Annotated in this window: 46 protein-coding genes and 1 pseudogene (1 of these 47 only partly in view); 23 read left to right on the plus strand and 24 right to left on the minus strand. The window is 60.5% G+C overall.

Annotated features, from left to right (window positions below):
• Nucleotides 1-590, plus strand: partial view of a LysR substrate-binding domain-containing protein gene (locus tag AGR13A_RS16745; protein ID WP_080837740.1) — the 3' portion only. Its footprint begins 382 nt before the window's first position; the window shows 590 of its 972 coding nt (coding positions 383-972); its start codon lies beyond the left edge, outside the window; its stop codon occupies nt 588-590.
• A 16-nt stretch (nt 591-606) separates the two neighbouring features.
• Here the strand turns inward: AGR13A_RS16745 and AGR13A_RS16750 are convergent, their stop codons facing one another.
• From AGR13A_RS16750 to AGR13A_RS16785, 9 genes are all read right to left on the minus strand, one after another.
• A complete protein-coding gene (locus tag AGR13A_RS16750; RefSeq protein WP_035221203.1) occupies nt 607-1,959 on the minus strand; it encodes an LLM class flavin-dependent oxidoreductase in 1,353 nt (450 codons plus the stop codon).
• Nucleotides 1,960-2,004: 45 nt separating this feature from the next.
• Nucleotides 2,005-3,600, minus strand: coding sequence for an ABC transporter substrate-binding protein (locus AGR13A_RS16755; protein ID WP_035221204.1), 1,596 nt, complete (start codon nt 3,598-3,600; stop codon nt 2,005-2,007).
• 39 nt (nt 3,601-3,639) lie between these two features.
• Nucleotides 3,640-3,990 carry a DUF3088 domain-containing protein gene (locus AGR13A_RS16760; RefSeq protein WP_035221205.1) on the minus strand — a complete coding sequence of 117 codons (351 nt, stop codon included), beginning with the start codon at nt 3,988-3,990 and terminating at the stop codon, nt 3,640-3,642.
• Nucleotides 3,938-4,285 carry a hypothetical protein gene (locus AGR13A_RS24985; RefSeq protein ID WP_162180493.1) on the minus strand — a complete coding sequence of 116 codons (348 nt, stop codon included), beginning with the start codon at nt 4,283-4,285 and terminating at the stop codon, nt 3,938-3,940. The genes AGR13A_RS16760 and AGR13A_RS24985 overlap by 53 nt, the downstream gene beginning before the upstream one ends.
• A 135-nt stretch (nt 4,286-4,420) precedes the next feature.
• Nucleotides 4,421-6,010 (minus strand): ABC transporter substrate-binding protein, encoded by a 1,590-nt coding sequence (locus AGR13A_RS16765; protein WP_035221207.1) that lies wholly within the window; start codon nt 6,008-6,010, stop codon nt 4,421-4,423.
• Nucleotides 6,011-6,044: 34 nt separating this feature from the next.
• Nucleotides 6,045-7,244: a M20 aminoacylase family protein gene (locus AGR13A_RS16770; RefSeq protein WP_051796070.1), complete on the minus strand. Its 1,200-nt coding sequence runs from the start codon at nt 7,242-7,244 to the stop codon at nt 6,045-6,047.
• Nucleotides 7,245-7,333: 89 nt separating this feature from the next.
• A complete protein-coding gene (locus AGR13A_RS16775; protein WP_080837744.1) occupies nt 7,334-8,518 on the minus strand; it encodes an LLM class flavin-dependent oxidoreductase in 1,185 nt (394 codons plus the stop codon).
• A complete protein-coding gene (locus AGR13A_RS16780) occupies nt 8,509-9,399 on the minus strand; it encodes an NmrA family NAD(P)-binding protein (protein ID WP_080837746.1) in 891 nt (296 codons plus the stop codon). Before AGR13A_RS16780 ends, AGR13A_RS16775 begins: the two co-directional genes overlap by 10 nt.
• Nucleotides 9,400-9,406: 7 nt before the next feature.
• Nucleotides 9,407-10,474, minus strand: a complete 1,068-nt coding sequence (locus AGR13A_RS16785) for an ABC transporter substrate-binding protein (protein ID WP_080837749.1) — start codon at nt 10,472-10,474, stop codon at nt 9,407-9,409.
• A 358-nt stretch (nt 10,475-10,832) separates the two neighbouring features.
• Here AGR13A_RS16785 and AGR13A_RS16790 point away from each other — a divergent pair, with 358 nt between their 5' ends.
• Nucleotides 10,833-12,140 carry an NtaA/DmoA family FMN-dependent monooxygenase gene (locus tag AGR13A_RS16790; protein WP_080837751.1) on the plus strand — a complete coding sequence of 436 codons (1,308 nt, stop codon included), beginning with the start codon at nt 10,833-10,835 and terminating at the stop codon, nt 12,138-12,140.
• A gap of 74 nt (nt 12,141-12,214) precedes the next feature.
• Here the strand turns inward: AGR13A_RS16790 and AGR13A_RS16795 are convergent, their stop codons facing one another.
• On the minus strand, nt 12,215-13,243 hold the full coding sequence (locus AGR13A_RS16795; RefSeq protein ID WP_080837753.1) for an LLM class flavin-dependent oxidoreductase: 1,029 nt from the start codon (nt 13,241-13,243) through the stop codon (nt 12,215-12,217).
• Between the two features lie 438 nt (nt 13,244-13,681).
• Between AGR13A_RS16795 and AGR13A_RS16800 the strand changes: the two genes are divergently transcribed.
• The 3 genes from AGR13A_RS16800 to AGR13A_RS16810 all read left to right on the plus strand — a co-directional run bounded on the left by AGR13A_RS16800 (nt 13,682) and on the right by AGR13A_RS16810 (nt 17,146).
• Nucleotides 13,682-14,830, plus strand: a complete 1,149-nt coding sequence (locus tag AGR13A_RS16800) for a mandelate racemase family protein (RefSeq protein ID WP_080837756.1) — start codon at nt 13,682-13,684, stop codon at nt 14,828-14,830.
• A gap of 6 nt (nt 14,831-14,836) precedes the next feature.
• Nucleotides 14,837-15,466 carry an SGNH/GDSL hydrolase family protein gene (locus AGR13A_RS16805; RefSeq protein WP_080837760.1) on the plus strand — a complete coding sequence of 210 codons (630 nt, stop codon included), beginning with the start codon at nt 14,837-14,839 and terminating at the stop codon, nt 15,464-15,466.
• A gap of 81 nt (nt 15,467-15,547) precedes the next feature.
• Nucleotides 15,548-17,146, plus strand: a complete 1,599-nt coding sequence (locus AGR13A_RS16810; protein WP_080837765.1) for an ABC transporter substrate-binding protein — start codon at nt 15,548-15,550, stop codon at nt 17,144-17,146.
• A gap of 380 nt (nt 17,147-17,526) precedes the next feature.
• Here the strand turns inward: AGR13A_RS16810 and AGR13A_RS16815 are convergent, their stop codons facing one another.
• Genes AGR13A_RS16815 through AGR13A_RS16830 form a run of 4 tightly spaced genes read right to left on the minus strand, consistent with a single transcriptional unit; the run spans nt 17,527 to nt 21,035 of the window.
• Nucleotides 17,527-18,285 carry an ABC transporter ATP-binding protein gene (locus AGR13A_RS16815; RefSeq protein WP_080837769.1) on the minus strand — a complete coding sequence of 253 codons (759 nt, stop codon included), beginning with the start codon at nt 18,283-18,285 and terminating at the stop codon, nt 17,527-17,529.
• Entirely contained in the window at nt 18,285-19,121 is an 837-nt protein-coding gene (locus tag AGR13A_RS16820; protein WP_080837771.1) for an ABC transporter ATP-binding protein, read from the minus strand. Before AGR13A_RS16820 ends, AGR13A_RS16815 begins: the two co-directional genes overlap by 1 nt.
• Nucleotides 19,122-19,125: 4 nt before the next feature.
• Nucleotides 19,126-20,013: an ABC transporter permease gene (locus tag AGR13A_RS16825; RefSeq protein WP_080837775.1), complete on the minus strand. Its 888-nt coding sequence runs from the start codon at nt 20,011-20,013 to the stop codon at nt 19,126-19,128.
• Nucleotides 20,013-21,035 carry an ABC transporter permease gene (locus AGR13A_RS16830; protein ID WP_080837778.1) on the minus strand — a complete coding sequence of 341 codons (1,023 nt, stop codon included), beginning with the start codon at nt 21,033-21,035 and terminating at the stop codon, nt 20,013-20,015. Before AGR13A_RS16830 ends, AGR13A_RS16825 begins: the two co-directional genes overlap by 1 nt.
• 312 nt (nt 21,036-21,347) lie before the next feature.
• Between AGR13A_RS16830 and AGR13A_RS16835 the strand changes: the two genes are divergently transcribed.
• Nucleotides 21,348-21,980 carry a LysE family translocator gene (locus tag AGR13A_RS16835; protein WP_080837781.1) on the plus strand — a complete coding sequence of 211 codons (633 nt, stop codon included), beginning with the start codon at nt 21,348-21,350 and terminating at the stop codon, nt 21,978-21,980.
• A gap of 25 nt (nt 21,981-22,005) precedes the next feature.
• On the opposite strand, the gene AGR13A_RS16840 is transcribed toward AGR13A_RS16835, so the two are convergent.
• Together AGR13A_RS16840 and AGR13A_RS16845 are read right to left on the minus strand one after the other, a co-directional pair.
• Nucleotides 22,006-22,737 (minus strand): FadR/GntR family transcriptional regulator, encoded by a 732-nt coding sequence (locus AGR13A_RS16840; protein WP_080837783.1) that lies wholly within the window; start codon nt 22,735-22,737, stop codon nt 22,006-22,008.
• A 117-nt stretch (nt 22,738-22,854) separates the two neighbouring features.
• Nucleotides 22,855-23,841, minus strand: coding sequence for a GlxA family transcriptional regulator (locus tag AGR13A_RS16845; RefSeq protein WP_080837786.1), 987 nt, complete (start codon nt 23,839-23,841; stop codon nt 22,855-22,857).
• Nucleotides 23,842-23,970: 129 nt separating this feature from the next.
• Here AGR13A_RS16845 and AGR13A_RS16850 point away from each other — a divergent pair, with 129 nt between their 5' ends.
• The 7 genes from AGR13A_RS16850 to AGR13A_RS16880 all read left to right on the plus strand — a co-directional run bounded on the left by AGR13A_RS16850 (nt 23,971) and on the right by AGR13A_RS16880 (nt 28,764).
• Nucleotides 23,971-24,798, plus strand: coding sequence for an alpha/beta fold hydrolase (locus AGR13A_RS16850; RefSeq protein WP_080837789.1), 828 nt, complete (start codon nt 23,971-23,973; stop codon nt 24,796-24,798).
• Between the two features lie 26 nt (nt 24,799-24,824).
• Nucleotides 24,825-25,616, plus strand: coding sequence for an SDR family NAD(P)-dependent oxidoreductase (locus AGR13A_RS16855; RefSeq protein ID WP_080837791.1), 792 nt, complete (start codon nt 24,825-24,827; stop codon nt 25,614-25,616).
• A gap of 13 nt (nt 25,617-25,629) precedes the next feature.
• Nucleotides 25,630-26,115, plus strand: a complete 486-nt coding sequence (locus AGR13A_RS16860) for a hypothetical protein (RefSeq protein ID WP_080837795.1) — start codon at nt 25,630-25,632, stop codon at nt 26,113-26,115.
• Nucleotides 26,116-26,283: 168 nt separating this feature from the next.
• Entirely contained in the window at nt 26,284-27,579 is a 1,296-nt protein-coding gene (blh, locus tag AGR13A_RS16865) for a bifunctional sulfur transferase/dioxygenase Blh (protein WP_080837799.1), read from the plus strand.
• A complete protein-coding gene (gene bigR / locus AGR13A_RS16870; RefSeq protein WP_080837802.1) occupies nt 27,573-27,926 on the plus strand; it encodes a sulfite-sensing transcriptional repressor BigR in 354 nt (117 codons plus the stop codon). Before blh ends, bigR begins: the two co-directional genes overlap by 7 nt.
• A 29-nt stretch (nt 27,927-27,955) precedes the next feature.
• Nucleotides 27,956-28,330, plus strand: a complete 375-nt coding sequence (locus AGR13A_RS16875; protein WP_080840258.1) for a YeeE/YedE family protein — start codon at nt 27,956-27,958, stop codon at nt 28,328-28,330.
• Complete coding sequence (locus AGR13A_RS16880; RefSeq protein ID WP_080837806.1) at nt 28,327-28,764, plus strand: YeeE/YedE family protein; 438 nt, start codon at nt 28,327-28,329, stop codon at nt 28,762-28,764. The genes AGR13A_RS16875 and AGR13A_RS16880 overlap by 4 nt, the downstream gene beginning before the upstream one ends.
• Before the next feature lie 72 nt (nt 28,765-28,836).
• Here the strand turns inward: AGR13A_RS16880 and gpmI are convergent.
• The 6 genes and pseudogenes from gpmI to AGR13A_RS16910 all read right to left on the minus strand — a co-directional run bounded on the left by gpmI (nt 28,837) and on the right by AGR13A_RS16910 (nt 36,455).
• A pseudogene (gene gpmI, locus AGR13A_RS16885) lies at nt 28,837-30,353 on the minus strand (2,3-bisphosphoglycerate-independent phosphoglycerate mutase).
• A gap of 251 nt (nt 30,354-30,604) precedes the next feature.
• Nucleotides 30,605-31,852 carry a dihydrolipoamide acetyltransferase family protein gene (locus AGR13A_RS16890; RefSeq protein ID WP_080837808.1) on the minus strand — a complete coding sequence of 416 codons (1,248 nt, stop codon included), beginning with the start codon at nt 31,850-31,852 and terminating at the stop codon, nt 30,605-30,607.
• A 2-nt stretch (nt 31,853-31,854) separates the two neighbouring features.
• Complete coding sequence (locus AGR13A_RS16895; protein ID WP_035221255.1) at nt 31,855-32,868, minus strand: alpha-ketoacid dehydrogenase subunit beta; 1,014 nt, start codon at nt 32,866-32,868, stop codon at nt 31,855-31,857.
• Nucleotide 32,869: 1 nt separating this feature from the next.
• Complete coding sequence (locus AGR13A_RS16900; RefSeq protein ID WP_035221257.1) at nt 32,870-34,108, minus strand: 3-methyl-2-oxobutanoate dehydrogenase (2-methylpropanoyl-transferring) subunit alpha; 1,239 nt, start codon at nt 34,106-34,108, stop codon at nt 32,870-32,872.
• A gap of 44 nt (nt 34,109-34,152) precedes the next feature.
• Nucleotides 34,153-35,280 (minus strand): acyl-CoA dehydrogenase family protein, encoded by a 1,128-nt coding sequence (locus AGR13A_RS16905; protein WP_080837811.1) that lies wholly within the window; start codon nt 35,278-35,280, stop codon nt 34,153-34,155.
• A gap of 11 nt (nt 35,281-35,291) precedes the next feature.
• Nucleotides 35,292-36,455 (minus strand): acetyl-CoA C-acyltransferase, encoded by a 1,164-nt coding sequence (locus AGR13A_RS16910; RefSeq protein WP_167377576.1) that lies wholly within the window; start codon nt 36,453-36,455, stop codon nt 35,292-35,294.
• A gap of 183 nt (nt 36,456-36,638) precedes the next feature.
• Here AGR13A_RS16910 and AGR13A_RS16915 point away from each other — a divergent pair, with 183 nt between their 5' ends.
• From AGR13A_RS16915 to panB, 8 genes are all read left to right on the plus strand, one after another.
• Nucleotides 36,639-37,112, plus strand: a complete 474-nt coding sequence (locus tag AGR13A_RS16915; RefSeq protein ID WP_035221263.1) for an Lrp/AsnC family transcriptional regulator — start codon at nt 36,639-36,641, stop codon at nt 37,110-37,112.
• Nucleotides 37,113-37,187: 75 nt separating this feature from the next.
• Nucleotides 37,188-38,360: an isovaleryl-CoA dehydrogenase gene (locus AGR13A_RS16920; RefSeq protein WP_080837817.1), complete on the plus strand. Its 1,173-nt coding sequence runs from the start codon at nt 37,188-37,190 to the stop codon at nt 38,358-38,360.
• 9 nt (nt 38,361-38,369) lie between these two features.
• Nucleotides 38,370-39,971 (plus strand): carboxyl transferase domain-containing protein, encoded by a 1,602-nt coding sequence (locus AGR13A_RS16925; protein WP_080837821.1) that lies wholly within the window; start codon nt 38,370-38,372, stop codon nt 39,969-39,971.
• A gap of 7 nt (nt 39,972-39,978) precedes the next feature.
• A complete protein-coding gene (locus AGR13A_RS16930) occupies nt 39,979-41,970 on the plus strand; it encodes an acetyl/propionyl/methylcrotonyl-CoA carboxylase subunit alpha (protein WP_080837823.1) in 1,992 nt (663 codons plus the stop codon).
• 1 nt (nt 41,971) lies between these two features.
• Nucleotides 41,972-42,898 carry a hydroxymethylglutaryl-CoA lyase gene (locus AGR13A_RS16935; RefSeq protein ID WP_080837826.1) on the plus strand — a complete coding sequence of 309 codons (927 nt, stop codon included), beginning with the start codon at nt 41,972-41,974 and terminating at the stop codon, nt 42,896-42,898.
• A complete protein-coding gene (locus AGR13A_RS16940; RefSeq protein WP_080840260.1) occupies nt 42,888-43,664 on the plus strand; it encodes an enoyl-CoA hydratase-related protein in 777 nt (258 codons plus the stop codon). The genes AGR13A_RS16935 and AGR13A_RS16940 overlap by 11 nt, the downstream gene beginning before the upstream one ends.
• 118 nt (nt 43,665-43,782) lie before the next feature.
• Complete coding sequence (gene panC, locus AGR13A_RS16945) at nt 43,783-44,661, plus strand: pantoate--beta-alanine ligase (protein WP_080837829.1); 879 nt, start codon at nt 43,783-43,785, stop codon at nt 44,659-44,661.
• Nucleotides 44,658-45,497 (plus strand): 3-methyl-2-oxobutanoate hydroxymethyltransferase, encoded by an 840-nt coding sequence (gene panB / locus AGR13A_RS16950; protein WP_065657128.1) that lies wholly within the window; start codon nt 44,658-44,660, stop codon nt 45,495-45,497. The genes panC and panB overlap by 4 nt, the downstream gene beginning before the upstream one ends.
• 153 nt (nt 45,498-45,650) lie before the next feature.
• Here the strand turns inward: panB and rhaI are convergent, their stop codons facing one another.
• Together rhaI and AGR13A_RS16960 are read right to left on the minus strand one after the other, a co-directional pair.
• The gene (gene rhaI / locus AGR13A_RS16955; protein ID WP_080840262.1) at nt 45,651-46,943 is read right to left on the minus strand and encodes an L-rhamnose catabolism isomerase; all 1,293 of its coding nucleotides are present in this window, start codon (nt 46,941-46,943) and stop codon (nt 45,651-45,653) included.
• 151 nt (nt 46,944-47,094) lie between these two features.
• On the minus strand, nt 47,095-49,191 hold the full coding sequence (locus tag AGR13A_RS16960; protein ID WP_080837832.1) for a bifunctional rhamnulose-1-phosphate aldolase/short-chain dehydrogenase: 2,097 nt from the start codon (nt 49,189-49,191) through the stop codon (nt 47,095-47,097).
• A 200-nt stretch (nt 49,192-49,391) separates the two neighbouring features.
• On the opposite strand from AGR13A_RS16960, the gene AGR13A_RS16965 reads away from it, so the two are divergent.
• Nucleotides 49,392-50,222: a DeoR/GlpR family DNA-binding transcription regulator gene (locus AGR13A_RS16965; protein WP_003522575.1), complete on the plus strand. Its 831-nt coding sequence runs from the start codon at nt 49,392-49,394 to the stop codon at nt 50,220-50,222.
• A gap of 46 nt (nt 50,223-50,268) precedes the next feature.
• Complete coding sequence (gene rhaS / locus AGR13A_RS16970) at nt 50,269-51,279, plus strand: rhamnose ABC transporter substrate-binding protein (protein WP_059753546.1); 1,011 nt, start codon at nt 50,269-50,271, stop codon at nt 51,277-51,279.
• Nucleotides 51,280-51,362: the final 83 nt, after the last annotated feature.

Genomic DNA, 51,362 nt, shown 5'->3' on the forward strand with positions numbered 1-51,362 from the left:
CGCCGCGGGTGGGCAGTATCGTTCCGGCGCTCGGAGACGTGGAGCTTTCCATCGAATCCCTTGAGAGCGAAACCATCGACCTCACCCATTTCGATGCCGATTGCGCCATCGTCGCCACCCATGCGCAGATTCCGGGCTTCATTCATGAGCCACTTTTCGCCGACACCGTCAGCGCCGTCTGCACCCCGGAATTCGCGGCCCGCCATGGGCTTGCAGAAGAACCGGAGCGCTTGCGGGATCTCGGTTTTGCGATGTTGCGTGGCAATGGCCTGGACCCGGCCTTCGAATGGGCGAACTGGCTTCGCGCCTGCCGCATTCCGCTCAGGCTTTCAGCGACCGGCCCGCGTTTTTCACGCCAGACGGCGCTGATAGAGGCAATCTCATCCGGCCACGGCATCGGCCTCGTGCGCCATTCCCTGATTTCGGAAGAGCTGAAAAACGGCCGGCTGATCGCTCCTTTTGGCGCACCGCAGCCGACCGCCAGCCGTTATCACCTGCTGACCAGTCCTGACAGGCGGCGGCTGCCGGAGGTCGCATCTCTACTCGCCCTGTTGCGCGAGGATATGCGCTCTCTCGAGGCCGCCGCCTGAACACGCCCGTCCCACCTCAGGCGCGTTCCCTTTGCAACTCTCTGGCCGCATAGATATTTTCCGGCCGAGGCAGGCCATAATGGTCACGCAGCGTGTCGCCCTCATAATCTTCGCGGAACAGACCTCGCTGTTTGAGGATCGGCACGACCCCGTCGACGAAGTTGTCGAACCCGCCATTCAGCCATGGCGGCATGATGTTGAAGCCGTCGGCCGCGCCCTCGCGGAACCAGGTCTCTATCCAGTCCGCCACCTGCTCCGACGTTCCGGAAATCACCTTGTGGCCGCGCCCGCCGGCAAGCCGGTGCAGCAATTGCCGGATCGTCGGATTTTCCCGGTCTATGACATCGAGAACCAGCTGATGGCGGCTGCTATCCGCCTGCGCGCGTGTCGCTTCCACGGCTTCCTTCGGCAAGGGTTGGTCGAGATCGGCCGATGAGAGATCGATGCCGGTGATGCGCTGCAATTGCCCGAGCGAAAAGGCCGGCTGGATGAGATCGTTGAAAGAGGCCTCGAGCCTGCGCGCCTCCTCTTCGGTTGACGCGATGAAGGGGCTGATGCCCGGCAGGATTTTCACATGGGCGGGATTGCGCCCCGTGGCCGCGACACGTCTCTTGATGTCGGAATAAAAAGACCGCGCACTCTCCAGAGTCTGATGCGCGGTAAAGATTGCCTCGGCATAATGGGCGGCGAAACCACGCCCTTCCTCCGAGGAGCCTGCCTGCACATAGACCGGCCGGCCCTGCGGTGAACGCGGCACGTTCAGCGCGCCCCGCACCCGATAAAATTCGCCGTCGTGATTGGCAGGATGGATGCGGTCGGTATCGGCGAAAAGGCCGCTTTCCTTATCCGCAACAATGGCGTCATCTTCCCAGCTGTCCCAGAGCTTCGTCACCACATCCACGAACTCGATCGCCTGACGGTAACGATCCGCATGCGGCGGATGCTTCTGGAGATTGAAGTTGCCGGCGGCCGCATCCGCCGAAGTCGTCACGATGTTCCAGCCCACCCGGCCGCCGCTGATATGATCGACGGACGCGAACAGCCGCGCAAGATTATACGGCTCGTAATAGGTGGTGGAGGCCGTGGCGATGAAGCCGATCTTTTCGGTGACGGCGGCAAGGGCCGCCAGCATGGTGATCGGCTCCAGCCGGTGGCGGGCGGCATAGCGGATATTGGCGTCCAGCACCGGCGCATCGGCGAAGAAGATGGCATCCAGCTTCGCCGCCTCGGCCTTGCGGGCGATATCCTGATAGAGCCTTATATCGGTGACGCGATGCGGCTCGGAGTCCGGATGCCGCCAGGCCGCCTCGTGATGTCCGCCCGGATAGATGAAGGCATTGAGAACCAGCTTGTCGGATTTTCTGCTCATGGAAATGACCTCTTATTCGCTCTGAACCGAAGGGTTGGGAGGCTCTCACGCCTCCTTCGTCACCCAGGCCTTGGCGAGATTGCCGCTCAGCCCCTCTGCGCCTGTCGCATAGTCCTTGATGCGCACGCTGCCGACGACCGGCTGGATGGGAGAGACGAGATTGATGACGGGAAGATCCCTGGCAACGACGGCCTGAAACTCCTTAAAGAAGGCGGCGCGTTTTTCGATATCCGGCTCCACCGCCGCCGCTTCCAGCAGCCGGTCCACTTCGGGATTGGCGTAGTGGCTGGCATTGGAGAATGGCAGGCCGATCTTGAAGTTCTTGCTCCAATAGACGCGCTGCACGCCCGCTGTCGGATCGAAGGTGTTGGAGAGGGATTCCACCGAAAGGTCCCAGGCACGGTCGGTATAGACAACCTTCACATAGGTGCCGAAATCGAATTTCTGGATATCCGCCTCGATGCCAATCTTTGACAGCGCCTGCGCAATGAAATCCGAATAGGTCTGCGGGTTGAAGGGATTGGTGGTAACCCGAAGCTTGAAGCGCTTGCCGCCATCCTTGCGCGGGAAACCGGCCTCATCCAGCAGCTTTTCAGCCTGTGCGACATCGAACTTGGCAAACCCGATATCGGGATTGTGGAACTTCGCAAGGCCGGGGCTGATCGGCGTCGGCGATGGCACGGCGTAACCATAAAGCACGGTATCGATGAGCGCCGGAACATCGATGGCATGGGCAATGGCCTGCCTGACCTTCAATTCCTTGAGATATTCATTCTCAAGGTTGATCACCAGCTGGTTCTGCTGGCCGGCATAGGCATAGATGCGGTCATCCACCTTCAGTGTCGGAATGGATTTCAACCGCTCCAGATCGGCAAGCGCCACCGGGTTGGGGCCGATATCGCCTTCCCCGGTTTCCAGCGCCGCAGCGCGGGCGCCCGCATCGTTGATGAGGCGGATGATGACGCGATCGAGATAAGGGCGCGGCGCATCCCAGTAATCGGCATTCTTCTCCAGAAGAATATGGCTGCCCGGCACCCATTCCTTGAGCACGAAGGGGCCGCTGCCGATGATCTGGGCGGGTTTCGGATTATCGGTCGGCTTGAAGGTCTCGAAGATGTGCTTCGGTACGATTGGCGATTCCGACGAGGCGAGCGCGGTGATCAGGCCCGGCGCCGGCTTGGAAAGCTTCACTTTCGCGACCAGCGGATCGGAGGTATCGACACTTTCAACATGCGAGAAAGTAGCGCGACCGCGCGGATGGGCCTCCTTCAGCCGCAGAATGGAAAATTCCACATCCGCCGATGTCACCGGTTTGCCATCGTGAAACTTCGCCTTCGGCTGCAGATGGAAGACATATTCCAGCCCATCGGCCGAAACGCTCCATTCCCTGGCGAGGCTCGGCTTGGGCAAAAGCTCGTAATCATAGGTCAAAAGCCCATCGTAAATCTTCGAGCCGATAAACTGCGGACCGCCCGCACTGGTATTGATCGCCACGAGCTGGGTCGGCTCGGGAAAATAAACAATCTTGAGCGTGCCGCCCGAAACCGGCTCTTCGGCAGCGGCAAAGGAACCGCCCGGAAGCGCGACGAAAGCGCCGGCGGCAAGTGCAATTTTGTGAAACTGGCGTCTGGAAATGGTCATGTCTGTCTCCGAAAAAATCCGATATGCGGGCGCGGCAACTCAGTGCAGCTGCGGGAACCCGTGGCGCTCGGCGAGGATTTGCAAAATGCGTTTGGTGTCCTGAATGAAGTGCGTGTCACCCTTGGCCGTCGCGTCGCTGGGCGCGTCACCGGCAAAGATGAACAGCGGCAGCGACTGGTTTTCCTCACCCACGACGGCGATGACAGCCTCACGCGGGCGCTGGAAACCGACACGGCGGATATCGATCCCGGCGGCAAGGTCAGGAAAGGCGGCAAGCAGGCCTTCGATCTGGTTGCAATGCGGGCAGACGAAGCGGACACCGGGGTGTTTTGGGTCTTCAAAACCGGGGGCGATCAAAAAAAGCGTATCCTTGGCCATGGCATCCATCATGTGAGGGTGAGATTTCCAGCTCACAGTGCAGGTGGCCAGAGTGCGGGTCCAGAAAGCAATTCTTGCTTCGCGGCGAAGAAATGCTTTGCGCTAAATTATTGATGAAACTTATTTTTTCGAAATTTTCACGGATGGCATCGCTGTTTCGCCCGACCTGTTTCATGCGCAAAGTTTTTCCCTGAAACGGGCGTGCCGCGCGAAGGTGCAAAAAAGGATGGAAGGCGGATTTCGGCAATAAAAAACCCGGCAGAATTGCCGGGTTAATGTTGATGATCGCAGACCCCTCCTCCGTCATGCCGGGCTTGACCCGGCATCCAGCCACGGCGCGTCTGCGCCGTGAGAGGGGTCTATCGCGATCAAGGACTTGATCGCGATAGACCCCGAATCCAGTCCGGGGTGACGGAGCTTGGATACCCCTTTTGACAAACGCTTACTCGCCTTTCCAGGCCGTCGCCAGATCGCCATAGGCAATGTCGATGGTCGTCACGAGCGATTTCAGGCTGGTATTGCGCAGAATGACGGTCGGCAAGGCGACGATGGAGAAATTCGGCAGATCGTCGCCGGTGATTTTCTGGATATCGTGGAACTGCTCCGCCCGTTTCGTTTCGTCCACTTCAATCGCGGCGGCACGGAAAAGATCATCCACCTTTGGATTGTTGTAATGGGCCGCGTTGACATAGGGCGCGGGTTTCTTGATGCCGTCGGACCAATAAAGGCGCTGCACGCCCGCCGTCGGATCGAACAGCCGGCTGATGCCGTTCACCGTCAGGTCAAAACCGCGCTCCGTATAGACCCGCTTGATGAAGGTGGCGAGATCGCCCTCGACAATATCCACCTTCACGCCGAGTTTGCCGAAGGATGAGCGGAGATATTCGGAGGTTTTGCGGAAGACGTCGGAAGGCAGGAAGGCCAGCCGCAGCGAAAAACGGGTGCCATCCGCACCCTTCGGGTAGCCGGCCTTGTCCAGCAATTCGTTCGCTTTGGCGAGATCGAAGGGATAGGTGAAAGGCTTCTCGTCATTATAGGCGGTGAAGACGGCCGGGATGTTCGAACCGGCGGGTTTCGCCGTCCCGAAGAAGATGGCGTCGTTGATGAAGTTGCGGTCGATGGCATGCGCCAGCGCGTGCCGGACTTCCTTTTTGGCAAGGATCGGATTTTCGAGATTGAATTCGAAAACGGCGGCATTGTTGAGATAGGAGTCGGTATAGACCTCCACGGCAAGCTTCGGATTTTGCCGCAGACGCTCCAGATCGCTGTAGGACACATCGGCGGTATAATCCGCCTCGCCCGTCTCCACGGAAATGGTGGTGGAAGCCGAATCGGCGACGAAACGGGCCACGAAACCGTCGAGATAGGGAAGATCGGCCTGCCAGTAGTTCGGGTTCTTCTTCAGCTTCACATAGCTGCCGCGTTTCCATTCCTCGAAGACGAAGGGGCCGGTGCCGACTGGCGCGTTACCATTCGGGCTTTCGTTATAATTTTCCGAAGCATAGGCATGGGCCGGCAGAATGGGTGTTTCGCCACCCGTCAGCGCTCGCAGGAGATAGGGCGCGGGCTTGGAAAGCACCACCACGGCCGTCAGCGGATCGGGCGTTTCGATATCGGCAACATTGGCGAAGGTGATGCGTCCGCGTGGACCGACCTTCTTGAAGGCCAGCAGCGAAAATTTGACGTCTTGCGACGTGAAATCCTTGCCGTCATGCCATTTGACGCCCTTGCGTAGCTTGAACGTGTGGCGCAGCCCGTCGGCCGACGTTTCCCAGCTTTCGGCCAGAACCGGGTGCGGTTTGAACTCGCTGTCGAACCGCACCAGCCCTTCGAGGATTTTCGTGGAAATGGCACGGGTGCGCGTATTGGAATCGGAAAGCGGCACCAGCGTCGTCGGCTCGCCGAGACCTGCAAGGGTGACAATCCCGCCCTTTTTCGGCGTTTCGGCCGCCAGAGCCGGCAGGGAGGGCAACAGCATGGCCCCGGTTAGCGCTGCACTCAAAAGCAATGTTTTACGTCTTGTAATATCCATGGATGTTTCCTCTTGCAGGCTTGTTTTTAAATGTTCACGCAGGTTTCAGCCGGGTTTCCACCAGCCGGGCAAACAGAGTGGCGCCGACGGGCAGAATGGCGTCGTCGACGATGAAACCGGGATTATGGGCGGGCACCGTGCCGGAATGGCCGAGGGTGAAAAACGCGCCGGGCGCGTGTTTCAGGAGATCGGCGAAATCCTCACTGCCCATGAAACGGCCGGGCTCGGTGGAAACGCGCTCGTCTCCCAGAACCTCGCGCGCCACGCCGGCGACGATCCCCACCGATGCATCGTCATTGGTAAGAACCGAGAATATGTCGCGAATATCCACCTCGGCGGTGAGGCCGTGCGCTGCGGCAATATGATCGGAAATCGTGCGGATGCGCTCTCTTATGGTTTCGCGCACGCTGTCGGAGAAAGCCCGAACCGTGCCTGCAATCGCTGACGTTTCGGGAATGACGTTATAGGCTGATCCCGCCTCGATGCGGGTGATCGACAGGACAGCGGGATCGGTCGGCGGCACGTTGCGGCTGACGATGGTTTGCAGTGCCTGGATCAGTTCACCCGTCGCCGGCACCGGATCACGCGAAACATCGGGGTGAGCAGCGTGTGCCCCCCTGCCCTTCAGCCGGATATCGAAGAAATCCGCCCCCGCCAGAATGGTGCCGGGCGAAACCTTCAGATGATTGGGCGCAGCATGGGAGGAATTGTGCAGCCCGTAAATCTCGTCAACGGGGAAATCCTTGAACAGCCCGTCAGCGATCATGGCGCGCGCCCCGCCGAGACCTTCCTCGGCCGGCTGGAAAATGAACACCACCGTGCCGGCAAAATCTCGGGTTTCCGCCAGATAGCGGGCGGTGCCGAGCAGGATGGTGGTGTGCACATCATGCCCGCAGCCATGAAACTTGCCGGGATAGACAGACGCATAGGGCAGACCGGTTTCCTCCGGCATCGGCAGGGCATCCATATCCGCCCGCAGCCCGATGGAGCGATTGCCCGCATGGCTACCACGCAGCACGCCGACCACGCCGGTCTTGCCATAATCGCGATGCACCTCGATGCCCCAGGAGGCGAGCTTTTCGGCGACAATGCCGGAGGTGCGGACCTCCTCGAAACCGATTTCCGGATGCTGGTGCAGATCGTGGCGGATGGAGACGAGTTCAGGAACATAGGTCCCGATCCGATCCAGGATTTTAGGTGCAGGCGTTTTGACGGGATCGACGGCGATATTCACGGTATCTCCTCAGGGCAAAAAATATCGTTTTCGCAATCCGGCGATTGCGAAGGCTGGGTTTCGGGGCTGGAAATGCAGCGGGAGAGGCCTCAGAGCCTCAGGCCCGCCTCCTTCATCAGGGGCAGAATGCGTTCGGCGAAATAATCGAGGTCTTCGCGGAAATCGTAAAAATTCAGCTGAACCCCATCGATCCCGGCCTTTTTCAGACCGACAAGCTGCTCGACCACCTGCTCCGGCGAACCGATGATCTCGATATTGCCGCCAAGATTGCGCCCCTGCTTGTGGCGCGCATCGCCGCGACCGCGCCAGGCATGGGCGTCGCTGTCGTAATTATTGGTGGCGAAGGCGCGGGTGCCGGGCTGCGGTTTTCCGGCCTCAATGGCATCCGCATAGGCAATCGCCTCCTTCTCCGTATCGCGGCTAACGATGATCGGATTGATGATCGTCTTTACCTGCCGGCCATAGGCCTTGGCGCGGTTCTTGATGGTCGCGACATGATCGGGAAGCGTTTCCAGCGCGCTGTCTATATGCGCGCCGCCGGGCGAGGTGACGAAAACCAGATCGGAATGACGGGCGGCGAAATCAATGCCTGCGGGCGAACCGGTCGCCGTCACCAGCGGCGGGCGTCCGAAAGCAGGCTTCGGCGTGATCCAGCCATTGTTGATCGCCCAGGGATTGAGCTTGCCTTCATAGGAAAAGTTCTCAGTCTCACCCCACAGGCGGTGCAGCACATCGAACAATTCGCCAGCCATGTCGTAACGCTTGTCGTGGTCGATACGCTGCCAGCCGAACATTTCATGCTCGATGGCGCGGTGGCCGGTGACAATATTGATGCCCCAGCGCCCCTTGGCGATATGATCCAGCGTCGCACCATATTTGGCGAGATGCAGCGGATGCAGCGGCCCATAAAGCACATGGATGGTGGAGATCAGCAGAATGTTCTTCGTGACCGCCGCCATGGCGCCAAGCGCGATGAAACTGTCGAGCGAGGATTCACCATCATAGCCGCCCTTGGGCAGCCATTGTGTGCGACTGAAGGCGATTTCGAAACCAAGCTCTTCCGCGCGCTTCACCAGTTCGACATTATAATCGAAGGTCCAGCTGTTGCTGGTCGGCAGGCTGGAGAAATTGATGTCCTGCAGATTAAGGAACAGGCCCAGCATCAGCGGCTGCTTCACCGCCCGGCTGAGCGGGCTGTCTTCGAAATCAGCCGGGCTTTTCAGGTCGAGACCTTTCAGCTCGGAACCTTCAGGTAGCGGAACAGTCAACGCCATGTCTTTTCTCCCTCGGAATGATCCTGCGGGGTGGTTGCCAGCCGGACACGCAGATAGTCCTCCACGCTGCGGGGCAACCGGCCGGTAATCTGCTGGACGGTATTGTTGACGGAGGCCGCAAGGCCTTTGCGGATGAGTTGGCCGAATTCGCCGATCGCCTTCTGTTCAAACGCGCCTATATGTGGCTGCAAGGCCGGGGCGGCATTGTCCGAAATTCCCACGGGCCGATGCTGGATGCGCGCCGCGATACGGGCGATTTCCAGCGCCGACAGGGCTTCACCACCGGTCAGCACCAGGGTGCCGGAAACAGGTGCGCTTGTGGTGAGCGCATGAACCGCGACATCGGCAATATCGTCCGCATCGATGAAGGAGACCGCCGCATTGCCAAAGCGGGCGGGCACATCCTCTCCCTTGCGCAGCGCGGCGACAACGGGTTCCAGCGCAACCTGCATCCAGGCATTCGGTCGCAGCACCGTATACGCGATACCGCTTCCAGCCAGATGCGCTTCCACCTCGGCATGCGCCGCCCCCGAAATGGAATATCCGGCGTTCTCAATGGTCCAGTCGGAGCCGGATATTTTCACGATCCGCGACGCACCGGCTGAGAGGGCGGCATCGATGACCGCATTCTGGTCCGCCACCAGGGTTTCACCGATGGGGGAAAGCAGAAAGACGGTCTCGATACCGCGCGAGGCCTCCTTCAAGCTGGCCGGGTCGGAGAAATTTCCCTCCGAGATATCGACCCTGTCGCCCCAGAGCTTGAGCGCATCCTCGCGCCTGCGGGTCAGCACCCGAACCTTCGCCTCTTTCTGCAAGAGACGGCTGACGACACGTCTGCCGAGCTTGCCGGTTGCGCCCGTTACAAGAATGGTGGCTGTCATGACACCCTCACTTTCCCACACTGCGTTGCGCAGCATCTTGCTCGAAAGAAAGGGCGCGTGGATCGGCCCAGTCCTGCACATCGAAATCCGCCGGAATGAATTTCCATTCCAGCAGGAAATCCTTGAAATGGCTGAGTGCATCCAGCTCGGCCCGATCGAGATCGAGCCGCAGATTGCGGTGTACATCCGGGCCATTCGCAGCCAGAACCGCCTCCTCGCTGACGCCGATCTCACGAGCAATGAAACGCACGGCTTCCCCCGGATTGTCATTTGCCCATTGGGCAACCCGCTGTACAGTGGCGACGAGTTCCGCCACCAGATCGGGCCGCTCATCGGCAAAGGTGGCGTCCACCGTCAAGGGGCGCGGCGTGCCGTTGTTGATGCGGATTTTCGGATCGGGGTGGAAACCCGTCGACACCACGACCTGCGCACCGATGAGATTGGCGACGGTGACGCCTTCCGCGCCCTTCACGAAAAACGCATCGATCTGGCCCCGATGCAGCGCTGCAATCTCCTCGCCATAAGGAAACCGCCGGCGCAGACCATGGAACCTGTCGTCAGAAGGATCGAGCAACACCGGCTCTTTCGCCGTGAGATCGACAAGCTCAACATCCGCAACGGCGAGGTCCGAAACCGTCAGCGCCGAAACGATGCCCTTCAGGGATGTGGCACGCTGGAAATCGATGGTTTCATTCGGCCGTTTCGGCAGGCCGATGCGCCGTCCCTTCAGATCGCTGCCCTTGCTTATTCCGCTCGCTGGCAAAGCGATGACGGCCTGAAACTCGTCGGTCCTCGTCAGCCCCACCAGCCGTGTTTTCCGGCCACCTGATTTCGCCCAGATCGGCGGAATATTGCCGCCCTGACGGAAGGACCAGTCCAGACGATGATCGAAATGGCTCTGGCGAATGGCCGGATCGGCCGCGTCGCGAATGGAGGAAACAGAGATGCCATGGGTGGCGAAACTGTCCTCGATCCAGCCCAGTTGCGCCGCGATGGAAAGCGGCGTGGGCGCCGGGCAGCGTGTGTACCACACGGTTACGGGTTGGGTTATCTCGCGAAGGGCGGCATCAGCCATGGCGTTCGTCCTCGAAATTGCGATCTGAACGGCACGCTACACGCCATAAGATATTTTCTATAGATAAAGTGTACTATTTCAGGCGCGATTGGGGAAATTCGTTTCCATCTTGTGAGCGCTTCGCCAAGACGACGGAATATCCTTTCGAGAATGGCAAGATTTCGGGTCGGTTTCCCCAGCCTGCCTCATCCATCTCTCTCATTCGACGGCCGCTTGGGTGCTGCCACGGATGAAAGTTTTTCTTCTCCGCGCAGCAAGGATTTTTAACTCGCGACCGGACCCCCGGCTGTTACGCTTCCCGCAATTGCGCCGGTCATACAGGCCGGCAATCCAACAGACCTGAAAGAAACGTGGCAGCATGAGCAAGACCAAACGCCGGCTTAATCTCAATGTCGGCATCAACACCACCGGATACCTCGCTAATGCCTGGAAATACCGGAGCGGAGACCGGCACGACATCAACGACATAGGCTATTATCGCCGGCTGACGGAACTGGCTCACAAAGGACGGTTCGACGCCGTTTTCCTTTCCGACCACCCGGCATTGCTGACCGACCCGGCAAGCCGCCCGTTTCACACCATCGACCCGCTCATTCTCTCGACATCGCTTGCCGCACAGGTGCCGGATATCGGCTTTGTGGCGACGGTGTCCTCCACCTATAATTCGCCCTATAACTTCGCCCGACGGACCCAATCCATCGACCTCGTCACCGGCGGTCGGCTAATCGTCAATATCGTTTCTTCCTTCAATCCCAATGTCGCCGCCAATTTCGGCAACGATCCGCTGCCGCCGCGCAGCGAGAGATATGCCAAGGCCACCGAATTTCTCGACGTGGCGAAAAAACTCTGGTCAAGCTGGGATCTACGCCGCGAAGGCGAGGTGCCGGAAGAGCGTTTCTGGGATGCGGCGACAGCCGAAAGCATCGATCATGAGGGGCAATATTTCCATGTCAAAGGCCCGCTCAACGTTCCGCGCGGGCCGCAGGGACATCCCGTCATCGCGCAGGCCGGCGCCTCCGAAGGCGGCATCGATCTGGCGGCACGCCATGGCGAGATCATCTATTGCAACATCCTGTCCCGCCCGGCGGGCCAGGCCTTCGGCAAGAAGGTTCGTGACCGCGCCATCTCCCTCGGCCGCGATCCCTCCGGCATCCGCATCGTTCCGGGCCTTGTCGTCATTCTTGGCGAGACCCGTGAGGAAGCGCTGCGCAAGCATGAACTCTTCAGCGGGACAGGCTCTGAAGACGGGCTTCTGGTGCGTTTCGCCAAAGAAAACGGCCTTGATCCGCGCGACTTCAACCCGGATATAAAACTCGATGGCGAGCGCTTCATTCCCGACCAAAACCGGCAATGGGCCGTTGGCATGGGGCTTGGCCTTTCCGAACTGCTGACCCACGAAAAACTCACCGCCCGTGAGGCCGTGCGCCGCTCCGAGGGGCACCACCGGCTGCTGCTTGGCACGCCGGAAGAGGTGGCGGATGGCATTATCGATCTCTGGCAGGACGGCACGGTGGATGGTTACACCCTGCAGCCGCCGCGAGCACCCGACGACATTGCTGAATTCGTCGAAAAGGTCGTGCCGGTGCTTCAGGATCGCGGTGTTTACCCGCGCGAATACGAAGGCGCGACAATACGTGACCGCTATGGCCTGCCTTATCCAGATTGATCGGCAGATACGGCACTATTGAAGGTGTCCTCCCGCTACTCCCGCTGGGGCGAGAATAGCGGGAGCGGGACATATTATTGGCCCGTCGCCACTTTCAAAACGGGCCGCCCGCCCGAAAGCTGTGGCAGGGCGGAGGCGAAATCCGTGACGATCTGGCGATAATCTTCCGGCTGGAACTCATAGGGCAGTTCTAGACGGAATTCCGAGACGTGCGGCAGAACGGGATCGCGCGACAGTTTCTCCAGAATCTCGTCCGTCGTTCCAACGATATCAGGCAGGAAAAGCGTGCGGCGCGCGCCATGCGGCGTGGTCGTGCGCCTGTCACGCTCGGCGGCGAATTCCTGATAACGGCGGCGGGTCGCGGGGCTCGCGCTATCGGTCGGCAGGATCACGCGGCCAAGAGCGACACGCGGCTGGCGCTCATGCACCCATTCCTGCCGGAAGCGGCTGACCAATGCCGCCTGCGCGGTCAGAAAATCATCGGTATTTTCGCCGCTGACGATATTCCCCGTCAGAAGATTGAAGCCAGCCTTGCCGGCCCAGCGCGCGGAATTCTGCGATCCGCCGCCGTACCACAGCCGGTCAGTCAAACCCCTGGCGACTGGCCGAAGGCGTGGCACCTGTGCGCCCGCCGCATTGCCCGCTTCCGTCTCGCTGGACAGCGGTTCCGATCTCAAGGCCCTCGCCAGCTTTTCGGCGCGGGCGTGGCTGTAGTCCGCATCGGGAACCGTATCGACATAATCCGAAATGAGATGGGCGAAGGGCGGCGCGCCCACCGAAACCCCGACATTCAATCGCCCACGCGACAGGACATCCACGGTGGCCAGATCTTCCGCCAGCCTGAAGGGATTTTCGTAACCAAGCTGAATGACAGCGGTGCCGAGGCCGATCCGTTTCGTGCGCTGCGATGCCGCCGCGAGGAAAGTTGCCGCCGATGACACGCCCCGTTCCAGATGGCGCTGGCGAACCCAGGCACTGTGATAACCCAGCGCCTCTCCGGCTTCGAAAAGCTGCAGGGTTTCTTCCAGCCCCTCGGCAGGATCATCATCGTGATAATTGCCGGGAACCAGAAAGGCGAAGTGGGAGATATGGGAAAGGGGCATGGCTGTAAGGTCCGGAAATGAGTGTTGAAGCTCAGCAGCGCAGATGCAGCCATCCCCGTTCCGGACAGCCGTTCAATGCGGCGCATACCCATGCAGAATGCATGATGACAGGCACGGCTGGCACGGCATGTTCGTTTATAGTCCCGGCCTTTGTTGAAAGATCATTGCGCGATTCAATAGTCTACTAAAATTATGGATTAATGTACCCCTCCTTTGAATAGGCCGCGCTCACGCCTCCAGTCAGATTTTCTTTTCCGAAGAGGCAAATATCCCCAGTTGCCCTCTCACATTGAAGAGCTGTGCAACACGATGCGCAAATGGCCTTGATTTTTCGCACCAACATGTAATACAGATTATCATACATGTTGACAAATAACGCATACATGTATGACATTGCAGCAATCACAAACGCTGCCATACCTGCATGAGGGAGGAATTATGATCATCACCGACGTCGAGGTCCGTGTTTTCCGCACGACGACCCGTCGGCACTCGGACAGTGCCGGTCACGCGCATCCGGGTCCGGCGCATCAGGTGGAACTGGCCATGCTGACCATCCGCACCGAGGACGGTCAGGAAGGTCACTCCTTCACCGCGCCGGAGATCGTTCGCCCGCATGTCATCGAAAAATTCGTCAAGAAAGTTCTGATCGGTGAGGACCATCGCGACCGCGAACGGCTATGGCAGGACCTTGCTCACTGGCAACGCGGTTCGGCCGCGCAACTGACCGATCGCACATTGGCGGTGGTGGACTGCGCCCTGTGGGACCTTGCCGGCCGCTCGCTCAACCAACCTGTATACAAGTTGATCGGCGGCTATCGCGACAAGGTGCTCGCCTATGGCTCCATCATGTGCGGCGACGAGCTTGAAGGCGGGCTGGCGACACCTGAGGACTACGGCCGCTTTGCAGAAACGCTGGTGAAGCGCGGTTACAAGGGCATCAAGCTGCACACCTGGATGCCGCCCGTCAGCTGGGCGCCGGATGTGAAAATGGACCTCAAGGCCTGCGCGGCCGTTCGCGAGGCGGTTGGCCCCGATATTCGCCTGATGATCGACGCCTTCCACTGGTACTCCCGCACCGATGCGCTGGCGCTTGGGCGTGGCCTCGAAAAACTCGGCTTCGACTGGATCGAGGAGCCGATGGATGAACAGTCGCTGTCTTCCTATAAATGGCTTTCCGACAATCTCGATATTCCGGTCGTCGGCCCCGAAAGTGCGGCCGGCAAGCACTGGCACCGGGCCGAATGGATCAAATCCGGCGCCTGCGATATTCTGCGCACCGGCGTCAATGATGTCGGTGGCATCACCCCGGCGCTAAAGACCATGCATCTGGCCGAAGCCTTCGGCATGGAATGCGAGGTGCATGGCAATACGGCCATGAACCTGCATGTTGTCGCCGCCACCAAGAATTGCCGCTGGTATGAGCGCGGCCTTTTGCACCCCTTTCTCGAATATGATGACGGCCACGATTATCTGAAATCGCTGTCCGACCCGATGGACCGCGACGGCTTCGTGCATGTCCCTGATCGGCCGGGCCTTGGCGAGGACATCGATTTTACCTTCATCGACAACAACCGGGTGAGGTAACGGGCGATGAAAACGGTGCTCGCCTTCGGAGACAGCCTCACCTGGGGTGCTGACCCGGCAACGGGTCTGCGGCACCCCGCCGAACACCGCTGGCCGGAGGTACTGGAGGCCGCGCTTGCCGGGAAGGCTAAGGTTCACCCCGAGGGGCTTGGCGGGCGCACCACCTGTTACGACGACCACGCCGGCCCGGCCTGCCGCAATGGCGCGCGGGCGCTGGAAATCGCGCTGTCCTGCCACATGCCGCTCGATCTCGTCATCATCATGCTCGGCACCAACGACATCAAACCTGTGCATGGCGGTCGGGCGGAAGCCGCCGTTTCCGGCATGCGGCGGCTGGCGCAGATCGTCGAGACCTTTATTTACAAACCGCGCGAGGCCGTGCCGAAACTGCTGATTGTCTCCCCGCCGCCCTGCGTCGCAGGCCCGGGCGGAGAACCGGCAGGCGGGCGGGACATCGGGCAATCGCTGCGGCTTGCGCCGCTTTACCGCAAACTCACCGCCGAACTCGGACATGCCTTCTTCGATGCCGGGTCGGTGGCCAGCGCCTCACCAGTCGATGGCGTGCATCTGGATGCGCCGGCAACGGCGGCAATCGGCCGGGCGCTCGCAGCTCCGGTCAGAGAAATTCTTGGCTGATCCTGCGACGCCCGAGGAGGAACCGGGCGTGTGGATCAAAACGTGGAAAGGCCGTATGAACCGGCCGTATTGGGAGGAAAGATGAAACATTTTCTTGCAACCGCAGCACTTGGCGCCCTGCTGATCGGCGCCATGCCGCTCAGCGCCTTTGCCGAAACGTCGAAGGACCAGCTCATCGTCGCCACGACCATGAGCAATATCCTCACCCTCGATCCCGCCGCCATTACCGGCCGCGAGACCGTGCAGGTTCTGAACAATGTCTATGACACGCTCGTCGTGCTTTCCCCGAAAGACCGCAGCGTTCAGCCACGCCTTGCTGATCGCTGGGAGATTGCCGAAGACCGGAAATCCATCCGTTTCCATCTGCGCGCCGATGCCAAATTCGCCTCCGGCAATGCCGTAACGGCCAAGGACGTGGCGTGGAGCCTGAAGCGGCTGCTCGCCCGTAACCTGGCGCAATCGTCCTTCCTCAAAACCCGCGGCTTCAAGCTCGAGGAAGCCGGCAAGCTCTTCGTCGCCGAAAACGACCAGACCTTCGTGCTGAATATCCCGAAGCCCGACGACCCGAACCTGCTGCTCATGATCCTCGCACAGAACGGCCCCGGCTCGATCATCGACAGCAAGACGGCGCTTGAGAACGAGAAGGACGGCGATCTGGGCGGCGCATGGCTGACGCTGAATTCCGCCGGCTCCGGCCCCTTCAAGCTCACCCAGTGGAAATCCAACGAATATATCATCCTCACCCGCAACGACGATTATTGGGGTGAGAAGGCAAAGATGAAGCGCATCCTGATGCGCCATCTGCCGGAATCGCAATCGCAGCGGCTGATGCTGGAAAAAGGCGATATCGACGTTGCCTATTCCCTGCAGGCCCCGGACCTGAAATCGCTTGAGGCCGACAAGGCCGTGACCATCGAATCCACACCCGGTTCCGGTTTTTATTACCTCAGCGTTTCGATGAAGGATGAGAAATTCGCGAACAAGAAGGTGCGCGAGGCCCTGCGTTACCTGATCGATTACGACGGTCTCGACAAGGCGGTCATGCCCTACTACGGCAAGCTGCATCAGCGCTCGCTCAGCACCGGCGTGATGGGTGCGCTGCCGGACCAGGGCTACAAGCTCGACATCGAAAAAGCCAAGGCGCTTCTGGCAGAAGCCGGTTATCCGAACGGTTTCAAGACGACACTGCGCGTGCTTTCGGAAGACCCCTTCATGAAGGCGGCAACCGCGATCCAGAACACGCTGGCGCAGGCCGGCATTCAGGCCGAACTGATCAGCGGCTCCGGCGACCAGATCTACGGCGCGATGCGCGAGCGGAACTTCGAACTGCTGCTCGGCCGCGGCGGCGGCGGCCAGCAGCCGCATCCGGACAATAACCTGCGCTCCATCGCCTATAATCCCAACAATGCCGATGACGCCAAGCTCACCAATTACCAGAGCTGGCGCACCAGTTTCTTCGATGAGAAGCTGAACAAGATGATCGAGGCAGCGCTGGTCGAGCGCGACGTGGCGAAACAGACGAAGCTTTATGAGGAGCTGCAAGGCTATATGGACGAGATCGTCATGTCCATTCAGCCCTTCTCCGAAGTCATCGACACCGCCGCCTTCCGCAGTGACGTCAAGGGCATGATCGTCAGCCCCTGGCTTTCGCGGTTTGAAGAGGTGAGCAAGGAGCGGTAATTCGCCGACACAGCGGTTACTCAGGAAAAGGCGCGGCTTACCCCCGCGCCTTTTTGTTTGCGGCAAGACCCCGTAGAACTGCTCCGACGGGCAAAACATATCGCTTCCGTCATTCCGGCCTTGAGCCGGAATCCAGCCGCCGTGCGTCTGCACGGCGGAAAGAGTCCTTTCAGCCCAAGGACTTGGGCTGGCTGGATGCCGGATCAAGTCCGGCATGACGGAGGAGAGGCTCTGTTTGTCAGCAGCCCAAGGCCCGATCACCACCGGTCTTTTCTATTTGCGGCCATCCCAAAAAAATACCCGGCAGGGAGGCCGGGCAAGGAAGGAGGATGTTATTATCCGTGACGCCCCGGAGGAGGACGGTCACGTTCTTGGAGCCGTCACGCGCCTTCATATTCCAGCGAGGCGCCGATCAATTCACGCGCATAGGGATGAGTCGCGACATTGCCGGCGATGGCGTCGCGCGGCAGGATTTCGGTGATTTCGCCGCGCAGCATCACCGCGAAACGGTCGCACATGTGATCGACCACGGCGAGATCGTGGGTCACCATGATATAGGTGAAACCGCGCTCTTCACGCAGCCGCTGCAAGAGGTTGAGGATTTCCGCCTGCACCGAGACATCGAGCGCCGAGGTCGGCTCGTCGAGCAAAAGCAGTGACGGTTCGAGGATCAGCGCCCGGGCAATCGCCACGCGCTGCCGCTGGCCGCCGGAAAGCTGGTGCGGGAAACGATCCAGAAAGGCTACGGGCAGTCCGACATCCGTGATGACCTTGCGCATGCGCTCTTCGCGGTCACCGAGCTTGTGGATCGCAAGCGATTCCGAAAGCACGGTGCGCACCGACTGGCGCGGATGCAGCGACCCGTAGGGATCCTGAAACACCATTTGCAGCATGCGGCACCGCTCGATCAGCGGCATATCGCGCACCGACCTGCCATCGATGAGAATATCGCCGGTCCAGAAATCGTTGAGCATGGAGACGCAGCGAAGCACGGTGGATTTGCCCGAGCCGCTTTCGCCGACCAGCCCGAAGCATTCGCCCGGCTCAACGCGGAAGGATACGGAAGGCAGCACTTTCAGCGCTGTATGGCCGCTGCCGAAGGTGATGGAGAGATCGCGGGTTTCAACGGAAACGGCCATTATACGTTCTCCTCCAGCCATTCGGGGCGGCGGTCCAGCACCGCAAGCGGCGCGCGCGTGCCGCCGATGCGCGGCTGTGCAGCCAAAAGGCCGCGCGTATAGGGGTGTTGTGCCTGATCGAGATCGCGTGCGGCAAGCGTTTCCACCACGCGGCCAGCATACATGATGAGCACCCGGTCGCAGAAATTGCGCACGAGATTGAGGTCATGGCTGATCATGATCAGGCCGATACCGCGATCTCGCACCAGACCGTCGAGAATATTCAGCACCTGCAGCCGCACCGTCACATCGAGCGCCGAGGTCGGCTCATCGGCAATGACGAGATCGGGGTCGGCAAGCAGCATCATGGCGATCATGACACGCTGGCCCATGCCGCCGGAAATCTCATGCGGATATTGCTCGTAAACACGGGCGGCATCGCGGATTTTCACCGCATCGAGCATGGCCAGCGCCTTTTCCCGGGCCTCCGATTTCGAGGCCTTGAAATGGCGCAGATAGGTCTCCGTCACCTGATCGCCGACCCGGCGGATGGGATTAAGGGAGAATTTCGGATCCTGAAGGATCATCGACATGCGCCTGCCGCGAACCTTCAGCATCTCCTTCTCATCGAGCTTGAGAAGATCGAGGCCATCGAAATCCAGCCTGTCGGCGGTGATCGTCGCCGATGGCAGAAGGCGCAGCAGGGCGCGGCCAACGGTGGATTTGCCCGAGCCGCTTTCGCCGACGATGCCGAGCCGTTCCCGGCCGAGTGTGAAGGAGATGCCGCGCACCGCCTCGATGGGCGAGCCGCCATAGCGGATGCGGAGATTTTCGACGTCGAGGATTGGTTTTTCCATGGCCCTATCTCCGGTTCATCTGCTTCGGATCGAGCGCATCCCGCAGGCCGTCGCCGAGAAGATTGAAGGCAAGGCTGACGGAGAGGATCGCAATGCCGGGGAAGGTGACGAGCCACCAGCTATCCAGCATGTAACGCCGGCCAGTGGCGATCATTGCCCCCCATTCCGGCAAGGGCGGCTGCGCGCCGAGACCAAGAAAACCGAGGCCGGCGGCGGTGAGAATGACGGTCGCCATGTTCAGCGTCAGGCGGATGAGGACGGAGGGTAGGCACATGGGCATGATCGACTTGACGATGATGCGCAGCGGCGATGCGCCCTGAAGCCGCGCGGCGGCAATGTAATCCGCCTTGCGGAAGGTCATGGCTTCGGCGCGGGCAAGGCGCGCAATCGGCGGCCAGGAGGTGAGTGCAATCGCAATGATCGCATTGTTGAGGCTCGGCCCGAGTGCTGCGACGAAGGCGAGCGACAGGATGAGGCTAGGGAAGGACAGGAAGATATCCGTGATGCGCATCATCACCGTATCGAACTTGCCGCCGAGATAACCGGAAGCCGTGCCGACCAGAAGGCCGACGGGGCCGACGATGATCGACACCAGCGAGATGATGGTGAGTGTGATGCGCGCGCCCCAGAGAAGGCGGCTATAGATATCGCGTCCCAGCTCGTCCGTGCCGAAGACGTGGCCATTACCCGGCGCCTGCAGCGTATTGGCGAGATCCTGCGCGTAGGGGTCATGCGTCGCAAACCAGGGCGCGAAAATCGCGGCGATAACGAGCAACAGCAGGACAGCCAGACCGAAAGCCGATGTCGGGCTTTTCAGGAGGAAAACGACGATGTTCTTCAGCGCGTTCAAGGGCACGGGAAGGCGGAAGGAGGTTTCTGTACGGGCCGTCATCAACGGGTCCTCGGATCGAAAAAGCGGTAGAGAATGTCGGACAGGAGATTGAGCCCGATGAAGATGACGCCGACGATCAAAACGCAGGTCATCACCGCATTCATGTCGCCGATGATAAGATTGCTGGTGAGATATTGCCCGAAACCCGGCCAGGCGAAGACGGTTTCAATGAGAACCGCCCCTTCCAGCAGCGAGCCGTAAGCAAGGGCGATAATGGTGACGAGCTGCACGCGAATATTACCGAAGGCATGCAGCCAAACCGTCTGCCGCTGCGACAGGCCTTTGACGCGCGCGGTCGTCACATATTCCTGGCCCAGCTGGTCCAGCATGAAGCTGCGCGTCATGCGAGTGATATAGGCCGAGGAGGAATAACCGAGCAGAGCGGCGGGAAGGATGAGGTGGTTGATCGCCGACCAGAAGACCTCCATGTCGCCCGCCAGAAGACTGTCGACGAGCAGGAAGCCCGTCCGCTCCTCGACCAGACCGATATAGAACTGGTCCATGCGTCCACCGCCGCCGACAAGGCCGAGATGGGCGTAAAAAACGATCAGCGCGATCATGCCGGTCCAGAAGATCGGCATGGAATGGCCGAACAGGCTGAGCACCCGCACCAGATGATCCTGCCAGCGATCCTTGTTAACGGCGGCATAAACGCCCATGGGAATGCCGAGGCCGGCGCCGATCAGGATCGCGAAGGTCGCCAGCTCCATCGTCGCGGGCATGACCCTTATGATATCCTCGATGACCGGACGCCCGGTGCGGATCGAGGTTCCGAAGTCGCCGGTGAACACGTCTCCCAGATAATAGAAGAACTGTTGCCACAGCGGACGGTCGAAACCAAGCGCGTGATAGACCTGTTCATAGGTTTCGCGGGTCGCATCTTCACCCACGATCGCCCGCACGGGATCGGCGGGCATCAGGCGGCCGATAAAAAAGGTCAGTAACAGCAATCCGAGCAGCGTAACCGCAATACTTCCGATCTGGCCGGACAGACCATACAGCGAAAGGCGTCTTTTTGGCATGATTCCTCCCTTGCCAGAGATCGACTGCGCGAATGACAAAGGCGCAATCATGTCTGACAACTATGCGAAAGTTGTCACAGGTGTTGGGGGCTGTCAAGCGCATCCCGGTCAAATCCGTATTGGCCAAGTTCCGAAACATGTGCACGGGACGGAAATTTCGCACCGGGATCACGATGCTTTCGCTTCTGTCCTAGGGGAAATGACCTGTGTTGCTGCGACCGCAAAAGCCTGTATTCTCCCGTCTTGCGGAATGCGCGGATGCCAACCGCAGCTATGATGCCAATGACATCCGCGTCTTCAGAGGAGGAAAATATGGCTGACATGACGCTTCTGGCATTTGCCCTCGTCGCTTTCATCGGCATCGCGACGCCAGGCCCGACTGTTTTGCTGGCGCTCTCGAATGGCTCGAGATTCGGAATTCGCCGCGCTTTGACCGGTATGGCCGGCGCGGTTCTCTCCGATTTCGTCCTGATCGGCGCGGTTGCGCTGGGATTGGGGGCTTTGCTTGCCGCTTCGGAATTCTGGTTCGGCGTCGTCAAATGGGTCGGTGTCTGTTATCTGGCCTTCCTCGGCATCATGCTTTTGCGCTCAAGAGGCACGCTTGATGGGCTTCAATCGGCAGGAGCAGACGGAGCCGTCTCCACGCGCGCGATTTTCTTCAAAAGCTTCCTCGTGGCGGTGACCAACCCCAAGGGATACCTGTTCTTTTCGGCTTTCCTGCCGCAATTCATCGATCCCGCCGCCCCGCAAATCCAGCAATATGCGGTGCTGGCGCTGATCTTCGCCGGGATCGATTTCATCGTGATGTGCGGATATGCCCTGCTCGGCACGCAGGCCGTCAAGCTATTGCGAAAATCCGGAGCTCTTTGGCTCGACCGGGTTTGCGGCGGGGCGATTTTGACACTTGCCGCCTCCCTGGCTTTCTATCGACGGGCAAGCGCTTAACCCGCGGAGAAAACTTGTCTTTCTGTCAATCAGCGGCAGCGGTGCGGGAGCGCAGAAGCACCTTGTAGCGCTCAAGACTGCCGCGCAGATGCGCCGCCATATATTGGCGCGCGGCATCGGCATCGCCTTCGATGATGGCGTCGACGATCCTCGCATGCTCCTCCTGGAGATGCAGGTTGTAGTCCTTGGGACGCGACCCTGGCGCAGCACCCTGCAACTCACCGCGGGGAATGATGCCGGAGCGAATGAGCTGGAGGAATTCCGGGAAACGCCTGTTCTGCGTCGCCTGTGCAATGGCCAGATGAAACTCGAAATCGGCATCCCGTGTCGGCAATCCGGCCGCGAGACAGTCGCTGACACGCCGATGCGCATCGACAATCGCCTCCACCTGCACCGCGGAACGGCGCGATGCCGCAAGCCCGGCGGATTCAACCTCGAAAACGGTGCGCAATTCCAGCAATTCAATCACGGAGGAGATCCGCCCCACGGCGAGATCATTAAAAGGCACCTCCTTGGCTGGTTTCGCCTCCACGGCAAACACACCTGCCCCCTTACGGGCCTCAACCAGACCATCCGCGCGCAGAATGGCGATGGCCTCCCGCACCACCGTGCGGCTGACCGAATATTCCCGCGTCAGCGCGCTCTCGCTCGGAAGACGATCACCGGGGCGGAACACGCCCTGCGACAAATCCCGCCGCAATGCCGAACTGATCTTCGCCGCAAGCGATATTTGCTTGGTGCTGCTCTCAACGTCCATTTCGGCCCACCTGTTTCAAACTTGTCTGGCATGTTAACAAACACCCGCCACATTGCAAGAGCCGGACGTCTCGACGGTTTCCCCGGCCAACAGGGCTGTCGGATCCACAGGATATCCTCAGGCAGCCGCCATGGCCGAACTGGTGGAGAAGCGGCTTCTATATTCACCCGGTGAGAGGCCGAGAATACGGTGGAAGACCCGGCGAAAGGCGGCTGAATCCTCATAACCCACAGACCAGGCGATCTGATCGACCGAACGGCGGGTGAATTCAAGCAATTCCCGCGCCTTGCCAACGCGCAGGTGCTGAACATATTCGATGGGCTTCATGCCGGTCGCCGCCTTGAAGCGGCGCAGAAAGGTCCGCTCCTCCAGCCCGGCATGGCCGGCCATGTCGGTAACGCTCGTCGCCCGCCCGGCGCGGGCCTGCAGCCAGTGCTGCACCTTCAGGATCGGCTCGTCGCCATGCGTCAGCCTCGGGGCGAAACTGCTATAATGGCGCTGTTCACGCCCCGAAGGATCGATCAGCAAGAATTTGCCAGTCTCGATCATCACCGAAGGCCCGAGCAGCCGATCGACGATGCGCAGGCCAAGATCGGTCCAAGCCATCAGCCCGCCAGCCGTGATGATATCGCCATCCTCGATGACGATCTTGTCTATCTCCAGCCGGATATCGGGAAAACGGTCGCGGAACCGCTCGGCAAACAGCCAATGGGTCGTGGCCGGGCGGCCGGACAGGAGGCCGGTCGCGGCGATAATGAAGGAACCGCCGCAACTGGCGGCCAGCGTCGCGCCCTGCGCGTGCCGGTCCAGCAGCCAGCGGGCATAGGGCTCGGCCTCATCGATTTCGGCAGGCCCGGTCAGTCGGCCGGGCACGACGAAGATATCGGGATGTCCCGGCCTGTCGGGCTCGGTGTCGTGACAGCGGGAAAACTCACCGCCCTCGCCCATGCTCCAGTGGCTAACGCGCAGTTTCGGTCCGCCGCGATCCTGTGAAAACACCGACGCGATGGCGAAAAGATCGGTGATGCCGTGCACCATGGCGATCTGACAGTCCCGGTAGAGAACCAGACCGACTTCAATCGCGCTTCCCGCTACACCCGCCATGCCCGCATCCCCCGTTTTGTCAGTTTCGGCTCGTTTTCTGTCAGAAGCGCCAATCCAGCCCCCGCTGCGTCAAGAGTATCTCTATTCCCACGGGACGCAAGCAAGCTCCCCGCAACAGGAGAGAGAGCCATGACAACGATCACCACCAGAGACGGAACGCATATTTTCTACAAGGACTGGGGTCCGAAAGACGGCCAGCCCATCATCTTCTCCCATGGCTGGCCGCTCAGCGCCGATGCCTGGGATGCGCAGATGGTGTTCTTCGCTAACAACGGTTTCCGCACCATCGCCCATGATCGCCGCAGCCACGGCCGCTCCGATCAGGTCTGGCACAATAATACCATGGATCAATATGCCGATGACCTGGCCGAGCTGATCGAACAGCTCGATCTTCACGACATCATTCTGGTTGGCCACTCCACCGGCGGCGGCGAGGTCACCCGCTATATCGGCCGCCACGGCACGGCCCGCGTCGCGAAAATCGCCCTCATCGGCGCGGTTCCGCCGCTGATGCTGAAGACGGAAAGCAATGCCATCGGCCTGCCGATCGATGTTTTCGACGGCATCCGCAAGGGCACCTATGACAATCGCAGCCAGTTCTTCAAGGACCTGACCATTCCCTTTTACGGCTACAACCGCGAAGGCGCCGTGATATCCGAAGGCATCCGCGAGGAATTCTGGCGGCAGGGCATGATGGGCGGCCTGAAAGGCCAGCTCGACAGTATCCGCGCCTTTTCGGAAAGCGATTTTCATCAGGACCTGAAGGCCTTCGACAAACCGACACTGGTTCTGCACGGCGATGACGACCAGATCGTGCCGGTGGGCGCTTCCGCGCTTTCCACGGTCAGAATCGTCAAACATGCGGTTCTCAAAATCTATGAGGGCGTCGACCATGGCCTGACTCAGACCCATCAGGACCGGTTCAACGCCGACCTTCTCGCCTTCATCAACGCCTGAAACCACCAGATACAGGAGACACGGACATGACAAGGAATACATTTCTCATCACCGGCGCATCCGACGGCATTGGCGCGGTCTATGCCGAACGTCTGGCAAAACGCGGCCGTGATCTCATTCTCGTGGCACGGCGTGCCGAAAAGCTGAAGGCTCTGGCAGCACAGCTGGAAAAGGATCATCACATCGCAGTCGAGGTTCTCTCCGCCGATCTTTCCAGGGCGGAAGACCTCGAAAAGGTAGAGGAACGGCTGCGCGACGACCAGCAGATTACCGGTCTCGTCAACAATGCCGGCATTGCCGGTGAAGGCGCGATAACGACGCTGGACCCGGCCTATGTGACGACGATGATCAACCTCAACATTCTTGCCGTCACCCGGCTTGCGGCAGCCATCGCACCGCGCCTTGCCGCCGATGGCAAGGGCACGATCATCAACATCACCTCGGTCACGGCGCTGATGCCGGCAGCGTTCACCGCCGTCTACCCGGCCACCAAGGCCTTCGTGCTTGCCTTCACCGAGGCGCTGCAGGCGCAGCTTTCGCCCTCCGGTGTAAGGGTTCAGGGCGTCCTACCGGGCATCACCCGCACGGCAATCTGGGAAGAGGAACGGCTCGACGCCATTCCGGCCGCAATGGTCATGGATGTTTACGAGATGGTGGATGCGGCCCTTGCCGGTCTCGATCTCGGCGAGGTTCTGACCATTCCTTCCCTGCCTGATACGGCTGATCTTGAAAATTTCCTTGCCGCCCGCGCGGCATTGAGGCCCAATCTGTCGCATGCACTTGCCGCCAGCCGGTATCGTGCAACTCAAACCGAATAGAGGGAGACGCATCATGATCCTCGGACTGACCATTCCCCAATTCACTGCATTGCACGTTGCCCTGAGTTTCATCGGCATCGCAACCGGACTGATCGCCCTGCCCGCTTATGCGGCAGGGCGGTGGATGCCGCGCATGATGGCGCTTTTTCTCATCACGACGCTCGCCACCACGCTCACCGGCTTTCTGTTTCCGATCGGCAACTTCACGCCTGCACTCGGCGTCGGCATCATTTCGACCGCCATTCTGGCGATCGCGCTGGTGGCGCTCTATGGATACGGTCTCAATGGCAGGGCGCGCATCATTTATACGATCACCGCGACGATGGGCCTCTATCTGAACATGTTCGTGCTGATCGTTCAGGCCTTCCTCAAGGTCGAAGCGCTGAACGCCCTGGCGCCGAACGGCAACGAGCCACCGTTTCTCGTCGCCCAGACGGTTCTACTCATCGCGGCGATCTGTCTCGGCTGGAAGGCGACACGCCGCAGGCTCGTCGCCTGAGACCAGCCGCCACGCAAACCGGCTTCAGGCAAACACACCCCATGCCCGCACAGCGCCAGGCATGGGGTGTGTTTTCCGTTAAGCATTTCCGATGAAATGCGCCTCTTGCGGCCAGTCAATATACATTATACAATAACGTATATTAATTTAGAACAACAGGAGATGCCGATGAACGCCGTAAGGATCAACGAACGTCTGACAGTCGCAGGCCAGCCGGAGATCACCGACTTTCCATCGCTCTCCGCTCAAGGATATAAAACCATCATCAATGCCCGACCGGATGGCGAAGAGCCCGGCCAGCCGGGCAATGCGCATGAACGAAGCGCCGCCGGCGCGGCGGGTCTGGCCTATAGTTTCATTCCGGTCAGCGGCCCGACAATGACAGAGGCCGATATTCGTGCCTTCCAACAGACGATGGCTGAAGCCAAGGGCCCTATATTCGCCCATTGCAAGGGCGGCACCCGTGCTCTCACGCTCTACGTTCTCGGCGAAACGCTGGACGGGCGCATGGAGCCATCCGAGATCGGGGCTTTCGGCAAGGAGCATGGTTTCGACCTTTCCGGCGCCGTTCGCTGGCTGGAGCGGCGGGCTCTGGCAAAGCCGCATGTGAAGGCTTTCTTCGATCCGCGTACATCGAGCGTGCAATATATCGTTTCGGATCCTTCGACCGGGCGCTGCGCCATCATTGATCCCGTCTATGATTTCGACGAGAAATCCGGCGCGACCGGAACGATGAATGCCGACGCCATTCTGGACTATGTGAAAGAACAGAACCTGACGGTGGAGTGGATTCTCGATACACATCCCCATGCCGACCATTTTTCCGCCGCCCACTATCTCAGCCAAAAAACCGGCGCGAAAACGGCGATCGGCGCCAGGATCACCGGCGTACAGAAACTCTGGCAGGAGAAATACAACTGGCCCGTCCTTGAGACCGACGGTTCGCAATGGGACCGGCTGTTTGAAGCGGAAGAGCGTTTCAGCATCGGTTCGCTTGAAGCCCGCGTGCTGTTTTCGCCCGGGCACACGCTGGCCTCCGTGACCTATGTGGTGGGGGACGCCGCCTTCATACACGATACTCTGTTCATGCCCGATTCCGGCACGGCGCGGGCCGATTTTCCGGGTGGCAGCGCAAGAGAACTCTGGACCTCCATCCAGAACATTCTCGCCCTCCCAGACGAAACGCGGCTTTTCACGGGCCATGATTACCAGCCCGGTGGCCGCGCCCCGAAATGGGAAAGCACGGTCGGCGAACAGAAGCGCAGCAATCCGCATCTGGCCGGCATGACGGAAGAAGGCTTCATTCAGCTTCGCGAGGCCCGGGATCGCACCTTGCCGATGCCGAAGCTCATCCTGCACGCCCTGCAGGTCAATATTCGCGGCGGGCGTCTGCCGGAGCCCGAGGCAAACGGCAAACGTTATCTGAAATTCCCTCTCGACGTGCTGGAGGGTAGCGCATGGTGAAGCAAAACACGCTGAAACTGCCCTTGCACATTACTGAAATCCCGCTTCCGGAGATGGAGGAACGCGCCGTCGAGGTTGCGATACTTTTGAAGACACTCGCCCATCCGGCGCGGCTGATGCTCGCCTGCACGCTGGCGCAGGGGGAGTTTTCTGTCGGCGAACTCGAGACCAAGCTGGATATCCGCCAGCCCACGCTCTCCCAGCAGCTCGGGGTGTTGCGGGAGGCCGGCATCGTCGAGACCCGACGTGACGCCAAACAAATCTTCTACCGGCTGACGGAGGAAAAAGCGGCGCAGTTGATCGAGGCCCTTTATTCGATTTTCTGCGCGCCGGAGGAAAACCCGTGACGCCCTATTTGCCCTCGCTTTTCGGCGGCATGCTGCTTGGTCTCGCAAGCATCCTCCTGTTTTTCTTTAACGGCCGCATCGCCGGTATCAGCGGCATCCTGGGCAATGTGCTTGGAAGAGAGCGGCGTTTTACTGATCTGGCATTCGTGGCCGGTCTGTTGGCCGGGCCTTATCTTTATGCCATCACATTCAGCCAGTTTCCTGCCCTCACCATAACAACACCGTGGCCGCTGATCCTCATTGCCGGTCTGCTGGTCGGTTTCGGCACACGCATGGGCTCCGGCTGTACTTCCGGTCACGGCATCATGGGGCTGGCGCGATTTTCCCGGCGCTCCATCGTCGCGACCGTAACGTTCCTGATCACCGGCATGCTCGCCGCGACGATAACGGGAGCCCTCTCATGAAAAATCCGGTCATTGCGCGTGTCGCGCTGGCACTCGCGGCAGGAGCGCTGTTCGGCTTCGGCCTCTCCCTTTCCGGTATGATCGATCCAACCCGCGTTTCAGGTTTTCTCGACGTGGCGAGCGGCCATTGGGATCCGAGCCTGATGTTCGTTCTCGGCGGCGCGCTCCTGGTCGCGGTACCGGGCGTTCAGCTACGCCGTTTCCTTGCCAAACCCGTCTTCGGTGAAGATTTCAGCCTTCCCTCGAAAACGAGCATCGACCGGCCGCTGGTCGTGGGCTCGGCTATTTTTGGCACAGGCTGGGGGCTTGCGGGCTTTTGCCCCGGCCCCGCAATCTCGGCCTTTGCTCTGGGATTACTACCGGTTATGCTCTTCGTGGCGGCGATGATTACCGGCATGCTCATCCACGACCGCATCTACGCCAAACAGCGATAGACCCACCTCATTCGATGCGCATAAAACGGCCGGCGCGGGAGCGAGAAACTCCCGCGCGAGGGCACTCTATTATTATAGGTCGATCAGGCTCTTGCCCGTCATTTCAGCCGGCAGCGGCACGTTCATCAGTTGCAGCAGCGTCGGAGCAACATCGGCGAGAATACCGCTATGCAGCTTTGCACCTTCCGGTCCGCCATACAGGATCACCGGCACCGGATTGGTCGTGTGCGCCGTGTGCGGGCCACCGGTCACCGGATCCACCATGGTTTCGCAATTGCCATGGTCGGCAATCACCAGCATGGCGCCCCCCACCTTGTCCAGTGCCGCAACGACGGCGGCAAGCCCCGGTCCACGGCTTCGCATGCCTTGATCGCGGCCTGCAGGTCGCCGGTATGGCCGACCATGTCCGGATTGGCATAATTGGTGACGATGAGGTCGTAACCTTTGCCGATCGCCTCGACGAATTTCTCCGTCACTTCCGGCGCGCTCATTTCCGGCTGCAGATCATAGGTCGCAACCTTCGGAGACTTGGGCATGAAGCGGTCTTCGCCCACTTCCGGCTCTTCCTTGCCGCCATTGAGGAAGAAGGTGACATGCGGATATTTTTCCGTCTCGGCCAGGCGGAACTGCCGCAGACCCTGCTTGGCCACCCAGGCGCCCAGCGTATTGACGATATCGCGCTTGGGGTAAGCCGTCGTCATGAAGGTGCTGTGGCGGGTGGAATATTCCACCATGCCAAGCAAGGCCGAAAGCACGGGCTTTTCGCGCGCGAACCCGTCGAAATCATCCGCGCCGATGGCGAGCAGGATTTCGCGGGCGCGGTCGGCGCGGAAATTCAGGCAGAAGAGACCGTCACCGGCCTTGAACCCTTGATAGTCGCCGATCACCGTCGGCAGGATGAATTCATCGGTGACGTTGTTTTTGTAGCTTCCGGCCACAGCGCTCACCGCGTCCGGCGCATGCTCACCCTTGCCGAGAACCATGGCGTCATAGGCTTTTTCAACGCGTTCCCAGCGATTGTCGCGATCCATTGCATAATAACGGCCGATCACCGTGCCGATGCTGGCGCCCTCAGGCAGGCTGGCTGCAAAAGCAGTGACGAAACCCTCTGCCGACTGCGGCGCGACATCGCGGCCATCGGTGATGGCGTGCACGACGACCTTCAGCCCCAGATCGGTCATCAGCTTCACCGCCGCCTGACCGTGGACGATGTGGCCGTGAACGCCGCCATCCGAAACAACGCACATCAGATGCGCCACACCGCCAGCCGCCTTTACCTTGGCGGCGAAATCGAGAAGCGCGGCATTCTGGAAAAAGCTGCCATCCTCGATCGCCAGGTCAATCTGGCCGAGGTCCATGGCAACGATGCGGCCTGCGCCGATATTGGTGTGACCGACTTCGGAATTGCCCATCTGCCCGCTGGGCAGGCCGACATTCGGGCCGAAAGTGGTGAGCGTTGCATTCGGGCAGGTGGCAAAAAGCCGGTCCATGGTGGGCGTGTTCGCCAGCACCGGCGCATTGCTGGATTTGTCCTCGCTCAGCCCCCAGCCATCGAGAATAGTCAGGACAACGGGTTTGGGAGTGCTCATGAAAGGACCTTCTTCTTCATTCGGTTGCCGGCGGACAGCGAAGCGCTGGGCACCGGAGCGCCCCCGTCCGCCACTATGATCATGATGAGAAAACACGGCTTCTCGTTCTTTCTCTTCTATACCCGAAGATCGCGAACGCAAGCCTATACTGACACCGAAACAGTTCCGTGAATGTCGAAAACGACCCGTTAAAAAGCTATGCGGGGGCGCCCATTACTGGGCTTGTCACAGGAATGGGCGCGTCGGGTGCTTTACTCTATGAAGATCAGAGCCGGCTTTTCCAGCAGCGCCTTGACGGCCTGGATGAAGACGGCGGCATCCCAGCCGTCGACAAGCCGGTGATCGAAGCTGGAAGAAAGGTTCATCATCTTGCGGGGCACGAAACGGCTGCCATCCCAGACCGGCCGCGTCATGATCTTGTTGACGCCGATGATCGCCACCTCGGGGTAATTGATGATCGGCGTCGAAACCACACCACCCAGGGCGCCGAGCGAGCTGATGGTGATAGTTGAGCCCGTCAGCTCGTCGCGCTGGGCGGTGCCGGTGCGGGCCGCCTCGGCAACGCGCGCAACTTCCTCTGCGCATTGCCAAAGGCCAAGTGTTTCCGTGTGGCGAACCACCGGCACCGTCAATCCCGAAGGCGTCTGCGTGGCGATGCCGATGTGAACCGCTTCGTAATGGCTGACGACCCCTTTCTCGTCATCGAAGGTGGCATTCATGCCGGGATGATCCGCGACCGTTTTGACAAGCGCCCGCATCAGGAACGGCAGGATCGTCAGTTTCGGCTGTCCGGAACGGCGGTTGGCGTTCATGGTGGTTCGCAAATCCTCCAGATCCGTCACGTCGATTTCCTCGACATAGGTGATGTGGGGAATGCGGGAGACGGAAAGCGCCATCTTCTCGGCGATCCTGCGCCTCAGCCCCGTCACCTTCACTTCCTCGACGGCGCTGTCGCGGGGCGCTATCGACACCGCAGGCCGTTCAGCTTGCGACCGCGTGGTGAGATAGGCATCGAGATCGGCATGGGTGATATGCCCGTCCGGCCCTGTTCCCCGAACACGTGCGAGATCGATATCGAGATCATCGGCGCGCTGGCGAACCGCGGGGGACGCCAGAGGCTTATGGTGTTCGACCTCGGGAGAAGGCGGCGCATCATTTATCTCACGGGCCGGCTGGATTTCAGCCGCTGGCGGCTCTTCCGTCATGTCGGATGGCGCTTCCGGTTCCGGCGCGTCGCCGACCGGAGCGGCCGCAGCCGCTTCGGTTTCGATGCGCACAAGCGGCGCCTTTACCGCCACGGTATCACCCACTTCCGCCGCCAGCCATGTGACGATGCCTGCAACCGGCGAGGGGATTTCGACGGTCGCCTTATCGGTCATCACCGCGGCCAGCACCATGTCCTCATGCACGGGATCGCCGGGCTTGATGTTCCATTCCACCAGTTCGGCTTCCGCCACACCTTCACCGACATCGGGCATAGTGAGAACAAATTCCGCCATTTTCAGGCCTCCATGACTTCGACGAGGGCGCGCCCGACGCGGGCGGGACCCGGAAAATAGTCCCATTCCTGCGCATGGGGATAAGGCGTGTCCCAGCCGGCAACGCGGACGACCGGGGCCTCCAGGTGATAAAAGCAATGTTCCTGCACCAGCGACACAACTTCCGCGCCGAAGCCGGAAGTGAGCGTCGCCTCATGCACCATGACGCAGCGGCCGGTCTTGGAAACGGACTTCACGATAGTGTCGAGGTCGAGCGGCAGCAGGCTGCGAAGATCGATGATCTCGGCATCCACGCCGGTCTCTTCCGCCGCCGCCAGCGCCACATGCACCATGGTGCCGTAGGTGATGACGGTGACAGCGTTTCCGGGCCGGCGGATTTCCGCCTTGCCAATGGGAATGGTGTAGTGCCCTTCCGGCACCTCGCCCATATCATGTTTGGACCATGGCGTGACGGGCCGGTCGTGATGGCCGTCGAAGGGGCCGTTATAAAGCCGCTTCGGCTCCAGAAACATCACCGGATCAGGATCTTCAATCGACGCGATCAACAGCCCCTTGGCGTCGTATGGGTTGGAGGGGACCACAACCTTCAGCCCGCAGACATGGGTAAAAAGCGCCTCCGGGCTCTGGCTATGGGTCTGCCCGCCAAAAATGCCGCCGCCCGTTGGCATTCTGAGAACGATGGGGCAGGTGAAATCGCCATTGGAGCGATAGCGAATGCGCGCCGCTTCCTGGGTAATCTGGTCATAGGCGGGATACATGTAATCGGCGAACTGGATTTCGACGCAGGGGCGCAAGCCATAAGCAGCCATGCCGATGGCGGTGCCGACAATGCCGGATTCGCTGATGGGTGCGTCGAAACAGCGGGTCTTGCCGTATTTTCCCTGCAGCCCCTGTGTGGCGCGGAAGACCCCGCCGAAATAACCCACGTCCTCACCGAACACCACCACATCGTCGTTGCGCTCCATGGATACATCCATGGCGCTGCGGACGGCTTCGATCATCGTCATTCTGGTCATGTCAGTACCCGGCTTTCTGGCGTTGACGGACAAGATGCGGCGGCATCTCGGCATATACGCCCTCGAAAATATCCTTGGTCGGCGGCTTGCCGCCCGCATGCAGCGTGCCGTGGCTTTCCGCCTCGCGCTGCGCCTCGATCACCTCATCGGCGATTTCCGCCTCCGCCTGCCGGTGCCGCTCCTCCGACCAGAAACCGCGCAGAATGAGATGTTTTTTCAGCCGGAGAACCGGGTCGCCCAGCGGCCAGGCTTCGGATTCGGTCTTGGGGCGATAGGCGCTCGGATCGTCGGAGGTGGAATGTGCGCCGACACGATAGGTCACATATTCAATCAGCGTCGGGCCGAGATTGCGGCGCGCGCGCTCCACCGCCCATCGCGCCACGGCATAGACGGCAAGATAATCATTGCCGTCGACCCGAAGTGCGGGAATACCGAAACCCAGCCCCCGCGCTGCAAAGGTGCCGGAACCGCCGCGCGCAATGCCCTGAAAAGTGGAAATGGCCCATTGGTTGTTGACGATGTTGAGGATCACCGGCGCCTTGTAGGTGGAGGCAAAGACGAGCGCGGAATGGAAATCCGATTCCGCCGTCGAGCCGTCACCGATCCACGCGGCTGCGATTTTCGTATCGCCCTTGATGGCCGAGGCCATCGCCCAGCCGACCGCCTGCACATATTGCGTGGCAAGATTGCCGGACACGGTGAAGAAGCCGTGCTCCTTCGAGGAGTGGAGGACCGGCATTTGCCGCCCATGCAGCGGGTCCAGCTCGTTGGAATAGATCTGGTTCATCATGGTGACGAGCGGATAGTCGTCGGCGATCAAGAGACCCGCCTGCCGGTAGGTCGGGAAATTCATGTCGCCTTTGGAAAGCGCCTTGCGGAAGGCGCAGCTGACCGCCTCCTCGCCCAGATGCTGCATGTAGAAGGAGGTTTTGCCCTGCCGTTGCGCCATCAGCATGCGGGCATCGAAAGCGCGAAGCCGCATCATGTTTCTAAGGCCCACCAGCAATTCCTCGTCCGAGAGCAGCCCTGCCCATGGCCCGACGGCCTCACCCTGGTGGTTGAGGACGCGAATGATGGAATAGGCGAGATCGCGCATGCTTTCCGGCGCTGCATCCACCTCCGGGCGCGGCACGGAGCCGGCCTTGGGTATTTTCACATTGGAGAAATCCGGCTGGTCGCCGGGCCGCACCGCGGGCTCCGGCACATGCAGGCTGAGATGCGTGGTTTCGGTAATATCCATTCTACTCCTCCCATCGCCATCTCCTCCAGATGACGAAACAATGTTCAGAGGTTTCGCGCGATGACCATGCGCTGGACATCGCTGGTTCCCTCGTAAATCTGGCAGATGCGCACATCGCGATAGATCCGCTCCACCGGATAATCCGCCATGTAACCGTAACCGCCGTGAATCTGGATGGCGTCCGAGCAGACGCGCTCGGCCATTTCGGACGCGAAGAGTTTTGCCATCGAGGCTTCAGAAAGACAGGGCTCACCCGCTTCCTTCAGCGCCGCCGCATGCAGCACCAGCTGCCGCGCCGCCTCAATGCGCGCCGCCATGTCCGCGAGGCGAAACGCCACCGCCTGATGCTCGATGATTGCCTGTCCGAAGGCCTTGCGCTCCCGGGCATAATCCCGCGCCGCCTCGAAAGCCGCCTGCGCCATGCCGACGGCCTGCGCGGCAATGCCGATGCGGCCGCCTTCCAGATTGGCGAGCGCGATGCGATACCCCTGCCCCTCTTCGCCCAGCCGCATTTCTGCCGAGACCGCCATGTCGGCAAAGGCAATCTGGCAGGTATCCGAAGAGTGCAGCCCGAGTTTTTCCTCGACTCTGATCACCTCGTAACCCGGCGTATCGGTCGGCACGATGAAGGCCGTGATGCCTTTCTTGCCCGCCGCCGCATCGGTGACGGCAAAAACGATGACGACATCGCCATTTTTGCCCGAGGTGATGAACTGTTTCGCGCCATCCAGAATATACCGGTCGCCATCGCGCCGGGCGCGGGTCTTGAGGTTGGACGCATCGGAACCGGCCTGCGGTTCGGTCAAGGCAAAGCCGCCGATCCACTCGCCGGAAGCCAGTTTCGGCAGAAAACGTTGTTTCTGGTCTTCGGTCCCGAATTTGAGGATCGGCACGCAGCCGACCGAATTGTGAACGCTCATGATGGTGGAACAGGCCCCGTCACCGGCAGCGATTTCCTCCAGCGCCAAAGCATAGGCCACGGCGCCGGTTTCCGACCCGCCATAGTCCTCGGAGACAAGCATCCCGAGGAAGCCAAGCGCACCCATTTCTTTCAGCTCGTCTTTCGGGAAACGGCTTTCCCGGTCGCGCGCGCTGGCACCGGGGGCGAGCCGCTCGCGGGCGAAATCGCGTGCCATGTCCCTGATCTGCTGCTGGGCGTCATTCAGGATCATCGCCGCCTCCCTTAATGTCGCTCTATGCCGAGCGCGGTTGCTTCACCGCCGCCGATGCAGACGGCAGCCACGCCGCGTTTCAGCCCGTGACGCTGCAAAGCGGCCAACAAGGTGACGACGATCCTCGCGCCGGAAGTGCCAATCGGATGGCCGAGCGCACACGCCCCGCCATGCACATTCACCTTGTCATGCGGCAGATCGAGATCGCGCATCGCCGCCATGGCCACCACGGCAAAGGCCTCGTTGATTTCGAAGAGATCGACATCCTTCGCCGCCCAGCCGGTTTTTTCGAACAGCTTTTTCATCGCGCCGATGGGAGCCGTTGGATATCCGGCGGGTGCATCCGCATGGGAGGCCTGACCGATAATGGTCGCCAGTGGTGAAAGGCCCCGCCTTTCCGCTTCGGAGCGACGCATGAGAACAAGAGCGGCCGCACCATCGGAGATAGAACTGGAATTGGCCGCCGTCACCGTTCCGCCATCGCGAAAAGCGGGCTTCAGCTGCGGGATTTTCTCCGGCCTTGCCTTGCCCGGCTGCTCGTCCACGGCGACATCGCCGACAGGCGCGATCTCCGCTTCGAAAGCCCCCTCGGCGATGGCACGCCGGGCGCGCTCCAGCGAGGTAAGCGCATAGTCATCCTGCATCGCACGGGTGAACTGGTAAGCTTCGGCGCAATCTTCCGCGAAAGTGCCCATCAGCCGGCCCTTGTCATAGGCGTCCTCCAAGCCATCCAGAAACATGTGGTCAGTGAGTTTGCCGTGGCCGAGACGATAGCCGTTTCGCGCGCGGTCCAAGAGATAGGGCGCATTGCTCATGCTTTCCATGCCGCCCGCCAGCACGATGGAAGAGCTTCCCGCCGCAATCTGGTCATGGCCCAGCATGATTGCCTTCATGCCAGAGCCGCACATCTTGTTGATGGTCGTCGCACCAACCGAGTTGGGAATGCCGGCGGCAATGGCCGCCTGTCGGGCAGGGGCCTGCCCCTGTCCGGCCGTAAGCACACAGCCCATCAGCACATCGTCAATATCAGAAAACGGAACAGCGGCCCGTTCGACGGCCGCGCGGATCGCCGCCGCCCCTAGGTCAGGCGCGGCCACCGATTTGAATTCGCCCTGGAACCCACCCATAGCAGTACGGGCGGCCCCTACGATCACGACAGGGTCATGCACAGCCAAATTCACCTCCCTTGGCCATTCTCCCGCTTGAGAAAACAACCATCGTCGTGATCTCCTCCAGACCTCGACTGACATGAACGCTATCACCAACTCGAATTCATTTCAAAGCTATTTTGATTGACAGTTTTTTGATTGACGATATCTTTGATCCAACAATTAGTCATATCATAGAGCAAATGATCCATGATTGAGCTCGACAGTTTCGACCGGAAGATTCTGCATGTGCTCGGCGATGACGGGCGGGTGAGCTGGCGCGATCTGGCAGCGCGGATAGGTCTCTCTTTCACGCCGACGCTGCGGCGCGTGCGCAAGCTGGAAGAGGAAGGCATCATTCGTGGCTATACCGCCGTGTTCGATGAGAACCGGCTGCTCGGCAATATGGGCGTCTTCATCTCCGTCACGCTGGAACGGCAGATCAAGGAAGCGCTGACGACCTTCGAGCACCATGTCGCTTCCATTCCCGAAGTGGTGGGCGGTTACCAGACCAGCGGCAGTTCCGATTACCTGATCCACGCTATGGTGCGGGATTTGCCGCATTATCAGGAGCTACTGGATTTCCTGACCACGGTTCCCGGCGTGTCGCGCATCCAGTCCAATTTCGCCATCAAGACATTCGTGCGCCGTTCCGCCGCCTTCACCGGGGGTGACGCGCCGTAAGTAAGAGCTGCCGGCGCGGAGGAGGCGCCGACTGCTGAAAAGAGGGACGGTCTACCGTCCGGAGGAGGAGACGCGATGAGTTTGAACCTCGCCGCCATTTTCGATGCCGATCTCGGCCCGGAAATCGCAGCATTGCGCGACAGCGCAAGTGCATTCGCAGATGATAAAATCGCTCCGCTGGCGGCAGAGATCGACAGGGACGACCGTTTTCCACGCAAGCTCTGGCCGGAAATGGGTGAGCTCGGTCTGCACGGCATCACGGTCTCGGAAGAATTCGGCGGTGCCGACATGGGTTATCTCGCCCATTGCGTCGCGATGGAGGAGATAAGCCGGGCTTCCGCTTCCATCGGTCTTTCCTATGGCGCCCATTCCAACCTCTGCATCAACCAGATCCACCGCTGGGGAACGCAAGAGCAGAAGCACAGATATCTGCCGAAACTCGTCTCCGGTGAACATGTCGGCTCGCTCGCCATGAGCGAGACGGAAGCCGGTTCGGATGTCGTGTCGATGCGGCTGAAGGCGGAGCGCAGAGGCGACCGCTACGTGCTGAACGGCGCGAAGATGTGGATTACCAATGGCCACGAAGCCGATACGCTGGTGGTCTACGCCAAGACGGATATGTCCGCCGGCCCACGCGGCATCACCGCCTTCCTGATCGAAAAAGGCTTCAAGGGGTTTCGCCCGGCCCAGAAACTCGACAAGCTCGGCATGCGCGGCTCGCCCACCTCGGAACTGGTATTTACGGATTGCGAGGTGCCGGTAGAAAACATTCTCGGCGGCTTGAATGACGGCGTGACGGTGCTGATGAGCGGACTGGATTACGAGCGCGCCGTGCTGGCCGCCGGCCCGGTCGGCATCATGCAGGCGGCTATCGATCTGGTGCTGCCCTATGCCCGCGAGCGCAAGCAATTCGGCAAGCCGATCGGTGAATTCCAGCTGGTGCAGGGCAAACTCGCCGATATCTATTCGGCCATGAATGCATCGCGCGCCTATGTCTATGCCGTTGCCCGCGCCTGTGACAACGGCCGCATCACGAGGCAAGATGCGGCGGGCGCAATCCTGTTCGCCGCCGAACGGGCGACGCAGGTGGCGCTGGATGCCATCCAGCTTCTCGGCGGCTCCGGTTATGTCAATGAAAGCCCGGCCGGACGGCTGCTGCGCGACGCCAAGCTTTATGAGATCGGTGCAGGCACTAGCGAAATCCGACGGATGCTGATCGGCCGCGAACTGGTCAAGGGCAACGGGTGAGGACACGCGATGAAGCTTACATCCAGTCTGAGCCGCGATCCTACCTTTGCCGCCAATGTGGAATTCATGTCGGGTCTGGTGGATGACCTGCGGCAGCACGTCGAAAAAATCTCCAGAGGCGGCGGCGACAAGGCCCGCGAACGGCATCTTTCCCGCGGCAAATTGTTGGCGCGCGACCGGATCGAAGCCCTTCTCGATCCCGGCAGTCCATTCCTGGAATTCTCGCAATTTGCAGCCTATGAGATCTATGACGAACCCGTCCCCGCCGCCGGCATCGTCACAGGCATCGGCCGGGTCTCTGGCCGCGAATGTGTGATCGTCGCCAACGATGCGACGGTGAAAGGCGGCACCTATTATCCGCTGACGGTGAAGAAACATCTGCGCGCGCAGGAGATCGCCACGGAGAACCGGCTGCCCTGCATCTATCTGGTGGATTCCGGCGGCGCGAACCTGCCCAACCAGGACGAGGTGTTTCCCGACCGCGATCATTTCGGCCGCATCTTCTATAATCAGGCCAACATGTCGGCGGAAGGAATCGCGCAGATCGCCGTGGTGATGGGCAGTTGCACGGCGGGCGGGGCTTATGTGCCTGCCATGAGCGACCAGTCGGTGATCGTCAAAAATCAGGGCACGATCTTCCTCGGCGGCCCGCCGCTGGTGAAGGCCGCGACCGGCGAGGTGGTGAGTGCGGAAGAGCTGGGCGGCGCGGATGTGCATTCCCGCCAATCCGGCGTCACCGATCATTACGCCAATAACGACCGCCACGCGCTGGCGCTGACCCGGCGGATCGTTTCCATCCTCAACCGCCGCAAACAGGTGGAACTGGATATTCGCGAGCCGACGGAGCCGCTTTATCCGGCAGATGAACTTTACGGTGTCGTACCTGCCGATACGCGAAAACCCTTCGAGGTGCGGGAGATCATCGCGCGTCTGGTGGACGGTTCCGAATTCGATGAGTTCAAGGCGCTTTACGGCACCACGCTGGTCTGCGGTTTTGCCCACATCCACGGTTATCCGGTTGGCATCGTCGCCAATAACGGCATTCTTTTCTCGGAATCAGCACTCAAAGGCGCACATTTCATCGAACTCTGCTGCCAGCGCGGCATTCCCCTGGTTTTCCTGCAAAACATCACCGGCTTCATGGTCGGCAAGGCCTATGAGGCAGGTGGCATCGCCAAGGATGGCGCCAAGCTCGTTACCGCCGTCGCATCGGCTAAAGTGCCGAAATTCACCGTCATCATCGGCGGCTCCTTCGGGGCCGGCAATTATGGCATGTGCGGCCGCGCCTATTCACCGCGCTTTTTGTGGATGTGGCCAAATGCCCGCATTTCCGTGATGGGCGGTGAACAGGCGGCCTCCGTTCTGGCGCAAATCCGCCGAGACGGCATCGAGGCCGATGGCCGGCATTGGTCGAAGGAAGGCGAAGAGGCGTTCAAACAGCCGATCCGGGAAAAATACGAGCGGGAGGGACATCCCTATTATGCCAGCGCCAGACTTTGGGACGATGGTATCATAGACCCGAAGGATACACGCCTCGTACTTGGCCTTGGTCTCTCCGCCGCGCTCAATGCGCCGATTGAACCCACCCGTTTCGGCATATTCAGGATGTGAGGCGACAATGTTCTCGAAAATACTGATCGCCAACAGGGGCGAAATCGCCTGCCGCATCATCCGCACCGCCGCCAAGATGGGTATCCGCACCGTCGCGGTCTATTCCGATGCCGACCGCGACGCCATGCATGTGGCGCTGGCAGATGAGGCCGTCGCCATCGGCCCCGCCCCTGCGCGAGCTTCCTATCTCGACGGCGAAACAATCATCGCCGCTGCAAAAGCCTCCGGCGTGCAAGCCATTCATCCGGGTTACGGTTTCCTTTCGGAAAATGCCGGCTTCGCCGAAGCCTGCGCCGCCGCCGGGCTCGTTTTCATTGGCCCTCCGGCAGCGGCAATCCGCGCCATGGGAGGGAAAAGCGAGGCGAAGGCGCTGATGGCAAAGGCCGGCGTTCCGATCGTTCCCGGCTATCACGGTGACGAACAATCGGAAAAACGACTGGCAAGCGAGGCGAACAAGATCGGTTATCCGGTACTGCTCAAGGCCTCAGCCGGCGGCGGCGGCAAGGGCATGCGTATCGTCCGGCAAAAGCGCGACTTCGCAGCGGAGCTTGCCGGCGCAAAACGCGAAGCGCTTGCCGCTTTCGGCGACGACCGCATTCTGATCGAAAAATATCTGGAACGGCCACGCCATGTGGAAGTGCAGGTTTTTGCCGATGGCCAGGGCAATTGTGTTTCGCTTTTCGAGCGCGACTGCTCGATCCAGCGCCGGCACCAGAAGGTCATAGAGGAAGCCCCTGCCCCCGGCCTGCCCGATGCACTTCGGCAGCACATGTATGAAGCGGCGGTCGCCGCCTCCCGCGCCATCGATTATCGCGGCGCGGGAACCGTAGAATTCCTGCTCGACCCTTCTGGCGACTTCTATTTCATGGAAATGAATACGAGGCTTCAGGTCGAACATCCGGTGACGGAATATATTACCGGTCTCGATCTCGTCGAATGGCAGATCCGCGCCGCCAATGGAGAGGCCCTGCCGGAAGACTGGGCCGGTCTCAGCATAAACGGCCACGCCATCGAGGCGCGGATTTATGCCGAAGACCCGGCGCATGATTTCCTGCCGTCGACCGGCAAGGTCAGCCATCTCGTTTTTCCCGATCAGGGCCCTCACGTCAGGATCGACAGCGGCATCCGCGCCGGCGACGCCATCACCGTGCATTACGATCCGATGATCGCCAAGCTGATCGTCTGGGACCGTGATCGCCCCTCGGCGGTGCGGCGTCTGCGGTTGGCGCTCGAAAATCTGGCGATCTGCGGCGTCACCAGCAATGCCGCCTTTCTGACGCGGCTTGCGGGACTGGCGGCCTTCGCGAACGCCGATCTCGACACCGGTTTCATCGCCCGTAACGAAGCGGCACTGTTTGCTCCGGCAGCAACGGACGGGAACGAGGTAGCCATGGCCGCGCTTGGCCTGCTGCTTGCGCGGCAGAAAAACGGAAAGCCGGGTTCACAGGCCGATCCCCATAGCCCTTGGAACACGACGGCCGCCTTCCGCCTCAACGCGCCGGCAAGGGAAACGCTGTATTTTGTGTTTGGCAACCAGCCGTTTAGCGTCGGCGTCACGCATGAGGCGGACGGTTTTTCGCTGGAGATCGACGGACGGGCGATCAGCGCCCATGGCGGCCTCTCGGATGATGGCAAATTCCGAGCAACCGTGGCAGGCAGGAAAAGGCAGGGCCATTTCTTTGCAGAGGATGGCCGTTACGCGCTTTTTTTGGATGGTGAGCATTATCGCATCAGCCAGCCAGACCCCGTCGATAGTGCGGATTCCGCTACCCATACCGGCGGTCTGGAAGCCCCCATGCCCGGCGTCATCCGCGCCCTGCTGAGCAGAAGCGGTGCTGCGGTGGAAGCCGGCGAAGCGCTTGTGGTGATGGAGGCGATGAAAATGGAGCACACGATCCGCGCGCCGACGAAAGGCACCGTTACGGCCATAAATTGCATTGAGGGCGATATGGTCGCGGCCGGTGCGGTGTTGGTGGATTTCGAGCCGGAGGGCGGCTGAGATGAATTGGCCCCGAACCGCCAAAATCGTCGAAGTGGGCGCGCGTGACGGCTTGCAGAACGAAAGCGCCGAGGTTCCAGCCGCCATCAAGATCGAGCTGATCGAACGGCTGGCCGCAGCCGGATTGGCGGCGGTGGAAGCGGGTGCTTTCGTCTCACCCAAAAAAGTGCCACAAATGGCGGGTTCGAAAGAGGTGTTCCAGGGCCTCGAACGGCGACCCGGCACCGCCTATCCGGCGCTCGTTCCCAATATGAAAGGTTTCGAGGCCGCCCTTGAAGCCGGCGTGACGGAAATCGCCGTTTTCGTCTCCGCATCCGAAGGTTTCAGCCAGCACAATATCGGCTGCTCGCGCGCCGAAAGCCTCGAGCGCCTGCGCGATGTCGCATCAGTTGCGGCTGGCCGGAATATCCTCATGCGCGGTTACGTCTCCTGCATAGCCGGCTGCCCTTATGACGGTACGGTTGCACCTGATGACGTGGCGGCGATGGCCGAAGCACTCATCGCGCTCGGCTGTTACGAAATCTCGCTAGGCGATACGATCGGCGTCGGCACGGCGGACCAGATTCGCAATATCATCAAGCGGGTATCCGCCCGCACCCCGCGTGAAAAACTCGCCATGCATTTCCACGATACCTATGGGCAGGGCGTCGCCAATGTGCTGGCCTCGCTGGATGAAGGCATCTCCGTCTTCGACAGTTCGGTGGCCGGGCTGGGCGGCTGCCCCTTCGCACCGGGGGCGAGCGGCAATGTCGCCACCGAAGACGTCGTTTACCTGCTGCACGGGCTTGGGATTAAAACCGGTATCGACCTGATGGCGGTGGCGAAAACCGGAGACTGGATCAGCCGGCATCTCGACAGGCCGAATGCGGCCCGGGCCGGCAAGGCGCTGCTTGCCGCAAATACGGAGGGTGATGCCCGTGGCGGATGAACTGTTGAGCGAAAGGCGCAAAGACGTTCTGTGGCTGACGCTCAACCGGCCTGACGTCCACAACGCCATGAACGCCGCGATGACGGACGCCTTGACGGATGCGCTCCGCGCGGCCTCCGGCGATGGCAACCTTCGCGCCGTGGTGATAACCGCTGCGGGAGACCGCAGCTTCTGCTCCGGTGCTGACCTGAAGGAAAGTGCGGGCGGCATGTTCCTCTCCAGAGACGGAACGAACCCCATCGCCGATGTGATACGCGCCATCGAAATCTGCGACAAGATCGTGATTGCCCGCATCAATGGTCGGGTTCTGGCCGGTGGGCTCGGGCTCATCGCGGCCTGCGACCTTGCCTATGCCGCAGATCATGCTGAGTTCGGCCTACCGGAAGTGCGCGTCGGGCTTTTCCCGGCAATGGTGGCGGCGAAACTTCTCACCAGAATACCACCGGGAAGGCTTCACGAAATGGCCTATCTCGGCCAGCCGTTCATCGCCGCGGAAGCCGAGCGCATGGGCCTTGTCAACCGCACTGCGCCATCCGCTGCACTCGATGGCGTGATAGAGGAGGTTCTTGCCCGCTTGCGGCAAAACGCGCCGGGTGCAATCGCAGCTGGAAAGGCGGCATTACTGGCGATGCGCGACAAGCCGAGCGGTGACCGGCTCGCTTTTGCCGAAAGCGTCATCGCCACGATCAGCACCGGTGAAGAGGCGCGCGAAGGCAGGAACGCCTTCGCTGAAAAGCGCCCGCCAATCTGGGTTGCTGGGCCCTGAACCGCCCCTCAAGGTGTTAATCGATATAATGCTCAAAGCCGCGTTGACCCCGTTCGGCAAATCGAGTTCTATCCAGCACCTTTCGCCGGACGGCGATCGGGGAGCCGGAGGAGAGCCCATGCGCCTTGTAAAAACCGTCGCCGAATTGCGCGGCCTGACCGCCACATTTCGCCGCGATGGAAAGACTGTCGGCTTCGTGCCGACCATGGGCTTTCTCCATATCGGCCATTTGACGCTCGTTGCCAAAGCGAAGGCCGAAAACGACGTGACAGTGGTGTCGATCTTCGTCAATCCGCTGCAGTTCGGGGCCAATGAAGATCTTGCCCGTTACCCCCGCGATCTCGCCCGCGACAGCGCACTTCTGGAGGAGGCAGGTATCGACATTCTTTTCGCGCCGGAGGTGACGGAAATGTATCCGCGCCCGATGCAGACCGTCGTGGATGTGCCGGAACTAGGCCGCGAGCTCGAAGGCGCGGTGCGTCCGGGGCATTTCGCAGGTGTTACGACGGTCGTGACCAAGCTTTTTAACCTCGTCCAACCCGACGCCGCCTATTTCGGCGAAAAGGATTATCAGCAGGTAACGCTGATCCGCCGCATGGTCGAGGACCTTGCCCAGCCGGTCAGGGTCGTTCCCGTCGCCACCGTGCGTGAGCCGGATGGGCTGGCCTGCTCCTCGCGTAACGTCTATCTGAGCCACGCGGAACGCGCCGCCGCGGTGATCGTGCCGCAGGCACTCGATGAGGCGGAACGGCTTTATGGTGAAGGCTTCGACGACCCCGCCGCATTCGAGGCGGCCATAGAAAAATTCATCGCCGCCGAGCCGCTGGCCTCACCGGAAGTCGTTGCGGTGCGCGATCCCGATACGCTCGCCCCCGTTGCTTCATTGCAGGCGGGACCGGTGCTGGTGGCTCTGTTCGTCAGGCTCGGCAGCACGAGGCTCCTCGACAACCGCGTCATCGGGCGCGACAGGATCAATCAACGGGAGGCAGCCGAATGAGCGCCCATGGAAAACACAAGCGGCTGACGACGGCCTCCATCCGGCAGATGAAAGGCGAGGCGCGCATCGTCTGCCTGACCGCCTATACCACGCCGATTGCCCGCCTGCTCGATCCGCATTGCGATCTGCTCCTGGTCGGCGATTCCCTCGGCATGGTGCTTTACGGCATGGACACGACGGTCGGCGTCACGCTGGATATGATGATCGCCCATGGCCGCGCCGTCATGCGTGGCGTCGAACATGCCTGCGTCATCGTCGATCTTCCCTTCGGCACCTATCAGGAATCCAAGGAACAGGCGTTCCGCAATGCCGTGCGATTGATGCAGGAAACCGGCTGCGACGGCGTGAAGCTGGAAGGCGGCGAGGAAATGGCGGAGACCATCGCCTTTCTGGTGGCGCGCGGCATTCCGGTGTTCGGCCATGTCGGCCTGATGCCGCAGCTGGTGCACACCGCCGGCGGCTTCCGCTCGCTCGGACATTCGGATGCGGAAACGCAAAAAATCTGGCGTGACGCGATTGCGGTCGATCAGGCCGGCGCCTTCGCCATCGTCGTGGAAGGCACAGTAGAGCCGCTCGCCCGCGAACTGACCGAAAAACTCGCCGCACCCACCGTTGGCATCGGCGCATCGCCGGCCTGCGATGGGCAGGTGCTCGTTTCCGACGACATGCTCGGCCTTTTCACCGATTTCAAACCGAAATTCGTCAAGCGTTTCGCCGATCTGGGCCCGACGGTCTCGGAAGCAGCGGCGGCCTATGCCGATGAAGTTCGCTCGGGGGCCTTTCCCGGGCCGGAGCATACGTTTCAGGTGCGACGGCAATCGCCTTCGGGGAAGTGACACTATTTCCGTCATGCCGGTCTCGATCCGGCATCCAGCCACGGCGCGTCTGCGCCGTGAAAGACTCTTACGCGATCAAGGACTTAATCGCACTGGACCCCGGATCAAGTCCGGGGTGACGGGTGTGGGGTACGTCCCCAAAAAACAACGCCCTTATACAATCCCGCCGCTGCCGCCAACCGAAGCCGGGCGCTTCGCCGCAACATGGCTGCGATAGCCGCTCGCACGATAAGTCGCGACCGGATCGATAGCGCCGCCCGCCAATTGCCGCGCCTGAGCAAGAATCGGTTCGACATCGGTGCGATAGGCCCGCTTCAGCATATCGGAAGCCATCAGCGCATCATTGTCCTGCTGGTAGCCGTCGAGAGCCGCGCGATCCACCAGCAGCGCCTGCGCATAGGCGCGGCGGATTTCGTTGGCGCTGGAGATCAGGCTTTCGATCGGGTCCGTCACATTGTGCGACTGGTCGATCATATGGGCGGGATGGAAGCCTTTCACGCCGCGATATTCCGCGTCCACCAGCTCGTTGAAGACGAGGAACAGACGGTATGGCTCGATTGAGCCGGCATCCAGATCGTCATCGCCATATTTGCTGTCGTTGAAGTGGAAACCGCCGAGCTTGCCGAACTGGATGAGCCGGGCGACGATCATCTCGATATTGGTGTTCGGCGCATGGTGGCCGAGATCGACGAGGCAGAAGGCCTTTTCGCCGAGCGTATTGGCGATGAGGTAATTGGTGCCCCAATCCTGCACGACCGTGGAATAAAAGGCCGGCTCGTACATCTTGTGTTCGGAAAAGATGCGCCAGTCATCCGGCAACGCCTTGTAGATATCGGCCATGGCGGCAAGATAGCGCTCGAAACTTCTGGTGAAATTGCTCTGGCCGGGAAAGTTGGAACCATCACCCACCCACACCGTCAGAGCTTTTGAGCCGATGGCATTGCCGATCTCAATGCACTCTATGTTGTGCTCGACCGCCTGTCGGCGCGTGGCGGCATCCGTGTGGCTGAGCGAACCGTATTTGTAGGAATGGCTCTGGCCCGGCGTATCCGAAAACGTGTTGGAGTTCATGGCGTCGAAGCCGAGGCCCAGCGCTTCGGCATGGGCTTTTAATCGCTTCGGGTCTTCCTTGTCCCACGGAATATGGAGGGAAACATTGGGCGTCGCCCGTGTCAGCTGGTTGATGACGGCGCAATCATCCAGCTTGTCGAAAATGCCGCGCGGCTCGCCCGTGCCGGGAAAACGGGCAAAGCGGGTGCCGCCGGTGCCAACGCCCCAGGACGGTACGGCAACGAAGAATTCCGCGACCTTGGCCGTGACGGCCTCGATATCGACATTGCGGCGCGCAAGCTGGTTGCCCAGCGCCTGATAATCGTCCTTCAGCGCAGCAGCACGCTTGTCGTTTTCCGCCGCGATCACATCGGCGGCGATTTTCGTCTCGGTCATCTCTTCCTCCCGGATAATGAACACAACAGGTGCTTCGGCCCGCGACACCACCACCTCCGTCATTCCGGCCTTGAGCCGGAATGACGGAGGTGGGGCTTTCGCCACTTCTCAAAGCATCGTGTCTTTTTATATGTCGGTATCCACCGACACCCTACCGCGTAAAACTCTGCGCATTACCGGCATCGACATTGATGATGTTGCCGGTCGACTTGGCGGAGGCGTCGGACGCCAGGAAGTAGATCGCCTCGGCGATATCTTCCGGGAAGACATTGAGCTTCAGCATGGAGCGCTTGCGGTAATGTTCCTCCAGATCGGTTACTTCGATCTTGGATGAGGCCGCGCGCTGTTCGCGCCACTCGCCGCTCCAGATTTTCGAACCGCGCAGCACGGCATCGGGATTGACGGTGTTGACGCGAATGCCCGCTTCCGCCCCTTCGAGCGCGAGGCAACGGGCCAGATGAATTTCCGCAGCCTTCGCCGTGCAATAGGCAGAGGCATTGGGCGAGGAAGCGAGACCGTTTTTCGAGGCGACGAACACCACGTTGCCGCCGAGATTCTGACGCCGCAGCAGCCGGAAAGCCTCCCGCGAAACGAGGAAATAGCCGGTGGCGAGAATGTCGATATTCTTGTTCCACATGGCAAGCGTCGTGTCTTCCACCGGCGCGGAGGAAGCGATGCCGGCATTGGAAACGAGGATATCCACGCCGCCGAATTCCACGCTTGCTTCCGCGAAGGCCGCAATGACGGCATCCTCTTTCGTCACATCCAGCTTCACGCTGCGCACCGCGTCAGCGCTGTAACGCTTGACGAAATCGCCCTTGGCAGCTTCCAGCGCCGCCTCGTCAATATCCGCCAGAACCACGCAGGCGCCCTCGCCCGCCAGCCGTTCCGCCGTCGCCCGGCCGATGCCGCCCGCACCGCCGGTGACGAAAGCCACCCGGCCAGCAAGGCTCTTCGGCTTCGGCATGCGCTGAAGCTTTGCCTCTTCCAGCAGCCAATATTCGATATCGAAGGCTTCCTGTTCGGGAAGGCCCTGATATTCGGACACGGTGGATGCACCGCGCATGACGTTGATGGCGTTGACGTAAAATTCGCCGGCAATGCGGGCGGTGGCCTTGTCCTTCGCGAAGGACAACATGCCGACGCCGGGGATCAGGAAAATAACCGGGTTTGGGTCGCGTATATCAGGTGAATTATCGTGGCGGCAGGCCTCGTAGTAGCGGGTATAATCGGCGCGGTAAGCTTCAAGCGCCTTGTCGAGACTTGCCGTCAGAGCGTCCACATCCGGCTTCGCCGTATCGAGATCGAGGATCAGCGGGCGGATTTTCGTCCGCAGGAAGTGATCCGGGCAGGATGTGCCGAGCGCGCCGAGCGGCTTCAGGTCATTCGAGTTGACGAATTCGAGAACCGCGTCCTGATCGTCGAAATGGCCAAGCTTGCGCTCCTCGCGGCCGATGCGGCCACGGATTTCCGGCATCAACCGGGCGGCAATGGCGCGGCGTTCGGCAAGCGGCAGGCTCTTCGCCACCGCGCCGCCAAAAATCGTCTTGCCTTCGGTCTTGGCTGCAAACCATTCGATCGCCTTGTTGATGATGGCGAGCGTCAGTTCGTAACACGTCTTGGCGTCATTATCCCAGGTGAAGAGGCCGTGACTTTCCAGCACGACGCCCTTGGCCTTCGGGTTGGCCTTGACGAAAGCTTCGAGATCGAGACCGAGCTGGAAACCGGGGCGACGCCAGGGCAGCCAGCCGATATCGTCACCGAATATCTGCTGCGTCAATTCTTTCGAATTCTTCGAGGCGGCGATGGCGATGATCGCGTCCGGATGCATATGGTCGACATGATCATAGGGCACGAAACCGTGCAGTGGCGTATCGATGGAAGCCGCGCGCGGATTGAGGTTGAAGGTGCAATGCGGCAGGAAGCCGACCATGCGGTCTTCATCCGCAACGCCCTTGTAAATGCCCTTCAGCGCTTCCAGCTTGTCGAGATAAAGCGTTGCAAAACCATCGAGCTTGATGGTGCCGACATCGCCGCCGGAGCCCTTCACCCACATGACGCGGACCTTCTCGCCCGTCAGCGGGTCGGCCTCAAGCACCTTTGCAGATGTGTTTCCGCCGCCATAATTGGTGATGCGCTTGTCGGCACCGAGCAGATTGGAGCGATAAAGCAGCTTGCCCGGCTCATCGAGCGTTCTGGCATAGGCATCGTCCCAACGGCTTTCGAGAAGGCGGGATTTTCCCGTCATGTCTTCCTCCCAATATCTGTCTGCATTCGCGGAGCCGATACCGGCCCGCCTCCTTTGATGGCAGATATCGCGCATCCAAAAGCATAATGTCAATCAAAAACGATCATAAATTTTCATGTTGCAGCGCGATATTGATTAATTTGATCGTTCTTGATTGACAACGTAAAGAGATTGCGAATAATCACAATCAGGAGGACCCCATGCACGAACGCGAACGCCATCGCATCATCTTGAGCGCCACGCAGGAAAAAGCTGTCGTGACGGTGCAGGATATTGCCGAACTGACGGATGCGTCGGAAGCGACGATCCGCCGGGATATCGCGTCTCTGCATGTTCAGGGCAAATTGCGCCGCGTGCGCGGCGGGGCCGAAGCGGTGCATCCGCCGCAGCTCGGCAATCTGGCCGCCCGGCCGTTCCGGGTGTCCGAATCGGTCAATATCGACAAGAAACGCGCAATTGCGCGCAAGGCGGTCGATCTCTGCAACGATGGCGACGCGATCATCCTGAATGGCGGCACGACGACATTCCAGATGGTGCATTACATGGCGGCGCGCCGCCTGCAGGTGATGACCAATTCTTTCGCCATCGCCGAGCATCTGGTCAAGCATTCCAAATGCAATGTCAGCGTTCCGGGCGGCGCGATCTATCGGGATCAGAGCCTTATCCTCTCGCCTTTCGAGAATGATGCGATCCGCAATTTTTATGCGCGGCGTATTTTTCTCGGTGCGCAGGGCGTGGGCGCACTCGGCATCATGGAATCCGACGCGCTGGTTATCCAGAGCGAGCAGAAGCTGATGCGGCAGGCGGAAGAGCTGATCGTGATGGTCGATTCTTCGAAATTCAGAAAGCGATCCAGCCTCATTTTATGCCCGCTCGAAAATGTCTCGACCATCATTACCGATGACGGGATTTCCGATGAGGCGGCGAGGATGGTGGAAGATGCCGGCGTCGAATTGCTGGTCGTCGGCGCGGTGAGGGATGGCAAGACAGCCGCCCCGCCGGATGAAGAGGATTCTTCTTCGGTCGCCTGAGGAGCACCGGAGGGAGGAAAACGGTTCAAACGGGAGGAAAAGGGACATGAAACTTACACGCAGAACATTGACGAGCGCTCTGGCGCTTGGCGCGGCGCTCTCCGTCGCAGGGCTGGGCGGCGTTGCCCAGGCCGCCGATGTGAAGATCGCACTGGTGGTCAAATCGCTCGGCAATGGCTTTTTCGAAGCCGCCAACAAGGGCGCGCAGGAGGCCGCAAAGGACCTCGGCGGCGTCGAGATCATCTATACCGGCCCGACCAGCACCACGGCGGAAGGCCAGATCGAAGTCATCAATTCGCTGATCGCGCAGGGCGTCGACGCCATTGCCATTTCCGCCAATGACCCGGACGCCGTGGTTCCCGCGCTGAAAAAGGCGGCCCAGCGCGGCATCAAGGTCATCTCATGGGATTCCGGTGTTGCGCCGGAAGGCCGCATTCTCCAGCTCAACCCCTCGTCCAACGCGCTGATCGGCAAGATGTGCCTGCAGCTCGCCGCATCGCATCTGGAAGGCGGCAAGGGCGATTTCGCCATTCTTTCGGCCACCACCACCTCCACGAACCAGAATATCTGGATCGACGAGATGAAAAAGCAGCTGAAGGATTTCCCCGGCCTCAACCTCGTCACGACCGTTTACGGTGACGACCTTGCCGACAAGAGCTATCGCGAAGCGCAGGGCCTGCTCTCCTCGCAGCCGAATGTAAAGGTCATCGTCGCGCCGACAACGGTCGGCGTTCTCGCCGCCTCTCAGGCCGTGAAGGATGCGGGCAAGATCGGTCAGGTCTATGTGACCGGCCTTGGCCTGCCGTCTGAAATGGCCGGCGCCATCAAGTCGGGCGCCACCAAGGAATTCGCCATCTGGAACCCGATCGACCTCGGTTATTCCGCCACACAGATCGCCTATCGCCTGGTAAAGGGCGAAACCGATGGCAAGCCGGGCTCGGAAATCGAGGCTGGCCGCATGGGCAAGATCAAGGTTGGCGAAAACAGCGAAGCGGCCATGGCCGATCCGTTTGTTTATGATGCGAAGAATATCGATCAGTTCTCGAAGATTTTTTGATCGGAGAAGTGACGGCAGTGTGCGGAGGGCACCCCCCCTCTGCCCTGCCGGGAACGATCCGTTACCCCTCCCGAAAGGGGGAG

Source organism: Agrobacterium genomosp. 13 str. CFBP 6927, from assembly GCA_900012615.1.
GTDB lineage: Bacteria > Pseudomonadota > Alphaproteobacteria > Rhizobiales > Rhizobiaceae > Agrobacterium.

What these genes read in the sequence shown, in the direction of transcription:
- AGR13A_RS16750 (WP_035221203.1), bottom strand. Translation starts at nt 1,959, where the DNA reads ATGAGCAGAAAATCCGACAAGCTGGTTCTCAATGCCTTCATCTATCCG.
- AGR13A_RS16755 (WP_035221204.1), bottom strand. Translation starts at nt 3,600, where the DNA reads ATGACCATTTCCAGACGCCAGTTTCACAAAATTGCACTTGCCGCCGGC.
- AGR13A_RS16760 (WP_035221205.1), bottom strand. Translation starts at nt 3,990, where the DNA reads ATGATGGATGCCATGGCCAAGGATACGCTTTTTTTGATCGCCCCCGGT.
- AGR13A_RS24985 (WP_162180493.1), bottom strand. Translation starts at nt 4,285, where the DNA reads ATGACGGAGGAGGGGTCTGCGATCATCAACATTAACCCGGCAATTCTG.
- AGR13A_RS16765 (WP_035221207.1), bottom strand. Translation starts at nt 6,010, where the DNA reads ATGGATATTACAAGACGTAAAACATTGCTTTTGAGTGCAGCGCTAACC.
- AGR13A_RS16775 (WP_080837744.1), bottom strand. Translation starts at nt 8,518, where the DNA reads ATGGCGTTGACTGTTCCGCTACCTGAAGGTTCCGAGCTGAAAGGTCTC.
- AGR13A_RS16780 (WP_080837746.1), bottom strand. Translation starts at nt 9,399, where the DNA reads ATGACAGCCACCATTCTTGTAACGGGCGCAACCGGCAAGCTCGGCAGA.
- AGR13A_RS16785 (WP_080837749.1), bottom strand. Translation starts at nt 10,474, where the DNA reads ATGGCTGATGCCGCCCTTCGCGAGATAACCCAACCCGTAACCGTGTGG.
- AGR13A_RS16790 (WP_080837751.1), top strand. Translation starts at nt 10,833, where the DNA reads ATGAGCAAGACCAAACGCCGGCTTAATCTCAATGTCGGCATCAACACC.
- AGR13A_RS16795 (WP_080837753.1), bottom strand. Translation starts at nt 13,243, where the DNA reads ATGCCCCTTTCCCATATCTCCCACTTCGCCTTTCTGGTTCCCGGCAAT.
- AGR13A_RS16800 (WP_080837756.1), top strand. Translation starts at nt 13,682, where the DNA reads ATGATCATCACCGACGTCGAGGTCCGTGTTTTCCGCACGACGACCCGT.
- AGR13A_RS16805 (WP_080837760.1), top strand. Translation starts at nt 14,837, where the DNA reads ATGAAAACGGTGCTCGCCTTCGGAGACAGCCTCACCTGGGGTGCTGAC.
- AGR13A_RS16810 (WP_080837765.1), top strand. Translation starts at nt 15,548, where the DNA reads ATGAAACATTTTCTTGCAACCGCAGCACTTGGCGCCCTGCTGATCGGC.
- AGR13A_RS16815 (WP_080837769.1), bottom strand. Translation starts at nt 18,285, where the DNA reads ATGGCCGTTTCCGTTGAAACCCGCGATCTCTCCATCACCTTCGGCAGC.
- AGR13A_RS16820 (WP_080837771.1), bottom strand. Translation starts at nt 19,121, where the DNA reads ATGGAAAAACCAATCCTCGACGTCGAAAATCTCCGCATCCGCTATGGC.
- AGR13A_RS16825 (WP_080837775.1), bottom strand. Translation starts at nt 20,013, where the DNA reads ATGACGGCCCGTACAGAAACCTCCTTCCGCCTTCCCGTGCCCTTGAAC.
- AGR13A_RS16830 (WP_080837778.1), bottom strand. Translation starts at nt 21,035, where the DNA reads ATGCCAAAAAGACGCCTTTCGCTGTATGGTCTGTCCGGCCAGATCGGA.
- AGR13A_RS16835 (WP_080837781.1), top strand. Translation starts at nt 21,348, where the DNA reads ATGGCTGACATGACGCTTCTGGCATTTGCCCTCGTCGCTTTCATCGGC.
- AGR13A_RS16840 (WP_080837783.1), bottom strand. Translation starts at nt 22,737, where the DNA reads ATGGACGTTGAGAGCAGCACCAAGCAAATATCGCTTGCGGCGAAGATC.
- AGR13A_RS16845 (WP_080837786.1), bottom strand. Translation starts at nt 23,841, where the DNA reads ATGGCGGGTGTAGCGGGAAGCGCGATTGAAGTCGGTCTGGTTCTCTAC.
- AGR13A_RS16850 (WP_080837789.1), top strand. Translation starts at nt 23,971, where the DNA reads ATGACAACGATCACCACCAGAGACGGAACGCATATTTTCTACAAGGAC.
- AGR13A_RS16855 (WP_080837791.1), top strand. Translation starts at nt 24,825, where the DNA reads ATGACAAGGAATACATTTCTCATCACCGGCGCATCCGACGGCATTGGC.
- AGR13A_RS16860 (WP_080837795.1), top strand. Translation starts at nt 25,630, where the DNA reads ATGATCCTCGGACTGACCATTCCCCAATTCACTGCATTGCACGTTGCC.
- blh (WP_080837799.1), top strand. Translation starts at nt 26,284, where the DNA reads ATGAACGCCGTAAGGATCAACGAACGTCTGACAGTCGCAGGCCAGCCG.
- bigR (WP_080837802.1), top strand. Translation starts at nt 27,573, where the DNA reads ATGGTGAAGCAAAACACGCTGAAACTGCCCTTGCACATTACTGAAATC.
- AGR13A_RS16875 (WP_080840258.1), top strand. Translation starts at nt 27,956, where the DNA reads ATGCTGCTTGGTCTCGCAAGCATCCTCCTGTTTTTCTTTAACGGCCGC.
- AGR13A_RS16880 (WP_080837806.1), top strand. Translation starts at nt 28,327, where the DNA reads ATGAAAAATCCGGTCATTGCGCGTGTCGCGCTGGCACTCGCGGCAGGA.
- AGR13A_RS16890 (WP_080837808.1), bottom strand. Translation starts at nt 31,852, where the DNA reads ATGGCGGAATTTGTTCTCACTATGCCCGATGTCGGTGAAGGTGTGGCG.
- AGR13A_RS16895 (WP_035221255.1), bottom strand. Translation starts at nt 32,868, where the DNA reads ATGACCAGAATGACGATGATCGAAGCCGTCCGCAGCGCCATGGATGTA.
- AGR13A_RS16900 (WP_035221257.1), bottom strand. Translation starts at nt 34,108, where the DNA reads ATGGATATTACCGAAACCACGCATCTCAGCCTGCATGTGCCGGAGCCC.
- AGR13A_RS16905 (WP_080837811.1), bottom strand. Translation starts at nt 35,280, where the DNA reads ATGATCCTGAATGACGCCCAGCAGCAGATCAGGGACATGGCACGCGAT.
- AGR13A_RS16915 (WP_035221263.1), top strand. Translation starts at nt 36,639, where the DNA reads ATGATTGAGCTCGACAGTTTCGACCGGAAGATTCTGCATGTGCTCGGC.
- AGR13A_RS16920 (WP_080837817.1), top strand. Translation starts at nt 37,188, where the DNA reads ATGAGTTTGAACCTCGCCGCCATTTTCGATGCCGATCTCGGCCCGGAA.
- AGR13A_RS16925 (WP_080837821.1), top strand. Translation starts at nt 38,370, where the DNA reads ATGAAGCTTACATCCAGTCTGAGCCGCGATCCTACCTTTGCCGCCAAT.
- AGR13A_RS16930 (WP_080837823.1), top strand. Translation starts at nt 39,979, where the DNA reads ATGTTCTCGAAAATACTGATCGCCAACAGGGGCGAAATCGCCTGCCGC.
- AGR13A_RS16935 (WP_080837826.1), top strand. Translation starts at nt 41,972, where the DNA reads ATGAATTGGCCCCGAACCGCCAAAATCGTCGAAGTGGGCGCGCGTGAC.
- panC (WP_080837829.1), top strand. Translation starts at nt 43,783, where the DNA reads ATGCGCCTTGTAAAAACCGTCGCCGAATTGCGCGGCCTGACCGCCACA.
- panB (WP_065657128.1), top strand. Translation starts at nt 44,658, where the DNA reads ATGAGCGCCCATGGAAAACACAAGCGGCTGACGACGGCCTCCATCCGG.
- rhaI (WP_080840262.1), bottom strand. Translation starts at nt 46,943, where the DNA reads ATGACCGAGACGAAAATCGCCGCCGATGTGATCGCGGCGGAAAACGAC.
- AGR13A_RS16960 (WP_080837832.1), bottom strand. Translation starts at nt 49,191, where the DNA reads ATGACGGGAAAATCCCGCCTTCTCGAAAGCCGTTGGGACGATGCCTAT.
- AGR13A_RS16965 (WP_003522575.1), top strand. Translation starts at nt 49,392, where the DNA reads ATGCACGAACGCGAACGCCATCGCATCATCTTGAGCGCCACGCAGGAA.
- rhaS (WP_059753546.1), top strand. Translation starts at nt 50,269, where the DNA reads ATGAAACTTACACGCAGAACATTGACGAGCGCTCTGGCGCTTGGCGCG.